The organism is Micromonospora sp. LOL_025 (genome assembly GCF_048060285.1).
Taxonomy (GTDB): Bacteria; Actinomycetota; Actinomycetes; order Mycobacteriales; family Micromonosporaceae; genus Micromonospora.
Genome location: NZ_JBHMIR010000006.1, coordinates 224,855 through 282,525, shown reverse-complemented (window position 1 = coordinate 282,525; position 57,671 = coordinate 224,855). Strand labels below are relative to the sequence as shown.

The following is a 57,671-nucleotide window of genomic DNA, read 5'->3' as shown; positions in this document are numbered from 1 at the left end:
TCGTCGACGACGACGGCACCGTGGTGATGTCCGAGAAGATCCCGAACGACCAACAATCCATCTCCGGCATCGCCGGGCGGCTCGGCAAACGCCGCAAGCCGATTCTCTGGGCCGTCGACCTGCGCGGCGGACCCGCCTCGCTGCTGCTGGCGGTCCTGTTCGACAGGGGTGCGGACGTCCGCTACGTCAGCGGCACGGTCACCTCGCGGATGGCGGAGGCGTTCCATGGCGAACGCAAGACCGACGCCCACGACGCCTACGTCATCGCCCAGACCCTGCGCATGCGCGCCGACCTACCGACCCTCACCGTCGCGGACGGGGTGCAGCAGCAGTTGAAGCTGCTCGTCTCCCGCCGCCTCGACCTGGTCGCCGACCGGGTCCGCATCACTGCCCGCGTCCAGGACCTCCTGACCATGATCAGCCCTTCCCTGGAGAAGGCGCTGAACCTGCGCAGCAAGGGCGCGCTGCGGCTCCTCGCGCAGTGGCAGACCCCTGGCGGGCTGCGCCGCGCCGGTGAAGCCCGCATCCTGGCCTACCTGCGCCAGCACGGCGTGCGGGCCGCCAAGGCACTCACCGCCAAAGTCCTCACCGCCGCGCGGACGCAGACCGTTGCCGTCGCGGGGGAGGCTACTGCGGCCTCGATCGTGGCGCAGATGGCCACTGACCTGGAAGCGGTCAGCGAGCGGATCACCGCCATCGAGGAAACCATCGCCGTAGTTGTCGCCGAGCACGAACTTGGGGAGATCATCACTAGCCTGCCCGGTATCGGCACCACCCTCGCCGCCGAGTTCCTCGCCCACGCAGGCACTCTTACCACCTACCAGAGCGCCGCCGCACTCGCCGCGCACGCGGGGCTCGCACCGATCTCTCGCGACTCCGGTCGCCGGCAAGGTCACCAGGTCCGGCCCCACCGCTACCACCGTGGTCTACGTCGGGTGTTCAGCATGTCCAGTTTCACCGCGCTGACCCACTGCCCGCGATCACGCGCCTACTACGACAAGAAGAGAGCCGAAGGAAAGACCCACCGCCAAGCCACCGCCGCCCTGTCCAGACAACGCCTCAACGTCCTTTGGGCCTGCATCCGCGACAAGACCCCCTACCAGCCCAAACAACCAAGATCAGCAGAGCTGGCGCCACGCGAACTCGCGTAGAGACTCCTCCAGCGGATGCCAACCCGGGTGAACCGGTGCCAACGCGGGTCACCGCGACCGACCGCTGGTCGCAAACCGGGGTTCGTGTGCTCCGGGTGTGGTCCTGGGCTGGGAGAACACGGGTCCGGGGAACGTGGGTGAACCTGGACCACTCCCTGCCAACCCAGGTGAACCCCCAGGTCGCTAGACTAGGCCCTCGCGCCCTCGTAGCTCAGGGGATAGAGCATCGGTTTCCTAACCCGACGCTCCGCCGGTGTCCGCAGGTCGCTGACCTGCGGCTTTTCTTTTTCTACCTGGTGTATACAGGTCGCAGGAAGGCCTTGCTGCGATCGCTTGCGAAAGATCAGCTAGGCGTTGTTCGTTATGCTCCAACAGTGAGCAATGAACCACGGTAGACAGTGCCTCGTAGCCCCCGACCAAGCGGTAGAACCCTTCTGGCCAGTGCCCGCTGGCGCGGCTCGGCGTGCCCACCGGTCCACCAACGCAACAGCGCCTCCAGCTACACAGCTTGTCGGGCATGTGATTCTGGTCTGGTGACTCAGAGTTCTGTCCCCAAGTTCTCGTATCAGCAGTTTAGTTCGTTCGTGCGGCGTATTAATCAAGAGGCCTTGCTGCAGGCACTCGCGCGGCGATCGCTGCGGGTGCCGTTGCGGCTGTCCCCTGAGGAGCCCGGTCACGTCCGCGCTGGTGGTGTAAGAGACGGCCATCGCGGGATCCGGTCTGATGCTATGCGGCGATCGGGGTCGGGTCGGGTTGGTCGGTGTCGTGTTGGTCGGTGTCGATGGTGACCATGCGGGCCTTGGCGAGTAGTTCCAGGCCCATGTAGCGGCGGCCTTCGGTCCATTCGTCGGTTTGCTCGGCTAGGACGGCGCCGACGAGGCGGACGATCGCCGCCCGGTTCGGGAAGATCCCGACGACGTCGGTGCGCCGGCGGATCTCCTTGTTCAACCGTTCCTGCGGATTGTTCGACCAGACCTGACGCCAGATCTCACGCGGGAAGCCGGTGAACGCAAGCAGGTCGTCGCGGGCGGCGTCGAGGTGCTCGGCCGCAGCCGGGAACTTCGCCTCGATCGTGGCCACGACCCGCTGGAACTGGGCGTGGACGGCGTCGGCGTCGGGCTGGTCGAAGATCGTGCGCACCAGGGTGGCGATCCACGGCTGCGCGGACTTCGGCACCTTGGTCAGCAGATTCCGCAGGTAATGGGTCCTGCACCGCTGCCACGACACCCCGGGAAGGGCCGCCCCGATGGCCTGCACCAGGCCGGCGTGGGCGTCGGAGATCACCAGGCGGACACCGGTCAGGCCGCGGGCGGTCAGCGACCGCAGGAACGCCAGCCAGCCGGCGCCGTCCTCATCCGAAGCGACGTCGAGCCCGAGGACTTCGCGCTGACCGTCGGCGTTGACGCCGACCGCGATCAGCGCGTGGACGTTGACGGTGCGCCCATGCTCGCGGACCTTCATTGTCAGCGCGTCCATCCACACGAACGTGTAGTGCCCTGAGTCGAGGGGTCGGTTGCGGAACGCCTCGACCTGCGCGTCGAGGTGGGCGGCCATATCTGAGACCTGCGACTTGGACAGCTGCCGGATCCCGAGTTGCTCGACCAACTTCTCCACCCGCCGGGTCGACACACCCAGCAGATAGGAGGTGGCCACGACTGACACCAGGGCCTGCTCGGCCCGCCGCCGGTGCGTCAGCAACCAGTCCGGGAAATAGCTGCCCTGCCGCAGCTTCGGGACCGCCAGATCGATCGTCCCGGCCCGGGTGTCCCACTCCCGAAGCCGGTAACCGTTGCGGGAGTTCACCCGCTCGTCACTGCGCTGCCCGTAGCCGGCGCCGCAGATCGCGTCCGCCTCAGCGGACATCACCGCCTGCGCGAACGTTTTGATCCTCGCCTGCAACACGTCCGGCGACGCGCCCTCGATCTGCTCGCGCAGCAGGTCAACAGGGCTCACACTCTCAGATGCGGCCATCGCGTCCTCTCTTCCTTCTCTGACTTGGTCGTCTTGAAGGATCGACGCGATGGCCGTCTCTCATCTACGCAACACGCCCATCACGGGCAAGTCGTACACCACTTCCGTGGACGCAACCGCCACCTTCCCACTGCGATGCGAGCCACATCGTCGCGCCCACCGATTGCTCGACCGCTACGTGCTCAACCAGCACAACAATTTGCGCCAATCCCTCCGATATCGGGTCAGGTCAGTTGACGACTGGCCATTGATGTAGTGAGCATCCCGGAGCCATCAGCCCGACCGTCGGGAGGTATCGCAGCGCTGCCTCAAAAATGATCTAGAAACGATCGGAGTACGCGGATGATCGCGGGGAGCGGGATACCTATCGTCGGATGCAGTGACCGACCACACCGGAGGAACCGCATGATCCTGAGGCTGGCCGAAGTGTTGAGTGAGCCGGAGATTCTGTACTTGACCATGGCTTTCTTCATGGCCGTGGAGGCGTTCGCCGCTTGGGTGATTGTCGATGAGCAGCGGACCCGTCGCCTGGCGCGGCTGATTGGCGCCTGGCGGAACCCCCAGGGCAAGGACGGGCAAGGCCGGTGACGCCTGTCCCGCCGGACACGGTGACCAGGTCGCAGATCGCCGCTGCGGTCTGCGTCACGGAGCAGGCCGTCAGCAACTGGATTAGGCGGTACGCCGACTTTCCCCGCCCGAGCAGCACCGGAAGAACGCACACCTATCCGACGGCCCTCGTAGCGGAGTGGTTCGACCGGCAGCACGGGACGACCTACGGGGACCGGTTCCGCAAGGCGATCCACGGCCATGACACGCGGCATCGGACCAATTCGGCGATTCTGATTGACGCGCAATGGTCGGCGCCACTCGAGGGTCTAATGCTTCGCAGCAGCGATGCGTGGCTGTTCGAGCGGCTGGTCCTCACCCTCGTCCACGCGAAGCACGCCCGGGCCACGACCGCCGCGGCATACTTCACGGCACGCATCCGCACCACGTTCAAGGACCCCTGGTGGAGGAATGCCGTAACCGAGATCGACGCCGTACTGTCCGAGCGGCGGCAACCGCCGCACCTGATCTTCGACCACCTGCTCGACCGGTTCGCCAAAGCGCGACACAAGACGCTCGACCAGTACCTTGTGCCCACCGAGATCGCGCAGCTGATGGTGCGGCTGGTCGATCCCCGGCCCGGGAACCGCGTACACGACCCGTGCTGCGGCACCGCCGGTCTGCTCGTCGCCGCCGCCGAGCACATGTCGCGTGCCAGCACCGAGTTGGCGGTCGTCAGCGGCCGCGCCGCCACCAAACGAACCCGGCACATCGCCACCATGAACCTCGCCGTGCACGGCTACCGAGCCGCCATCAGCGACGACACCGCGGCCGGGCTATCGACAGTCGTCGCCGAACCCGAACAGTTCGACACCATCCTGCTCAATCCGCCGTTCAGCCGCGAGCAATGGCAGCCGGCGGACGACGCGCAGTCATGGCCGTACGGCAAGCCGAACCACCACAACACCGGCCTTGCCTGGCTGCAAGCCGCCGCCCTGTCGCTCGCCCCTGGCGGCCGGGCCGCTGTCATCATGCCGGCCAGCGCCACCGAGGCAAGCAGCACCAGAGACCAGAACGTCCGAGCGGCGATGGTCGAGGCGGGCGTCATCAGGTGCGTAATCCAGCTCCGGGAGCATATGTTCCGGGAGGCGAAGACAGCAGTCAGCATCTGGATGCTGGGTCATCCAGACGACGCACAAAGTGACGTCCTGCTGATCGACGCCAGCGCCGCCACCCGAAGGACCGAGAAGACCCACTGGGCGCTGACTGGAGACGGTATCGAGACGATCGTCGGCGTCTACCGGAATTGGCAGAACGGCGAAGTGCTCACGCCGGCGCGGGCGGGTGTCGACGCCGTCAGCGTCAGCATCCCCGAACTACGCGACAACGACTACGTCCTACAGGTCGACGCAGGCCGGCCTCGTGCCCGGCCGCTGCCGCGAACCGACGGCACCATGGACACGTTGCTCGGCCTCGTGCCGGACGACTGGCAGAACCGCCCCCTCGGCGACTTTTGCGAGGTGCAACCGGGAGTGAGCGGCGAAACCCTTCCCCCTTCGAAGAAGGCCGCCGGAGGTGTCCCAGTCGTCACCGCCACCAACGTCCGTAACGACGAGATCGCCACCGCTCCGAAATTCACCGTGAGCAGTGCCACCGCCGCCGGACTCGACCGGCGGTATCGCATCCATGCGGGTGACGTGCTGCTGGTACGAGTCGGCAAGACCAGCAGAACCGCAGTCGCAGATGACCAGCACAGCGGCTGGCTGGTCGGCAATACGTGCATCCGAGTCCGCGCGAAGGAAGGAATTCGAGCAGAGTATCTGGCCTGGTACCTCACCCATCCCGGCGTCCGGGAGTGGATCGTGGCGAGAACGCTGCCGGGCGTCAAACCGAGCATCAACGCGAAGATCATCAAGTCGATGCCGCTCGTCGTGCCGCCGACGGAGCAGCAGCGGAACCTAGCCGGAACTGTCCCGAAGTTGTGACGAGATTCTGCCAGAGCTGCGACGCTTCCACCGAGCCCATGGGCGCCGCGGTTCTGCTCACCGACGCTGCCGGGCGGGCTCTGCTGGTTGAGCCCATCTACAAGGACTACTGGGAGCTCGTCGGTGGGTGAGTCGATGCCGACGAGTCGCCCTGGCGGGCGGCGGTCCGTGAGGTCAAGGAGGAGTTGGGCAAGTCGATGGTCCCCGGCCGGCTGCTGGTGACCGACTGGGTGCCGCCCCGACCGGAACGCACCGAGGGTGTCATGTTCGTCTACGACGGTGGCGCCCTCGACGAGCTGGGCACCGCTGATATCCAGCTGCCGCCGGACGAGCTGCGCAGCTGGGCGTGGTGCGTTCAGGATCAGGTTCGGGAACGGATGTCGGCGCTGCTGGCCCGCCGGGTGATCGCCGCGCTGTGCGCCAAGGCCGAGGGCACGATGTTCGACCTGGAGGACGGCTTTCACACGCACTGACATGCGCCGGCGACGCGCACCCTTCGTCATGAGGGTGCGCGCTGCCTTGCTGTTCTCGCTGCCTCGTCGTAGCGGTCGGCGGCTGCGGTGCCGGGTCGGATCGCTGCCACCTCGGCGACCGGTCCGGTCAGAAGCGTGCAGCCACCGGAGCGGTAGAGGCTGTCGTGGATGCCGTCGGCGTACAGCAGCCCGGTCAGGTCGGCGCGGGCCTTGGCGATCGGGTGGGCCCGCTGGATCCCGGCCGCCCCGATCAGCGGTGCCAGGTCGGCGACCGCGCGGACGGCGGTGTCGACGCCGGCGGCCTCGCCAACCCTGGCGGCGAAGTCAGCGTGCGGATGCGAGTCAGCCGCCAGGCGGCTGGTCGGTGACGGTTTCCGGGCCTGTTCGGGGCTGTGCTGGAACTGTCGGAGGTGCCGTCTAGCCTCCCTGAGCAGAACGACCTGGAGGGAGCTGCTGTGTCGGGCCAGCTGGAAGAGGTGCTCAGGCATCGCTACATCTACGTGCCGCGTGGCACCGAAACGGACACGATCCAGCCTGGCAAGCGGCTCGGCCTTGCTGTAGCGCGCGAGCGCAGCGCCCATCTGACGGTCGTAGCGCCCGACAAGAACTCGGCGACTCACCACCCCGAACTCGCCAAGCTCGACATCGTGACCGAGCGGAGCGGCCACCCACAAGATGGCGGCGTGGTCCTTGCCTGGTGCCCGACCTACAAGGTTATGGAGAAGATCCAGCGCCTGGATCGGAGCGTGGTGGTGCTCGTCGAGTGGATCCCTAGCGAGTTTGACGCTTGGGCGAGGCTTCGTGGCGCGTACAACGTCGTGACTGGCGAGGTCATGGACGCGGGTCTGAGCGCCGAGATCTCCAAGGTGTTGGAGGGCATCGTGTCCGAGGGATACAACGGCTGGACCAAGGGCACCGATGAGCTCGTGACCCTCAGCTTCCTCAAGGATCTCGCAGCAGGTGGTGCCTACGATCGCGAGTTGGTGCTCGCGTACGCCCGACAGTCCAAGTCCGAGCACGCCATCGAGAGGCTTAAGAAGATCCTCGACAAGTTCGAGACGTCGCAGAGGTCGCTGATGACCACACCGGACTCGGACCACCTGACCAGCCGCGATTGGTAGGTGTACCTCGATGACCTTCACATCGCTCCATCGCTACCTCGGCGATCCGTCCGGTCCGCTCACAGGCGAGATGATCGACCGCGCCGTCGCTCAGGGCCTCCGCGAAACGGACGACCTGGACTGGAAATCCGAGCTGCCGCCGCTCGGCGCGATCCCGAACTCCGACTTCCCCAAGGACGTTGCTGCCATGGCCAACAGCGGTGGCGGCACACTGGTCTTCGGCGTAACCGAAGCACAGAAGACAGCCACCGGACGCAAGGACACGGGCGAGCTGACTGAGGTCTACGAGCGCGGCCTGCGCAGCGCCGCCGTGACAGCGATCAGCCCGCCGGTCTTCGGGCTCGGGGTACTCCAACTCGGCGAACCGGGCAACCAGTGCGTAGTCGTCGTGATCCCACCCAGTGTCGACGGCCCGCACCTGATCTACAAGAAAGAGTACTTCGGTGCGCCCATCCGCAACGACGCAGACACCGTTTGGATGAAGGAGCGTCAGATCGAGACGATGTACCGAGCGCGCTTCGACGAGCGCCGGCGATCCACCGAGGTGCTCGACAAGCTCTACGCCGAGTCGGCCGCCATGCGCTCACCCGACAGCCCCGCCTGGATCGTGGCAGTAGCGCACCCGCGGCTGCCGTCGGCGCTCACGAACCGGCCAGATCAGACGGCAGCCAGGATGGCGTTCGAGGAGGCGAGCAAGAACGCACTCGTCTACGTCGGACGAGGCAGCCTGCACCCGATTGAGAACGTCGACCGGAACAACCCCCGCCCCGGGCTCCGCCGATGGACGGCTAGACCCATGATCGACGGCGAGAGCCAACGCTGGAAGGAAGCCTGGATCAGCATCCACGACAACGGCTCAGTGAGCCTCGCGGCAGCGGTCGGCGGTCACCGGCGTTCGAGCACCGAGTACAACGATGACCATGTCGTCGAGTCGCGAGACGTCGAGGTGGCGATCGCAGACTTTATGGGCCTGATCCGTGAGGCCAGCGACCGTCTGGGACTCGGTGAGTACGAGGTCAGGGTCCGGTTCGAGTGGAACAAGACCGAGCGGCTCCAGATCTGGACCACCGACGGGATGAACTTCTCGTACTCGGGCAGCACCATTCCCCTCGCCCAGTACACGCCCATCGAGGTGACGGTACGAGCAGACGCGGAGTCGACAGACTTTTGCCAGCAGGTCTACGACCTGGCGCTTGACTGCTTGAACCAGGGTGGCATCGCCCACGTGCAGACACTGACCTACCCGGGTCTCCGCTCGTCACGGCTTTGATTTTGGGGGGCGGCCCAAAGGGGCTGGAACCCCTAACCATCTGATCTGTAGCGTCGCCGTCGCCGCTACGGGAGCGAGCCGACTACCGATCGGCGGCTACCGCACGCCCACCGACTCGCACCAGACCGGAATGATCAACCATTGGAGCCTTTCCAAGCTGATCTTGCAGCCCACGGGTGTTCAACCTTGACCCTCTGTTCGGGCGGGTTCCGAAACCACGAGTCAGTTTCAGGCGGAGCCGACAGTTCGGTTCGTTCTTCCGAGCGGGCTGCCATATACGGCCGTGTCCAGCTCCATCGAGTACGCCGTGCCCCTTACTGTCGGGTGGTGCAGCGATGGGACTCGCTCAATGAGCGGCAGCTTGACCTGCTTCGCCGGATCCACGGCGGCGATGACCTCAGCGGCCCGGACGGCGTCCAGTACCGCCGGTCGGCGCGTGCGCTGCAGGACCGGAACCTGGTGGCGGTGACACGCAAGGCAGGGGTGTGGAGGGCGTGCTCGACCGACGCCGGTCGCTTCTACCTCGAGCATGGCCACCATCCCGATCATCCCGACCACCGTGCTTCCCTCCCGCGGTCCGAGACGCCGGCACCCGGCGGCATCGCCGGCGGCGCTTCGTTTGCGGACCTGCTGCGATCGGCTCGCGACCTGCTCGACCGCCTGCAGCGTGAGGGCGGCATGGTCCGTATCGGGAGTCCCGACAGTGGGACACGGGCCCGGTACCGCCGGATCATTCACGCGTTCAAGCAGCAGGGACTTGTGCCATCGGGTCACCACCTGCGCCACACCGGCCGCGACGCCGGCGACATCGTCATCCGCCTCTACACCGACGCCGGTCCGGACGAGACCGATTGGAACCGGATCCGGCTCAACACCCGACGTGTTACCACCGACTCGCATCTGGCGTTCAGCGCCCTCGAGGCCGATCCGACCAACCTCGCCGTCAGCCCGGACTCACTGCCCCGGGCGTTGCTGCTGATCCGGCAGCTCGCCGGCGAGGCGGCCCGGCGTGGGCACCGGCTCGCGGTCAACACCAAGGCCAAACACCCGCGGGTGTTCCTCCAGGCCGGGCAGCGGTCACCCTGACCGAGGAACGCGACCAGGTCCCGCACGAACCCACCGCCGAGGAGCTGAAGGTGCTGCGCCTGCGGCCGTGGATGAACCCGCGGAGTTCGACGTCGTCGACTCCGGCAGGCTCCGCTTGGAGATCGCCCGGGCCGGACACGACAACCGGGACACCTGGACCGACACCGCACGCGTACGTCTGGAACAGCGCGTTGCGCAGATCATCCAAGAGTTCGAGGCTGGCGTCACCGCCGACGAACAGCAACGGCGGGCAGCCGAAGCCGCGCGGGAGAAGGCCGCGGCCGAGCACCGTCGGCGGCAGGAGGAAGCCGCGGCCGAGCGCAGACGGCAGGAGGAGGCCACCCTCGCCCAATGGCACGCCGCGATGGCCGACGCCCGCGTCCGGGCCACGGACAACATCCGCGCGGAAACCTTCCGCAACGCCTACCAGGCGCGGACCACCGCAGCTGACATCCGCGCGTTCTGCACCGCCCTTGAACAAGCGGCCGAGGGGCGGACCGGCGCCGGCGGGTATCTCGCCAGTTGGATCGCGTGGGGCAGGGCCGCCGCCGACCGGATCGACCCATGCGGCTTTGTCAACCAGACGATGAGTAGCACGGGCGGGGTTCAGCTAGGGTTGGGTTGAGCAGGGATAACTGCGAGGTCCGTGGTAATCGCTCGGAGTACGTCTGCCGTTTCCAGGTCGGGAGTGCCGACGCGGCCGACGGAATGACTGAAGGCTGTTAGCATTGCTTCGGCAAACGGGCTATCGAGCGTCGCGATTCGCCTCCACTCTTGCACCGCGTCAAAAGGGAGCGAATGAACCTGCTCAAAATCAACCAGGAGATCAGGAATGTCGAGGTAGCGTGGTAGATACCTGTAACGCTTTGTACCCCTCAGTGCGCCCGCCAGCTTTTCCTTTCTTATTTTGCCGGTTCGAAAATCGGCAACGACCGGTGAATCTGCAACAGTGTGCGCTCTAGCGAGGCGCACAGTAGACAGGTCGGATCGCAACCGGCCTCCGCCGCCTTCCACTGGGATTAGATCGCACGTCGGCGTCAGGACGAGCCAATATGTGTCCCCGTTCTCCAGCAGAAGGTCGCAGCAGGTCAAATGGTCGACCACCGGCGGGTATAAATAGACATGCGCGGCCGAAGCTTGGCCGACGCTCGTACCGAGCTTACCCTGCAACTTTGTGGAAAGCTCAGCGACTGCGTGCTCCTTCATCCAAGCGGCCAGCCGGTTCACGAGCACCAAGACAAGCTCCTCGTGGTCGCGTACCCCCATCTCATTCCAGTGCTGCGCGACAACGTCTCGCAGAAAGCTTCGGACTTCTCGATCCACTATCTGGCCTAGGAGCCGCGTCACGGTGGGGATCGCGGATGCAAGGGCCTCGCGTACTACGCGTATCTCATCTTCAGTCTCTCCCTTGAGCACCACACTGATAGCGGGAGGCTGCCCAAGATCGCTGACAATTGCTGGCACAGCGGTACGAAAAACAACGGGCACCCAGCGAACGCGGGCCACGCGCTCGTACAAGCGTCTGCCTCGCTCCTCGTCGTCTTGCCCGTGCAGATTCTTCAGTCGCACGTCCAACACGACCAAGTCGTAGGACTCTGTTTCGAGACGCTGCTCGGCTTCGTCGAAGCTATCCAGAACTTCGATTTGCAGAGTGTCATCGAGGTCCTCGACGAGGATCAAGGCGAACTCTTCGGCGAGGTCCTTCTCGTCATCGACGATCAATATGCGTTCCCTTGGCACGTCAACCAACCCTCCGCCGAAGTGTGGCACGGAAGGTGGCGCCGCCCAAAGGCCGATCGGACAAAAGCTCCAACTCGCCACCGTAAAAATCTTGTGTGATTGATCCAGCAATGCTCAAGCCGAGTCCCATGCCCTCCGGCCTTGTCGTGAAGTAGGGGTCGAAGATTATGTCGCGGTTGGCCGCGTCGACGCCGGGCCCATTGTCGGCGACTACAATGGTCAGCGATCCGTCGCCCTGCCGGTCAGTGATGATCTGGATCATCCGTTCGCCGGGATCCCGAATGGTCGCCGCCCAGTAGGCGGCGTTTCGCACCAGGTTGACAACAACCTGGATGATGTCGGCCTCATCAACGGTAACCAATTGATCCGTCCCGTCGATGGTCGCAGTCACTCCCTGCTGGTTCAGCTCTCCTTCGATGAGTTCAAGCGCCTTGCGAATTACGGACTGAATCTGCACTTTCTTGGGTCGTCCGCGTTTGCGGCCGCTGAGCGGTTCAATGCTTCGGAACAGACGCGACAGCGCCTCTCGCTGCGTCTGCAGGCCAGATGTGACGGGCTCCAGCGCCTTCTGCAGATCGTCGTCACCAGCCTTCGACAGTCGATCAAGGCGCCGAAGGAGGTAGGAAATTCGAGCGAGAGCCGTGTTGCCCTCGTGCAGAATCACGTCGACGAGAGCCCCAAGGCTTGCCAGCCTAGAGAACCGAGACAGGACCTCCTGCACCCGGCGGACGCCTGCTCCGAGCTCTTCCTCCGCTTCGTCGAGCGCCAGGTTGACATCCGGATCATTCGCCAAGGGGCTGCGTGATACCGCTTGACGAACGCCGTCGAGGCTGAACGCGTCGAAGATGCCTCGCGATCGCCTTCGTTCGTCTTCCTCGGTCTCGCCAGTCCTACGCAAGCTGTATCGCCGCTGCTCGATGAGCGCGATCAGTGCAAGGAGGACCTGCCGTAGATCCTCGTACTGCGGGTTCTCTATCAGGCCGACCCGGTTGGCTTGGTCCCGTAGTTCAGGATTTTGCTCCGCGGTAGTGAACACGAAGCCTGACACCTGGTTCTGTGATAGACGCAGTGTGGGGTTGTTGACGCGACGCAGGTCAAGGTTAAGCCAGTCTGCCCCCTGATCACCGTAGGGCTGCACACGAAAGCCGTCCCGGTAGAGGGCGATGCCCGAGTTACTGCGAATTACTTGCCGCACCTGGCTGACGTTGCCTGTGCCGACTTGGAGGTTGATCAGCTCGCGCAGCGAGCTAGCTTCCAGGTCCCATGCTCGAATGTCGATCTGCAGCAGACCACACGAATTGGCTGCGGTTTTGGCTGGCCGTACAACGGTCTCGATTTGCTCAGGATCGCCGTCGCGGAGAGTCGTCTCGAAGCTCAAGTGAGCCGCGCCATCTTCCTCCACGACCCCGAAGAGTCGATAAGTTGGTGTCGACAGGACAGGAGCGGCTCCGACGAAGCCTGACCTGTCGGGCTGTCCGTCGATGTCGAGGTAGATGGCGAATTCGGGAACGGCCGGTACTTCGAGATCTGAGGGTAGCGGCGGCGGGAGGAGCCGGCTCAGGGCGGCTCGTAGACCGTCTAGTTCTTCATCGGTCCAGTCATGGCGGAGCTGCTGCAGTCGGAGGAGGGTGCCATGGTGCCTCCGGCCGCTTCCAAGGGTCGAAACAATGCTGGAGGTTACAGCATGGTCGGTTCTGAGTGATCTCTCTAATTGGCCCGCCTCCGCCTCGACACGGCTGAAAATTAGCTCGGCCTCGCCGTCCGGCCCAAAATAGCTAGGGGGACCGACTTCCCATGTAAGAGGAACTTGGTCAAGGTAGGCGTCATTCTCAGTGAAGCGGCCCCAATCGATTATGACGCGTATCTCGTTATCATCTGCGCGGCGGGTCACCAGTGTTGTGGTGTTCGCGATCCTCGCAGCGGCAAATCTACCCAGGCCCTTGGCGCCTAGTACCCGGCGATTGCCGCTTTCACTGAAGGTATTCTTCAGCCGGTGTGCGGTTGCGATCTCAAGCCAGGACCCGCCGACGGTGGCCTCGGACATGCCGTGTCCGTCATCCCAGACCTCGACGGAACCTAGGCCCCGTGACAATGGGCCCACGAATCGGATTACGACAATGGAAGCATCGGCATCGTAAGCGTTCTTAACCAGCTCGGTTAACGCGACCCGGTCGCTGGGAATCAAATCTTCACCGAGGTGCTGCATGAGACGGGCGCGGGGTCTTAGGAAGCCGTTGATAGCCACGAAATCTCCTCACGTGGTGCCGCTGCAGGCCTGCCGCAGCCTGGCATACTCGAGATCATATGTTTCCCGGATGATCCTGACCGCTGCCTGACGAGGCAATGCCGTGGCTTGCTGCTCGAGGTCGCCCGCGACGAGGTGTGGGCAGGATTACTTGGCATCGACGACCAGCGCGTACGGATTGGTCTTGTCCACCGTGACCCAGTGCATCAACTTGCCACCGGCCGGCACTGTGGTAGTTGGGGTGACCAGGTGGAACCCGATCGTTACTTTCTCGTCTTCGATGGCTTCGCCCTCACTACCGGAGAGGCTGCCCTTTTCGACGGTTGGGTAGAGGATGATCGCTCCGGTGGAGTCGCCCCTGAGCGCGTCGGCTAAGGGATCTGGGGTCGGTGTGTCCAAACCGGCAATCCTCATTGCTGCGTTCCGGTGCCGTTCCTCGCTGAACACTCGGAATGAGGCACTGGACGAGGTGCGTTGGCGTTCGAAGATGCTGAACGGTCCCTGCCCGGCGACGAGGCGTCGTGTGGTGGACCTAGTCTGCTGGGGCAGGAGCACGACCCACCGTGCGAGTTGGTCGTCGCTCAGGCGACGTAGCCAGGCGAGTTCGGGTTGGAAGGTGTCGTCGGCCAGCCACTTGAGGTTACCGAGCACGTCTAGAAGTGCTGTGTGACTGACGACGGCCACCCCCGCCTCGTAGGTGGTTTTGGCGCCCGGCACCGCGAATTCGATGGACCGGTGGGCCGCGGCAGCGAGCAGGGGTTTCCACTGATCGAGGTTGTGCTTCATCTTGCTCGCGACAGAGGGGAAGGCCACGGGTTCCATGGGCTGGCCGGGTGAGCTCTTTAGTACGAGCTTGGCGTTCCACATCTTGTTGCGGCCGGTCGGGCGCAGGTCCGGTCGGTGCTGGGCGATGAGAGGCGGGATCTGCCGCGGGGTGAGCTGCTTCGTCCCGTCGGCCGGGGCCGCGTACTGGCGCAGTTCGCGTCGGAGGAAGTCCTCGTCGCGGCAGGCAGCTTCGAACATATCGTGCAGGTCCGACGTGGTGTAGAGGCGAACCAGGTCTCGATAGCCGGGTCGGAAGCCGAACCACCGGCCCATCTGCATGAGCGTGTCGACCTGTGTCGTGGCGCGTCGGTAGTAGGTCACGGTAAGCCCTTCCACGGTGAAGCCGCGGGCGAGCTTGTTTCCACCGACCAGGATGCGCCAGATCTCGCGCTTGTCGAAGTCGAGGCTTTCCTGCTGCCTCTCAAGGTCGGTGTCGCTGTTCACGACGATGACCGGGCTGCCGTTGCGGTCGGCAGGGCTGATGAGTCGGAGTGCCTCGCCGATGTCGTCGCGCAGGTCGTTGAAGTCGGCCGGAGTGAGCAGTTCAGGTGCCTGTGCGCGGGACACGGGCAGGATGTCGGTGAGGTACAGGTCGCGTAGCCGGGTCAAGCCGCTGGGCCGGTAGTAGCCGGCGGTGTTCCACAGGTGGCCGATCAGCTCGGCTGTCTGCCGGTGGGAGTCCTTGCCCATGGCCTCGTGGACGAGCATCGTGTGGTGCCGGTAGGTGGTTCCGTGTCGCTGTCGGTACAGCTTGACGGCGCCGGTGAGGACGAACATGTCCATTGCGCGGCGCAGTTCGCCGTCGTCGGGTTCGTCGCCGAGGTACCGCACGTGTGCCCGTTCCTTCGACGTCAGGAGAGGACGCTGCTCTAGGGGTAGTTCGGCGTCGAAGTCGTGGAAGTCCTCCGCGCCCATGTAGCCGTCGGGCCGCGGCAGGGAGATGAGGAAGTCGCGGGGGAAGATGTCCTCGACGTCGGACGGGTCGATGAACACGTTGGCGTAGGGGGTGGCGGTGTAGCCGACGTACTGGGCGCGGGGCATCATCCGCAGCAGCTGCCCGATGAGGCGGTTGATCGCGGTGCGCTTCTTGCTGTCCTCCTTCCACTTCTTCGGGCTGACGGTGTTCACCGACGCCTGGTCCGACTCGTCGTCGATGATGAGGACCGGTACCTCACCGAGGCGTTCGCTGATGCGGCCCAGGTCTGCTACCAGCGACTCGAGAACGGAGGCGTTCTTCTTGGCGACAACGAGACGAGCGTCGCTGGTGTGTAGGTTCGCCGGGTCGAAGAACTTCCGGTTGCGCTCTCGTCCCCTGAACTCGAGCGCGGAGAAGCCCATCTTGAGCCGCCGGTAGTCGCCGGCGTGGTTGCTCAGGCGATGGATGTCCGGGTACCCGGCGTCGGACGGCCGTCCGCCGTGGCGGACGAAGCGGTCGCGTTTCCAGTCCGGGTCGTCCTGGTACTCGTGGGCCTTCTGGTCGTGGGGGGAGATCTCCCGCTCGATGTTCTCCCGGCCGCAGAGCTCGATGTCGAGACGTCGCTGGGTCTGGGCGCGGAGCATGTTGGTGGTGCCGGTGAGCACGATGACGAGTCGGTAGCCAGCGTCGATGGCCTTGGCTACGACGCCGGTGAAGTTGGCGGTCTTGCCGCTCTGGACGTAACCGACCACGAGGCCCTTGGCCTGGTACGCCACGGATCGCGTCGGGTCCGAGAGGCGGCGGACGACCTCCTCGGTGGCCTTGTCGAGGTCGGCGACAGCGTCGGGGTTGCGCCACTTGTCGAGCAGGTAGCGCTGGTAGTGCGCCCAGTAGAAGCTGCGTTCGGTGCGACGTTGGGGGGTGCGCCACTCCTCCCAGTCGTCTGCGATGACGATGGGACCGTCGGCGGCGGCGAGGGGAAACAGGTCGGCGAACAGAGCCGCTGTCTGCTCGTCAATACCGAGGGCGGCGATCACGGCCGCGCGACGTGCGGCGGTGTTGTGACTGGTGCCGCCGGTCCAGGGGGCGCCGCTCTGCTCGTGGTCCCAGGCGGCGAGCGCGTGGGCGAATTGCTGGCGCAGGGCGTCCTCGGGGCCGACGTCTTGGAGGTGGCTGAGGAGGGCGGACCCGTCGTCGACACCGGGGGCGTCGCCACCCAGCATGGCTGCCAGGGCGTGTAGCGGCTTGGGTCCGGGACGCTGCATTGCGTCGAGGGCGGCGCTGTAGGCGGTGGTGACGGTGTCGCTCATGGCAGTTCCCGCTGTCCCCTCGTCAGTGCGTCGGTGAGGATCTGCGGCGTCGGGTCGCCGCTTCGTCCGGTGAGGTCCAAGCGGTAGCGGACGTCAGTCACGTGCGTGCCGTCGACGCCGGCGTCGGCTAGGAGGCTGGGCGTGAGGCGTGGGAACGTCTCCGTCACCTGGAATGCCTCGGCCGGAGTTCGTAGACGCCACCGGCGTTGGCAGGTGGCCGAGTAGCGGTCCCGCCATCCGGAGCCGCGGAGCAGGTCGTCGAACGTGGCGCGGTGGGCCGTGGACGACAGCTTGCCGCGGACACTGGTGATGAGGTTCGGTAGCGTGCGGCCCGCGCTGCCGGCGGCGGTGATCTGCAGGGACACCAGCCAGAGTTCCCGACCGCCGGTCTCGACCATCTGGGTCAGCGAGGAGATCCAGTGGGCGCGGCGTTCAGACACGGTGGTCTTGACCTCGACGTCGTGGTCAGGGAGCCCGAAGTCGTGCTCCTCGGCCTGCCCGCCGCGCCATGACGCGAGCGCGTTGTCCGGTCCGGCGGCGTGTACGAGACCGGCAAACAGGAGTAGTTCCCCGATGAGCCCCGTCTCCTTTTCCTGTGAGAGGACGTCCTCGGTTTTCAGGAGGTGTCCGAGGCGGCGCAGGGTCTCGACCAGCGCGGCGGTCAGTGTCTGTTGGTCCAGTTGGACTCGGTCGGCGACAGCGCACAGCAGGGGATAGGCATCGACGAAGAGCCGGGGATCGGTGACGGCAACCTCGATCATCCGCTGCCCGTCGTGGTGCACGACGCGGACGGTGAGGTGCTCCAGCCCGGCTGGAACAACCTCGTGGGAGGTTGCGGGTCCGCGTAGCCCGACTCGCCTGGCGTGGGGGTCGACGAAGAGCACGAGTCGGGGTGACCCGGTGATCGGGTGGTCGATCGGGACACTGCTTCTCAGGTAGTCGCTGAAGCTGTCGGTGCTGAGGTGACGGTCTGCCGGTGTCGTCATGAGCGGGCCTCGAAGGTGGACCTCTCTGCCTTGGCCGCGGTGGTGAGGACCTCCTGCCAAAGGTCGATGTTGTCCTTGTCGCGGGCGCCGAAGTGCGCACCCTCGAAGACGTTGCCGGCGAGCAGGAACAGCAGGGCCTTGAGAACCGGGGCGTCGTTGGCGCCGCCGCGTCGTCCGCCGAGCAGGGCCCGCCGGTACGCCTGGTTGAGCCACAGCGTCCTGGTTCCGCGGTCGAATTCGAGAAACGCGTCGGTGGTGAAGCGCTTCCACTGGATGTTGAGGGGTTCCTCGGGGAGTAGCGGCAACTCGTTGCGGACCTCACGGGACACCTTGGGGTGGAAACCCTTGCCGGGTGGTAGCACAGCCTTACGGCGTGCGGTCGTCCGTCGGTTGGCGTTGATCCATGCCGCCTCGGCGGCCTGAAGGTAGTCGGTGATCGTGGTGCCGTCGTCGGCACGTGCCGTGGCGACGGCCTGGGCGAAGCGGGGCCCGGCCGACACGCGAGACTTCTCGGGGTTCATGACGAAGAGTCCGGTGGTGTCCCCGTCGATGTCGATACAGACCCGAGCAAGCTGGAGTCGGGTGTCGGAGGCGTGGATGCCCTCCCAGCCGCCGGCGTGCAGGAGTCGTCCACGGCGGTAGAAGTAAAGGCCCTGTCGGGCCTCCGCCCCGCCGGGCAGTCGGTACTCCGGGGAGTTGGAACGGCGCGGCCAGATGTGACAGCGCATCAGCAGGTCGGTCTCGCTGGTCCGTACCCTCAGGTCCTTGGGCCAGCCGGGCAGTGTGTCGGGGTAGGCGAAGGGGTCGGTGGGTGCCACCGGGTGACGGACGCCGACGCCGAGCTGAATGTCCTCGACATCTATGACGATTCGGATGTCACGTTCGGCGAGGATGCGGTGGAAGGTCAGGCCCAGGTGTCCCTGCAGGTGCGAGATGGTGCGGCTGAGGAACTCGTCGACCTGCTCGGGGTCGTCGGACGACGGTAGGCCGTGTACCTGGTCCCAACGGACGATGGTGCCTGATCCGCTGGTGGGGAGTTGCCAGTTGCGGTCGAGCTCCGCGGCGGCAAACGTACCGGCCACGATGTCGCAGGTGTAGTCACGCTTGCCGGAGGTGAGTTTCCAGCGTCTTCCCACGGCTGCGTGTCCGGGTGCGCGGGACAGCACGGTGAGGCTGGCGGCCTGGCTGAACGAGGCTGCCTTGAGTCCGAGGCCGAAGTGCCCGAGGTCCTCGCCGGTGTAGTGGCGGTTACCGCCGACGGTCATCGCCGCGTCGATGTGGTCGGGCTTGATGCCTCGGCCGTTGTCGACGACGTAGAGCCCAACCAGGCGGGTGCCGCGTTGGACGAATCGGACGAGGATATCGGTGGCGCCGGCGTCGATGGAGTTGTCCACCAGGTCGGCGAGGGCGGTCTCCAGGGAGTGGTTGCGGCCCAGGGCGTCCATTGCCCGCGGGTCCGGCGGTAGCTGCACCGCTCCCTCGGTGGGGACCTCCTGAGACCAGACGGACATTTACGCTCCAGTGGGTGTGGCCGGTGTGTGACGGGCGGAACTGTCAGAAGCCGTTGACGGGACGGAATCCGTGGCGTCGGGCGTGGCGCATGGCCTCCAGCGCGCCGCGCAGGTGCTTGCCTGCGGGGTCCCAACCCTGGTGCAGGGCTTGGGCGACCTCGGTCACCGACCGCCGTTGCTCTGGGCTGAGGATCCCTGTGGCGGCGCCCCAGGCGGTCAGGTCGCTCCAGTCGGCCCCGGTGGTATCCCGGACCAGCTGCAGGTCGTCGCCGTAGGTGTCGACGTCGGCGAGTTCCGTCTCCAGCTGCGGCGGGATGACCCAGTCGAGTTCGCGTACCGCCGTCCAGCACTCCGGTCGTTTGGTCCACTCGCCCACGTTGGTACGGCCCTCGGGTGGCGACGTGATGACCTTCTGCACAAGCGGGCACAGGTCGGTTATTGCGTCCTGCAGCGCGGGCGTGAGGTCCTGGTTGCGCCAGATGCGGTCGAGGTCGACCCTTTGGCTGGTGGCGTGGGCGAGTTTCGCGATGGTGTAGGTGACAATGTTGGCCTTGTACCCGCCGAAGTTCTGTCTGGCGACGAGTTTGTCGACCTTCCTGAAAAGGATTGCCTTGGCCACCAGGTGTCGGCAGTACTGCTTGTCGACCACCGGTTGCTGCTCGTCCAGCCGCTGCGAGAACAGAGTGAAGTTCTTCTCCGCCCCGAGGCTGACCAGATGCGGTTCCATACTCCAGGAGTGCTCGAACTTGGCCAGGTCGGACTTGGTGAACTTCTGGGCTGACGGGTTGGCGGCCTTGAACACCTTCTGCCGGGCCGGTGTCCCCTCACGGGTGAGAGCGTTGGCGTACTGGCCGCGGGCCCGTTCGTAGAACCAGTGGGTGTCGTGCGGATGGGCGGGGCTGGGCGGTGCCCACAGGGTCCGCATGATCCGCTCAACGTCGACGTGGAAGGCACTGTTCGCCTTCAGGTCCGAGGCGGTGACGCGGTTCTGGGTGTTGGAGTAGGCGGAGATCTGCGGGACGATGTCGTCGAGCCGGTCCGGCGAGACAACCGTCAGCTTCATCTGCACGTGCGCGGCACCGACGTCGACCTTGTTGCGGTGGGCGTGGTGGATGGTCGCGGTGGTCTGCCCTCCGTTGACGATCTGGAGGTGGTGGATGCGGCGGATCACCCGCTGACCGGACGCCGTGTCACCGAACTCGACTTTCGAGGCGGTGGCTGCGATCCCGTTGTTGTAGGCGAGGAACCGCTCAGGATTGCTCTTCAGGGTGTCCAGGATCCCTCGATTGACCGCGCCGCGGACCTGCAGGAAGGAGCGCACGTTCAGCTCCAGCAACCGAGCCCCGTGGGCGGAGTACAGCTCGGCCAGTCCGCTGGCGGGCACGATGGCCAACAGAACCGAGTAGTCCTCGTCGGTTCGCGGAGTGGCCAGGCAGGGCAGCCCTTCCGGGAACTCCGCGACGATCGGCTCGGCCTTACTCCCGGAGGTCGACCAGTTGGCCAGGCGTCGCAGGTCCCACAACTCCCGGCTGACGTGCCTGCCCTCGAACAGCATCGGCGCGATGCCATCGCGGACCACGCTGCGAGCGTTGGTGACCAGCACCAGACGCACCGACTCGACCCGACCGAATCTCTCACTGACGGTGGCACACATACCCGCCACGTCCGAGGAGCGTGCACGCCTGGTCAGGGTGCCGCCGACACAGCGGGACAGGAAGTTCTCCAAGCGCCTGAACGCCGCATCGACCTCGGCGCGGCCGATCTTGTGGCCGTCGTCTGCGCGGGGGCTGTAGTGGGTAAGAAACAGGTCCAGCGACCGGTCGTCAGATGCGGCACCGTAGCCGCTGACCTCGACACCGTGGTCCTTGAAGTGCACCGCCACGGCATCCTCGGTGTGTCCGTCGGCGGCCAGCTGGTCGAGCATCAGCTGGGTGAAGGCTTCCTGAAGGTCGCTACCCTCGATCTCAGCCTGGGTCCTGACATCCTCGATGAGACCGTGCGCGTAGTCGCTGACGTCCGACTCAGCCACGCGCACCCCTGTGCCGCAGGACACGGGTACGGCACAGCGGGCCGCACATCCCGGGCGGACTTGTGAGGGGCATGCAGTTCTCCGGGGGATCGTTCGGCATGTCGGGTGACGGTACGCGCCGACTCGGTCGCTGATGGCACCAACTCTCCCTGATGAGGACAGGACCGACAAGACCCACCGGGCTGAGTCTTGATCACCGCATCGGTCCTGTTCCGGGTCAGTCGAACCACCTGTGGCGCGACCGGAGCCCGAGGAGTCTCGTGCGCTCCCGTCAGGCGGACGATCCGTCGTGACGACGCGGGGGCGGCCGACGCGCGGCGTCGAACCGCGGAGGTAACCTGCGCAGTGCGTTCTGACTGATCGGGGAGGTGACGCGGGTGACGGACGATGCCGTCGAACGGCGTCGGGCGGGTTACGGAGTCAAGCTCGTGCGTGGCCCGTTCGTACGCCTGGCGCCACACCCTGAGGCGTGCAAGGACGACGCCGAGTTCCTTCGCTTCGCGGCGGCGTGCCGTGAGCGGGGTGAGCGGCTGGCGGCGGACCTGTTCAGTGGTGCAGGTGGCCTGAGTCTGGGCCTCACGGAGGCCGGGTTTCGTGTGGTCCTGTCGGCCGACCGCGACCCAGAGTCCGTCGAGACGCATCGTCACCACTACCCGGGCCTCACCCTCGACTGCGACCTGGGAGAGTCCACCAACGTCCGACGGATCGCCGATCTGGTGAAGGAGGCGGGGATCGAGCTGCTGGCCGGCGGCCCACCGTGCCAACCCTTCTCTCGGGCGGGCCGCTCACTGATCCGTCACCAGGTCCGTCACGGTCTCCGCCCGGCGCACGACGAACGCCGGGACCTCTGGCGCTCGTTCCTGGAGGTCATCCAGCTGGCCAGACCCGCCGCCGTGATCATGGAGAACGTCCCCGACATGGCGCTCGATCGGGAGATGTTCATTCTCCGCACCATGGTGCACGAGTTGGAGTCGATCGGTTACGCGATCGAGGAACGGGTCGTTGACACCCTGCGCTACGGCGTACCCCAGTTCCGCCAGCGGTTGATCCTGGTTGCGCTGCGAGATGGAGTCGCCTTCGACTGGCCGACAGAGGTACCGGACCGGGTGTCGGTGTGGAACGCGATCGGCGACCTACCCGAGGTCGAGGGCGGCTGGAGGCCCGAGGGTGGCGCCGACGGCTGGTCAGACTACGCCGGTCCCGCTTCTGCCTTCCAGAGGCAGATGCGTCGCGGTGTTGCACGGGCGGACACGGGCAAGGTCTTCGATCACATCACCCGACCCGTACGCGAGGACGACCAGCGAGCCTTCGACATGATGGACGCCGGCACCCGATACTCAGACCTACCGGAGGACGTCAAGCGCTACCGCGACGACATCTTCGACGACAAGTACAAGCGCCTGAGCGAGGACACCTACTCCCGCACCATCACCGCGCACATTGCTAAGGATGGCTACTGGTACATCCATCCCCGACAGGACCGCACACTGACCGTGCGTGAGGCCGCGCGGCTACAGACCTTCCCCGACTGGTTCCGCTTCGCCGGCCCACCCACGGCCGCGTTCCGCCAGATCGGTAACGCCGTACCGCCGGCGCTCGGCACCCAGCTCGGGCGCGCCGTCATGGCAGCGCTGGACGCCTCAGAGCCAGTTGCCTACCGCAGCCGCGACATCGCCCAAGCCCTTGCGACCTGGTTCGACGACCTCGGCGAGCTAGCCCTCCCGTGGCTGTGCGCCCGGACGCGGTGGCAGGTCATCTCCGCGGAGATGCTTCTCGACCGGGCAGCACCCGAGCAGGTCCGAGTCCTCTGGTCACTGCTCGAACGATGGGAGCAGCCGCAGGATACCGTCGACGCCGGCGACGAACTCGTCGAGATCGGGCGGTGGATCAACCGGGAGCACCGCGCCGAGCGGCTGCTCGAACTGGCGCGCACGCTCACCTCGCAACCGGACCTGCTCGACGACGACAAGATCCACAACCTTCGCGGGGTCGACGCCTCGGTAGTCGACCTCGCCGTCCTCGCGATTCCAACGCGCGACGAGGACAACGCGGAGGAACCCGTGCTCATCACCAAGGGCACCCACCGCGTCGCCGCCCGCTTCACCGGCGAGCACGTCGAACGCAGCCACAGGATGACCGCAGGGCGTCTGGCCATCGCCCGAATGATCGGCGATGACACCAACGCGCGGCGGGCACACCTTGGCCTGATCGAGCTAGCCACTACCGTCTGCCGCCCCACCGACCCTGCCTGCTCACGCTGCCCCGTCAACAAGGCATGCAGCGAGGCAGCGAAACGGGGTAGTCGGACGGACCGGCAGCCGGTGGTCAGTCCCTGAAGCCGAGCGCGGCGGCGACGTCAGGGGCTTCAGCCCGCAACCTCTCCCCGATGCGTTGCAGGGCCGCGTACTCACCCGCACGCATAGCAGCGGCTCGGAGCGCCAAGCCGACAACCGGCATCGGCGGCGTCGCCCCAGACGCCTCGCTGCGAGACAGGGCGGCCAATTGCTCGGAGGCCACCCTCAGGCCCTCGGAGGCACCGCGCGAGGTCTTGCGGTAGGCGTCGTCCGCCCGCATGCACAGCTCGTGCACCGGACGTTCGAGCAGCTGACGCAACTGCGGCGGCATCGCCACCCTGATCTTCGCCACGTTGATGTTGAACACGACGTCAAGATCCGTGTCGAAATCCAGTGCCGCCCGCGCGAGCTTCGTGTGTTCGTCGATGCCCCGCATGCCGTTCCAGCCGCCCCACTGGACCAACCGCTGGGCACGGTAGACGTACAGGCCCTGCTGACGGTTCCAGTTCAGCGGGCCCGAGAGCCGCTCGAACTCCGCCTGCGACGAGAACTGGTCGCGGGACGGCAGGACGTACCGCTGCAATGACACCGTGCCGGTGGCCTCACCGACGGTCACTTCGAAACGGAGCGGAGGAAGCACCTCCCGTGATGGCTCGTTCGGGGCGAACGGGTTCCACGGCCGGACCTTCTCGCCGTTGACCGTGATCACGAGGCCACCGCCGACCTCGCCCTCAAGAAAGCGGTGGAAAACCGTACCCAGGTGGTCAGCCGTCCTGCCCGCCAGTGCCTCCAACCGGCGACGCGCCCAGCCGCCCTCTGGCTTACGTTCGGGCAGAACGCGGTCGAGTCCGCGCCAGAGCACCACGGTGCCCCCCGTGTCCGCCACCGTCTCGCGGGCCTTGGCGACCTGCTCGTCGTTCGCCGGTTCGGCGACGACCCAGTCATCCACCTCGGCGATGAGATCGAGGTCGATCATCCGCGACACGGTGCGGGCCGTGGCCGCCCTCCTGCGACTGACCACCGTCAGGGACCGGCACTGCGACAGAGAGGCGGTCTTCAATCCCAGCCCGTACCGGCCGAGGTCGCCGCGACCGTAGTCGCGCCGGCTTCCGTAGCGCAACGCCTCCAACAGGCCGTTGGCGCTCATACCCTCGCCGTCGTCGGCGATCATCACCCACGACTCGGATCCGTCGAACACGATGTCGATCTCGACGCGACTCGCGCCCGCGGCAACACTGTTGTCCACCACGTCGGCCACGGCGGTCGGAAAGTCGTAACCGATGTCGCGCAGCGAGTCGGTCAACCGCGCAGCAGACGGCGCCACGCTGTACAGGTTCCGAGCGCTCACGACGCCTCCTCCGGTCGAAAACGATGACGGGGACCAGGATGTCATACTCTCCCGCCAGTCACACCGTCGGACGCACACCAGTTCGACGGCAATCAACCCGTGACCGGCAGTCACACGTGCGACCGCCGGTCAGCCGGGCTCGGACCAGCCTCCGGAAGCATGGAGCGGCCACGGCCCATCCGACATGCAACGGTGGGTCCAACCCGGGCGGCGGACCAATGACAGAAGCGGGCCGCAGGGGGACCGGGGCGCACGCCGCCGACCCTAAGACGGGGGTACGACCGGCGCGATGGATCGAACGACCAAGGTTCTGATGTGCCTCGCGGCGGCCCTAACCGGCTCGCCGCGCTGCAGGTAAAGGAGCACTTCCCGGCTCACGGGCGGCAGCAGGGAGGTTAGTTAGGGGCGGAACGCCGGCCCGGTGAACGGCGGGCGACCGAACCCGCAGGAAGGGTGTCCGGACATGACGGGTCACGCACCACATCAGCAACCCGGCGTGCCGCCTCACCTGCCTCTCGGCGCACCTCGCACTCCCACACCCTGACCACTCGCCAGCCGGCCCCGACCAACTCGTTGTCTACCCGTCGGTCACGCTGCCTGTTCGTCTCGATCTTCGCCGCCCACCTGTCTGCGTTGGGACCCCGAAACCGGGATGGCCCGTGCTGAGGACATCCGTGCCAGAAGCACCCGTCGACGAACACCGCGACGCACGGGCCCGGAAATACGAGGTCCGGCCGGCACCGGTTGAACAGGGTTCGGCCCAAGCGATATCGAAGGCCGAGAGCGTGCACGGCGCGGCGCAACGCGACCTCGGGTGCGGTGTCCCGTGTGCGGCGGCCCCGCAGGTGGCTCCCCTCGGTCGTAGCCACCCAGGGTCTTCCCGAAGCGCTACCCGGCGGCGGGAAGCCACCATCGCCGTGGTTCGTCATCACACCCCAGCCCGACCATATCCGCACGAGCACCGGCGGCTCTTCACCTCGCCGCGTCACCACCTGAACCTTGGTCAGAGATCGTGTCCCGTCGCCCGACGGTGGTGAACAGTCTCGTGCCGCCAACAGCCATCGATAATCTCGCACCTCGCATGCGTCCTGTACGCATCCCCGCCGTCGCTCTCGTCGGGCTCGGCGTGCCTGTCACAGGCGCGGTGCCTGCGCCCCACGACTGCTGCCGGGACCCGTCGAAGGCGACAGCCTAATCGCAGCTCACTTTCGTACCGTCACCGGACAGGACTCCACGAGCGGCTGCTCCGTGCTTCCTACTGCACGACGGCCAGCGGCGAACGTGACATCCGCGAGCGGCTGCTTGGTCATGGCCCACCTAGAGGGGGTGCAACCCGCTGGGCCATGCCGCCTCTCGCCGCTGGTGCAGTTCGTCCGAACAGCTGGCGGACCGGTTACCCATCGGCGGGCATCGAAAGCGTGGTGCCGGTCTCGACGCCGATCGTCGCTTGCTGTGAGTGGTGCGTGGGTGACGTGAATGTGATCCTCATGTTTGACTGGGATCTATGCGGGCGGGGGAAGCGCGGCTGGCAATCGACTGCGGGAGCGTGGGCACGACTGCGGCGGTGGCATGGCCGGACGGCAGTTGGACGCCGCTGCTGTTCGACGGCGAGCCGGACCTGCCGAGCGCTGTACTGCTCGCCCCTGACGGTGCCATGCTGACCGGTCATCAGGCGTGGCAGGCGGCCGCGAGCGCGCCGGACCGGTTCGTTCCGGCACCGCGTCACTCACCTGACGAGCACCGCCTGGCCATCGTCGACACCGAGGTGGACGGCGTCGACCTGGTGGCCGCGACGCTGCGCCGCGTCGCCCATGAGGCGTACAACGCGGTCGGGGCGCCGGTGGAGGATGTGCGGCTGGTGGTGCCCGCCGGGTGGGGGCCTCGACGGCGCACCTGGTTGCGGCAGGCCGCCCATCGCGCGGGTCTGGCGCAACCGCGACTGGTCGAGGGGCCGGTCGCTGTCGCCGAACATCTGCTCGCCACCGGCGTACAACTGCCGGTCGGTTCGTTCCTCGTGGTCTGCGACGTCGGAGCAGGGGCGGAGGTCACCGTCCTGCGCCGAGGACCGGCCGGATTCGAGGTCCTCGCCACCCTGGCCGACCCGGCCGCCGGAGGCACGGCGATCGACGACGCCGTCATCATGGCCCTCACCGCCCACGACGGTCCGCACGACGGGGACGGCGGCCGGTGGGCTCTCGCTGCCAGCGTCCGGGCCGCGAAGCACGCCTTGGCCGACCACGCGGCGGTGACTCTGCCCCTGCCCGACGCGTCGGCCACGGTGCTCACCGTCGGGCTGCTGGAACAGGCCGCTCATCCTGTCCTACAGCGCGTCGCGCACCTGGCGGCCGAGGCGATTGCCGCAGCGGAAATCAGCGTGCACGACCTTGTCGGCGTGTACTGCGTGGGCGGTGTCGCCCGGTTACCGCTGCTGCGGCAGGTCCTCGCCGACGCGGTGCCGGTGGCCCTGACCGTTGTCCCGGAGCCGGCGATGGCGGCGGTACGTGGCGCTGCCGACGTCGGCGCCACCAGCCCCGGCGCGGCGGCGGTACCGCCGGAGGTGCCGGTGCCGCCGGTACGGCGCGCCGTGGCGATCGCGGTGCCCGGCTTCGCGTCGCTGGGCCTGGTCTCGCAGTTCCTGCTCACGCCGGAGTGGAACGGCACCATGATGTACCGGTCAGCGGTGCTCAACTGGGGTGAGCTCGCGGTGGCGGCGGTGTTCGCGGTGATCGCTAGCCTTGGCGCAGGCACCGTCCTCGGCTCGGCGGTCGCCGCCCGGACCAGCCTGGCGGCGGGACCGTCGCTGAGCCCTGGCTCGCAGACCGGCACTGGGATCCTGGCGTCAGCGTCCCTCGGCGTCGCTGTCGTCGGCATGTACGCCGTGGTCGGCAGTCTCTATATCGGTGATCCCGTCGGGGGATTCCTGCGGTGGTCGCTGCTGCCGGTCGCCCCGATCGTCGCCGCAGCCGCGGTGATGGCCCTCGTCGCGGCCCGGCAGTGGCGCACGCCGGTGGGCGGTTGGTCGCAGATGCTCGCCTTTCCGACCGGGTCGGTGATCACCGCCGGGGTGGGCATGGCGATGATCCAGTACTCGCTGACCGCCGACCGCTGGCCCGACATGGTGGTGTGGATCGACCTCGCCGGTCGTGTTGGTGGCCTGCTCCTCGGCGTTGGAACCATCATGGCGGTGGTACCCCAGCCGATCCTGCGGCTGATCCTGGGCGCACCACTGGGGGTCATCACCGCCGCGTTGGTCAGCAGGCCGGCCTCGGGGATCCTCGGGGTCATCTACGCCATCGCGGTGGCCGCATGGTGGCTGCGTCAGCTGTGGACATGCATCTTGCCCGGCAGAAATGGTCGACCGCTCCGATGAGACTGTCGGCCACGGCACGCTGCCGCGTCCACACGAAGGGATGGCGGCGGTGAACTGGCCCCGCCGGGCGATGGGCATCACGCTCGTACTGCTGGTGCTGGCGGCTCCGCCATGGCTGCTGGCCACCGTAGTCGGGCCGCCGCTGCTTGGATGGCCGACCGGGGCGCAGTTCCGCGACTGGATCGCGGACCCGCTGACCCCGCAGGCACTCACCGTCGGACTCACCGCCCTGGCATGGCTGCTCTGGCTGGCGGTGGCCTACACGGTCGCGGTGACGGCTGCCCGTCGGCTACGGGCCGGAGCCCGCTGGCTGCGCCGCCTGCCGCTGCCCACGCCGTGGCAGGCCGCTGCGACGAGCATGGCCGGCGCCGCCGCCCTTACGACCGCCCACGCCCCCACCTCCGACCTGCCGGACGTGCCTCTCCCGGCGTCCACCGAGGGACCCCACCAGCGCCCCTCCGACGTGACAGTTCGGGCCGACGAAGGAGTGACGGTTGCCGGGGGCTGGCTCCCCGACGAGACCGCCCGACAGGTCACTGCCGCAGCAGCCCTGGTGTGGCTGCGCCGCCGTCGCGCCTACCAACCCGGCCGCGATTCCGGCGATGCTGCACCGCTGACGCCGATGCCGGACACGGTGAACGCCGTGCGGGCAGCCGTCGCCGACCGCAAGCCGCCACCGTCCACCACCAAGGCCGCAGTGCCGGACCTGCCCGCTGCCGGGGTGGCGTACATCGGTGACGGTGCTGCCGACGCCACCCGCGGTGTTCTGGTCACGCGCCTACTCGCCGCCCTGCGCGACCCACCCGACACCGCCCGGGTGCTTGTCACCCGCACCGCGCTGACCACCCTGCTGCCCGACCTCGCTGCCGCAGCCATCACGATCCCCGGGCTGAGAGTCGCCGACACCGCCGAGGAAGCCATTTCGCTGCTGCCGTCCCCAGCCGGCGCGCCCGCACTGTTCGAGGGCAGCAGCGGCCCCCTGGTGCTGATCACCGCCTCGCCCTCCGCCGCAACGGCTGACCGGCTGACCGGCCTGACGAGGAGAGCACAAGTTGTCGCGCTCGGCGCGGCACCACTCGGGTGCACCTGGCACATCGACCGCCACGGTCACACCATCGACGTCCGGACCGGGCAGGCGGGGCCGCGGCTGTGCGTCCTCGATCGCACCGCCGCGACGGACCTGCTCACCGTCCTCGCCCAGCCCACGCCCTCGGTGTCCGACGGCACCTCATCGACGCCCGCACCACAGAAGCCGGCAGTCGACGTAAGCGTTCGGATTCCCCGCCAGATTGGCAGTGACATCCCACTCGAGGTCATCCCGTCACCCGCCGCGTCGCCAGCGGTCCAGTTGCGGGTGCTCGGCCGCCCCGCCCTGACCATCGACGGGCAGCCGGTCACCATCCGACGCAGCGCCGCCCTGCAGGTGCTGGTCCTCCTCGCCGTACACCCCGACGGCGCCACCACCACGCAACTGGTCCAAGCCATCTGGCCCGGCGTGCCCGTCCGCACCGTCACCGGCCGCCTATACACCACTATCAGCGCCCTACGCGCCGCCGTCCGCGCGACGACCCCCGTGACGGTGCTCGCCAGCACCGACGACCGCTACCACCTGGACCCCGACCGGGTCGATGTGGACCTGTGGCGGCTGCGCACAGCCGCCCACCATGCCGCCGCCAGCCTGACCGATCCGACGCCCGCCTGGCAATCGGTGATCGACGCCTACACCGGTGACCTCGCCGCAGGTCACACCTGGCCATGGATCGACCAGCCCCGCGAGGCCATCCGCCGTCTGGTCCTCGACGCCTACGCCAACCTCGCAGCAGCGCACAACAACCCGCACGACAGGCTGCGGACCCTGCAGGCGGCGATCCTCGTCGACCCCTACAACCAGGACCTGCACCAGCGCGCCGCAGACGAACTCACCTCGCTCGGCGACCCGGCCGCCGCCGAACGGCTCCTGCACGCCCACCAGCAGCTTCTGCACCGCAGCGGTGTCGCCGCCAGCGAGACACCAGTCGGCACCCACCGCTGACCGGGCCGGTACACGGCCCGCACCGCCGGCACTGGAGGCATTACGTGTGCAGATGCGCGGCCACCCGCCATCGGGTTGACCTGCGGGTGTAAGGCCGTGTGAGGAGGTGTAAGGCGCTGTCAGCCGGCATTTCATCCCGCCGCTGTCCCAGTAGTCATAGCGTCACGGCACCGCCCATCCCGCCTGACGACGCCGCCTCACGTCGCGGGTCGGACGACGAACGGACGCCACATGACTTCCCGCGCCGCCCGTTTTCTCGCGATCGCTACCAGCGCCCTCACCACGACTGCTGTACTCCTCGTCCTCGCCGTCACCGGCACCTGGACCACGGCAATGCCCGCACCGGGTGCCATGCGGCAGTGGATCACCCAACCGATCAGCGCCGACTTCATCGCGGCTCTCGCCGCCACCGCTGCGACGGCACTGTGGCTGCTGCTGTCCACCGCCATCTTCACCCACGCCTACCGCGCACTCGGCCACCAGCTTCGCTGGACGGCCAAGGTCCGCCTTCCCAGCCCGATCCAAAGCCTCACGGCGGCGCTGCTCGGCGCGACCGCCGTAACCACAGTCGCCGGCGCCACCGCCCACGCCGCTCCCGTCACCACCAGCGGCGGCGACCTCCCCGCCGCTGAACCCGCCACCACCGCGTCCACCCCGCCATCCACGGAACTGACCCACTCGGATCCGCCGCAGACCACGCGGGCAGGGCCCACCTACACCGTGAACCGCGGCGACAGCCTCTGCCGGATCGCCGAGCGGACACTCGGCGACGCCGACCGTTGGCCGGAAATCTATGCGCTCAACCGCGGCACACACTTTCCCCGTGTCGGCGGCACCCTGCGCGACCCGAACCTCATCTACCCCGGCTGGACCCTTGACCTGCCCGCCGACGCGACCCCGCCCACCCGGCCACCGAGCCACCCGCCACCGCGCAAAGGCCCTCCCCACACCCAGCCGCCGCAGGCCCCGCAGTTACCCCCGACCAGTCCGGAGCCGGCCACCAGCACGCCCCGCGCGCCCACTGCCTCACCCCAAACCACCACGGCTCCGAGCCGCAGTGCCGAGGCGCCGGCCCCCGCCACCCCTGACACGGCGAGCCCGGCGACACACGACACCAGCCGCACCGGCGACCGGACGACGCGGGGAGTGTGGTTGCCCAGCGGCAGCTGGGTCGACCTCAGCTTGGCCCTCGCTATCGCCGCCGCGGTCGCGCTGGTCTGGGCGCACCGGCGGCGCCGCTACGTGCCCCGCGAGCCCACGGCAACTCCCCACATGAACGCCCCGGCCCTGGCTCCGATGCCTCAGGTGGTCAGGCAGTTACTGCGCGGCCTGCGCCGCGCCGCCGGGGACAACCCCACCCTGTACGACCGGCACGGCGGCCACGACGATGACGCGGACGACTTCGTGGACGAGCCGCCATCTACCGGCACGGGCGACGGCGGCGAGGTCCAGGAGGCCGACACTCAAGGCGCAACCGCCCGCTCTTCCTGCGACGACGGCGAACCCGCGCCGCCGCTGACGTTGGACGACCCACCGTCGGCGCTGTGGCCGTCGACCGGATTGGAACTGACCGGTCCCGGCGCGGAGGCCGCCGCTCGGGGACTCCTCACCGCAGCCCTGGCCGCCGACGGCGCGCAGCACCCAGAAGTCCCCACCGAGGTGGTCGTCCCGTCAACGACCACAGTCATGCTGCTGGGCACCGCGGCCCTCACCCTGCCGCACACGCCCCGGCTGACCATCACCGCCAGCGTGGACGAGGCACTGGAACTCCTGGAGGCCCAGACGATGCGACGTACCCGTCTGCTGCACCAGCACGAGGTCGACAGCGTCACCGAGCTGCGTCGCGTCGACCCCTACGAGGAACCGCTTCCGCCGGTCATGCTGCTGACCGCCGCTACGAGCCGCCGAGAGTGTGCCCGTATCGCCGGCCTCCTCGCTCAGGGAAAGCACCTGGATATTCACGGGGTGCTGCTCGGCACCTGGCCCGAGAACGACACCGTTACCGCCACCGACACCGAAGGCGCCCCACCCACTGACGCCGCTCGACTCGCCGTGCTCGACCCGAGCCAAGCCATCGTTGTCGCCGCCGACGGCACCACCAGCCGCGCCGACGGTCAGGACGCCGACCACTTCGGCCACCCGGCCGACATCGGCCGGCTGGCCGTCCTCACCCCTACCGAGACCATCGACCTGCTCATCACCCTCGCCGAGTCCCACACCGGCCAGCCACAGACACCCGCACCGATCGAAGCAGCCAGCACCGCTGCCGAGGAACCGGACAGCCCCAGCCGACCGAAAGAACAGAAGATCCCCTCCCAGGCCGTCCCGCCGAAGGCAGATACCCCCTCTTTCTCCGAGGATGGCGCCGCACTGCCGGCATCCGGCCCCGGACCCGTGCCTGCCGCCACGACGATCGCACCGACTCCCTCCGACAGCGGACAGACGACGATCACCGAGACGGCGGCGGCCACCACGCGCGCCGGCACTGCCACCGCATCCGCTGCGGACACAACCGATGACGGTGGGGGCAGCGACAGCGCGACGACGCGCGCCATGCAAGAGCCGGACATCGACGGAGCAGCCGGAAACAGCCGGCAGGCCGGTCCGGGTCGAGTGGAGGTCACCGTGCTCGGCCCCGCCGCTATCGCCGACGTGCCACCCGGGCCGACCCTGCGCAAGAAGGCCCTCGAGGTGCTCGTATACCTGGCGGTACACGACGGCAACGCCTCCGCCGAGGCGATCCTCGACGACCTGCTGCCCGATGCCCCGGCCAACAAGGCACCCGGACGGCTCTACACCTACGTGTCAGACCTGCGCGCCACCATGCGCCGCACCGCAGGACCCGGCACCTACCTCACCCATCCCAACCACCGGTACGCCCTCGACCGCGACATGATCGACGTGGACCTGTGGCGCATGCGCGCCGCGATACGCGATGCCAACCAGGCCACCGAGCCGAGCGAACGTCTCGCCGCGCTGCGCCGCGCGGTCGACACCTACGGCGGTCACCTGGCCGAAGGCGCCGACTACGAATGGATCGAGCCCTACCGCGAAGCGATACGACAGCAGGCCCTGGACGCCTATCTGGCCCTCGCTGACGCCCTCGCCGGCAACCCGGCCGAGCAACTCCCCGTTCTCGACGCCGCGATCCGCCACAACCCGTACGCCGAAGAGCTGTACCAGCAGGCGATGCGGACGCGGGCCGCGCTCGGACACCTCGATGCGGTTCGCGCGCTGCGCCGTGCCCTGACCCGCGCTCTCAGCGAGATCGATGCCGAGCCGAGCGACGAGACCATGGCCCTGGCCGACCAGTTAGTCGCCCAGACGCAGCGCCCCACCCGACGCTCTGACCTGCGACCGGGACCTCAGCCTGGTGACGGAGCGGCTTCATGACCGCCACACCGCTACCCCCGCAAAACTCCGCCCGCACCCCGCAGGAGGCGGACATCGATCCCAGGAACCTGACCCGCCTACGGTGGGCCGTGCGGGCCGTGCTCACCCTCGGCGTTGCCGCGTCCATCGCGGCGAACGTCCTGCACGCCCGGCCGAACCTCATCAGCCAGATCATCGCCGCATGGCCACCGCTGGCGCTGCTGCTGACCGTCGAACTCATCTCGCGGGTCCCCGCAGACCGACGCGGTCTGGCCGCCGCACGACTGATCGCCGCCGGTGTCATCGCCGGCATCGCCGCCTGGGTGAGTTACTGGCACATGGTCGGCGTCGCCGCCCGGTACGGCGAAACCAGCGCCGCCGCCTCCTACCTGCTGCCCATCTCCGTCGACGGGCTCGTCGTCGTAGCCAGCATCAGCCTGGTCGAGATCGCGGGACGGATCGGCAACCCCTCCATCAGCCCCGCCGACGGTGAGAAATCCGCCACCGTGCCAGCCGAGATGCCGATCCCGACGGCCGAGCCCCAGAGCCTGAAGGCACCGACCCCCGACTCAGGGGTGCCTCCGGCAGCGCAGATGGCCCCAGACCTCGACGTACCGCCGACGGACATGCCGGAGGCCGCGATCCGCAGAGACGAGAGCGCGCCTCCGATCGCGGACACCAGCGGGCACAAGCCGACCGGTGCAATCGACCACGAGGACGCTCACCTCGCCCGGACCGGTGACGACGCCGCGGCGCCCCCGCACGCACCGCCGCTGCGGGGCACGGAACCCTCACACCACGCTACAGAAGGATCTGGAACCAGCAGGTCGCGCACCACTGGCTCTCCAGGCACCCCCGTCGAGAAGGCGAACGAGCAGAACAGGGCCCATCCTCCGGGCGCTGCCCACAGAATTGAGCTAGAACCCTGCGAAGGTCAGGGATGTGGCCCCGTACCGGAGGGCGGCAGAAGCAGCGCAGAGGTGCCGCCCGGCACCGCTGGGGCCGTCGCCTACTGGTACCGCAGGGATCCGTCGCTGCATCCGGCCGAGATCGCCACTAGAATCGGTCGGTCTGAGCGTACCGTCCGCCGTTACTGGCCACCCGTGCCGCGCACCGCGAACGAGCACGACACCAGTCGCTCCGCGAAATAGGTTGGCGCCTTTTAGCCCGAGACGACGTACAAGGAATCGATCCAACGGCTCAGGGCTCCGCGTCAAGCCGACGCGGGGCCCCGAGCGCGTTCCGAAGGAGCTGGATCCGTGCCGACGGTCGTCGACGCTGTCATTCCCACCGACAACGGCCTGTTTCTGGTTCGGGACGTCGATGCCACCAGCCGTGCAGCCCGGCTGGCTGCCTTCCAGGCTTCCCGCATTCCCAACAGCCGTCGCGGACGTCTCTGCGCCGCCGCCAGCGGCATCCTCCTCGTCCGTGGCGCCCACCAGATGACCTGCCCCCGGATCCGAATCGAGGTTCTGGACGTCGCGCCCGCCGACGAGCCGCCCTGGCACTGGGAACCACGGACCACATTGGAACTCGCCACCGGCCGGCTCGTGGTGGAAGCGGACCCGAGCTTCCCGCTAGACGTACCGGAGGTCCACCTGCCCGACGGGCCGGGCCGCTACGCCGTCGCACTCGGAGACACCGGCCGCGCCAAGATGCAGCAGGAGGCCGCCCGGGTGGGCGGGGCGACCCTCTCCGCCTCCTCCGACGACTCCTTCGCCGCCTGGCGAAGCCTCGACGGCACCGAGCAGTACCTGATCCGGCTCTGGCCCGACCGCCGGAACGGTTAGCCTCGGTCCTCCATCACGGCGGTCGCTGACAGCTGCTGGTCGACGATGTTGGTTTGGGCTGGTCGGCCGGTTCGCTGGCACGCTGATGGCCCGACGCTGGGCCGGGTTCCTCCGTGCTGCGTGTTGAGGTGTGAGGGTTCGGGGTCAGCCGGCGGGTCGTGGCAGTGCGGCGAGACGGCTGATTGCGCCGGTTAGGGCGTTGGTCCATGGCCAGTCAGCGGCGATGGCGATGGCTGGGCGATCAGCGGCTGTGCCTGCGGGGCGAAGCTGTACCCGTCTTCCCAGGGGAACCGGTTGTGCCGGTCGGGCCACACGAGCTGTTGGAGGCGGATCCGGTCGCGGCCGTAGCGGTTGATCGCCATCGCGGGTGGCAGTTCGTCGGTGGGTGGTCCGCCGATGACGATCGCGTCGTAGCCGGCGATGAGGTCGCTGATGCGCTGGCCGTGGGTGAACCGTTCGGCCTTGTCGTAGACCCGGCGGGCCAGGTCGTTGAGGAGACTGTGGGCGACCTCGGGTGGCAGTCCGGCGGTGATCAGTTCGGGGTAGTCGTGGGCGGTGAGTCCGACGGTGTAGGCGAACGGAACGGTGGCGTCGTCGGTGGGCAGCACGTGGGTGACGGCCCAGCCGGTGGTTTCGATGATTTCTTCTTGGCGTCGGAGGAAGTCGTCGATGTCACGCATGAGGGGTGTCTCCTGATCATTCGGGGGTTCGGGCGGAGTCCGGGTCGGGTGGCTCGACGTCGACGAAGCCCCAGAGTCGTTCCATGACCTCGAGTTGCCAGGTGCGGTAGCGGTCGGCGAAACCACGGCAGACCGCGGGCGGGACCGGACTACCGGCGTAGGGCAGGGTCGAGTGGCAGATGATGTAGCCGGCGCCGCCGCGCGCCTCGGTCACCATCTGCTTGAGCCGGCCGGGTTCGAGGTGCATGGGGTTTCCGGGCTTGAAGATGCAGGTGGCGCACTCGCGGGTGAGCCGTCGGGTCTTGCCCAGTTCCGGGTCGCCGACGCTGAGTCCGGGTGACCGGTCGGTACCTGGTTCGTCAGCGGGATCGGACAAGCTGTCCATAGCCAACTCCTTGTCACTGCGGCGCGGAGCCCGCATCGGTGGATGCGGGCCCGGCGGATCCGGGTGAGGGGAATGCCTCGGCGCCGGGTGGCGCCGGTCTGGCCTGGTCAGAGCTGACCCAGCCAGGTCAGCACCGTGTCGACGTCGGCACGGCGCAGCCCGTCGCACGGGTCGACCGGGTGGAGCAGGGTGGGTGCGCCGCTGGCGGTGCGCTGGCCGGCGGCGGTGGGGTCCTTGCCGCCGAACTCGTCGTCGAGGACGGCGAGTGGCCGTCGCGCAGCCCAGGCGTACAGGTCGGCGAGTTTGCTCTGGTGGCCGAAGCGGACACCGCCGGCGTGGATGGGGATGTGCGGCCAGGTCGGCAGGTCGAGTCGTGGCGCGATCCATGCGGCGGCGAGGTGGTTCCACCTGGTGCACCACACCGGTTGGGCGTGCTCGGCCAGTTCCCGCAGCCACGGCCCGTGGTCGGGGTGCAGCCAGACGGTGCCGGTGACGCGCCGGCCGTCCGGGTCGGGCCCGTCGTAGCGGTGCGGTCGGTAGCCGAGCGTCTCGGCGTGGGCCGGGTCGGCGGGGTTGAGGACGCCGTCGACGTCGATGGCCACGATGGGTGAGGCGGGCTGTGCCAGTGGTCGGGTGCTGGTCACCGCTGGGCCTGCTCGATGGTGACCGGGTGCAGCGGCACGGTGAGCCGGTCGGCGGCGCGGCCGGGCCCGTCCGCGGGTTGCCACCTGTCGGCGGCGGCGCGGGTGGGGAACGGGCCGACGGCGGCGAGCCAGCCTTCGGTACGGTCGAGCAGCACGAGAACAACGGCCCGCGCGTCGTCGGGGGCTGGCCGCAGGACCGGGACGAGGTCGGGCGGTAGGCCGACCCAGCCGGTTGCGGGTAGCGCCGTGACGGCGGGGTCGTGCAGCGGCACGGGTTTGGTCACGGCGAGCGTGGTGCTGTCGAGCGCGAGCGTGGCGGCGTGGGAGCGGGCCGCTTCGGCGCCGCTGGTGGGGCCGTGGGCGCCGAGTTCGCCGCTGGTGTGGACCGCCAGCAGCGCGTGCGGATCGCGGATCTCCAGGGAATCGAGGACGGCGAGGGTGATCGTGTCCCCGGTGTGCATGTCGCGCAGGGTGAGCAGGACCGGCCGTCCGTCCAGGTCCCGGTTCCAGAAGATGGCGTCGAAGTGTTCGCTGGTGACATCGCTGAGGCGCCGCCAGGCGCGGTTGTCGGTGTCGAAGGGGCATTCGTCGTCGGTGCCGTAACGCATGAGGAACTCCTTGATGGGCAGCGTCGTACCGCGTCCCGGACCGGGTCGGTCGGGACGCGATGCATGCACGCTTCGATGGCGCGGGGTGGTCAAGTCGCGGAGGCAGCAGCGGGGCCGTTCAACATCGGCCCTCCGCGAGATACGAGTCGGGCGGCCTGTGGCGGCCCCCGCATTCCTGGCCCTGGTACGTCGTGGGTCCCGGCGCGCGGTGCTGCCCGGCCACGTGGCCGGGCAGCACCGTGGCGCGGGTGGGACTGGTCGGCCGTTGGCTCAGGGCCGGCCCCGGCCGGGAATCAGGCCTGGGTGAGGGCGGTGACGGCGGCGTCGGCGATCGCCGCGATGGCCCCGGTCGGGTCGGTGACGGTCAGGGTGGTGGCGTGGGTGAAGGTGTGCCCCCAGATCTGGTCCGGGTCGGCCGGTTCGCCGCCGGTGGGCGGGTCGGCGGGGTGTAGCCACAGCACGGCGCAGCCGGCGCGGTGCAGGGTGGTGACGAGTTGCTGCCCGGCGGGGATGTCGTCGAGGTAGCCGTCGGAGACGACGGCCAGCATCCGCAGGGTGCGGCCGTGGCGCAGGTCGAGGAGCTGGTCGGCCACCTTGACTGCTTCCGGGAAGGTGGCGGTGGCGAGGCCGGTGCGCATGTGCAGCACCTGCCTGGGGTAGGTGCGTGGAGGCACCAGGACGGTGGTGCGGTCGCCGAACCCGATGGTGGTGGTCGTCGCCTCGGCACGGCGTGCCGCGTTGGCGAAGATCCACGCGGCGGAGGACATGGCCTCGGTGTAGCGGCGCATCGACCCGGACAGGTCGACCAGGACCGCCAGGTGCAGGCGGGGTTTCTCCGGAGGCAGTTGCGCGCGTTGCTGCCACGGGGCGGCTGTCGGGAGTTGTCCGGCGGCAGTTTGTGCTTCGGCGGTGATGGCCTGCCGGGTCCGTAGACGACCGGGTGGGATGGCCGAGGGGCGCCGGCCGGGTTCGGGGTGCTGGGTGCGGGCCTGCCGCAGCCGGTTGGACAGGTCGCGGGCCGCGCGGTGTTCGTGCTCGGTCGGGTCGGTGCGGTCCCACTGGGCTGGTGGGCTGTGCCGGTGGGCCAGCAGCGCGGTGGCGTACTCGGTCGGGGTGACACCGGCGGCGACGGCGAGGTAGTCGACGAGGGCCGCGGCGAGGCGGCCGGGGAACATGCCGGCGTCCGGTACGGGCGTGTCGTACTGCTGGTCGGGGTCGATGCCGAGGACCTGGCACCATCGGCGGGCCAGGGTGATCATGGTGTCGGCGTCGGTGTCGTCGCAGGTGTGGGCCTCGCGCCAGATGTCGCGCAGTTGCCGCAGGCGTTTGCGGCCGAGGACGCTGGTGACCGCGGCCCGGACCGGGCGGACGTCCTTGCTGGTGACGATGCGGACGTCGACGCGGGCCAGCAGCAGGGCGGCGAGCTGCCCGGCGTGCCACGGGTCGTCGACGGCCGCGTCGTCGGGGTCGAGGAGGGTCTTCACGACGTGCCGCAGCCAGCGGCGGTCGCCCCGGCGGCGGGCGCGTTGGCGTCCCTCGGCCCGGGATTCCTCCAGCATGGCGGCGACGTCGGCGAGGATCAGCGGGGTGCCGGGCGGGGTGGTCCAGCGGCTGTGCGCGGCGTGCGCGGCGCCGTGCACGAGCAGCCCGTATCCGGTGGGCACGAGGCGCTTGTGTCGGGCCTTGGCCGGGTCGGTGACGTCGGGGCGCTCGGCGATGTAGGTGGCGTCGACCTCGATGCGGTTGAGGTTGGGGTAGAAGCATTCGGGGGCGTCTCCGGCGGCGCCGGGGGCGACGAGGACGGTGAGGTCGGTGCGGCCGGTCAGCAGCGGGACGTGCTGGGTCCATGCCTGCGACCAGGCCCGCCAGGCGGCGGTGCCAGCCGGTGCCGGCGGTGTGCCGGGGCGCAGGTGGGTGTGCGGGTGTGACACGGAGTGGCTCCTTCCAGAAAGGGGTGAAGGGTCAACGCTTGCCGAGGGCCAGCGCGGTGATGGGCGTGCCGGTGTGTCGGGACAGGGCGGCGGTGACGTCGTCGCGGGCGTCCTCGGGGGCGATGCCGGCCAGGTTGGCCAGGGCTGCGGTCGTGCCCAGGTGGTCGCGGACCTTGACGAAGCCGAGCAGCTCGCGCAGTTGCGGCGCCCAGACGGTCTTGCCGGCGGCGAGGTCGGCGTTGAGGTCGATCGCCGCGGCCACGACCTGCTTGGGGACGCCGAGTTGGCGGGCGAGGTCCCAGTCGGTGGTGACGTGCAGGTGGACGGTGAACCGGGAGGCCAGGGCCTCGGTGAGGACCGCGCCGTGCACGCCCGGGTTGTGGCCGGCGACGATGTAGAACCCGTCGACGGCTTCCACGGTCTCGTTGCCGTGGGCGGGGATGGTGATGACACCGCGGCCGTCCATGGCCGGGTACAGCACGGCCAGGACGCGGGGCGGGATGAGGGTGGCGTCGTCGACCAGCAGCACGCGCCCCTCCCGCATCGCTGTGACGAGGGGGCCGTGGACGAACTCGTAGCCGCCGCCGGGGACCGGGTTGTAGGAGCCGAGGAAGTCGTCGACGACGGTGTCGCCGGTGCCGGCGACGGTGAGCAGGTCGGGGAACGCGGCCTCGACCATGGCGGTCTTGCCGGTGCCGGGTGGTCCGTACAGCAGCACGGGCACCTGCTGGGCGCGGAGCCGTCGCAGTTCCTCGACGTCCCAGCCCCTGCCGAGCCGCCGTGGGTGGTACAGCGTCCCGTTCGGTCGTGCTACCGGCGCGGGCCGGGACTGCCGGCCGCCACCGGCACTGCCGCTGGAGCGGGTGCGGGGTGCGGCGGGTGGGAGGGTGCCGGCGGCGTCGATGCCGGCCTGGGTGATCTGGAAGCGGTGGTGCGGGTCGCGGTGGTGGGTGGCGTGTCCGGCGGTGGCCATCTTCTTCAGCGCCTCGAACACCGCTCCGGACGACGGTGCGCCGATGCCCCGGGTGATCTCGCCGACCTTGAGGATGTCATCGGGGTGGTCGGCCAGGTGCAGGGCGACCTTGCGGTAGAGGTAGCCGGACCGGACGGTGTCCGCCTCGGTGGTGGGAGTGCCGGCGCCGCTGGCCGGGGCCGGGTCGTTCTGCGGTGAACCGGCCGGCGGGTGTGGTGTGGTCATGGGGTTGCCTCGATTCCAGGGTCGGGCCCGCGCACCCGTCTCCGGATGCGCGGGCGGTGGGTACCGCACAGCGGAGACGGGTGGGGCCAACCTCTGCCGGCCCGGGCCGGGCAGGAGGGCGACCACACCCCGGTGGTGCTGAAGGGTTACGGCGACGCGCTGGATCGCCGCTGGTGCGTGCTGGTCGGTGTCGAGGCCGCGCGGGCGGTGTCGGCGCCGACGATGGAACCCCCACCTTCTCAATCGATCAAGTCGAATGGGCGCGCGGTGCGGGATCGCGGGAGCGCCGGCTGATTACGCGTGCACCGTGAGGGCCGGGAGACTTGCTGACAGCGCGGTCGTGGTCAGTCGGCGCAGCCCCGTTCGCAGCCCTGCGGGTCGCACTGCTGTCCCTCGGCCATCCGGGCCAGCGCCAGCCTGTCGTCGCCGTCGAGGTCGTCGAGGAACGGCCAGCCGAACCCGTCGGCGAACGCTTTGACCTTGGGCGCCCCGTACATCGGGTAGCCGGCGTGGTTCATCGCCGCCACGATGTCGTCGCGGCCGAGGAGCCAGGCGAGTTCGCCGAGCTTGTCCACCGACCGGCTCGCCGAGTTGCCGCGGTGGTCGAGGATCTTCCCGACGGCGAATCGCAGGTAGTCCCGGGCGTAGGTCTCGTGGTCGACCCGCTGGGTCCACTCGCCCGGGTGTCGAGGGGCGATGACCTGGCGGGCATGGTCGAGGTCGAGTGCCTCCACGAGCACCTCCTCCCGGAAGCCAAAGATGTCCCCGCGTCCGGCCCGGAGAGCCCAGACCCGGGTGACGATCTCCTCTTGGGTACGGATGGTCACTGGGGTTTCCTTCCTGTTGGTCTTACCTGTCGTGGGGTGAGGGATGCCGTCGCCGAATCCGGCTCAGCCCCGGCAGATGCCGCGTGGTTGGGGTGCCGGCCTATGCCTGGTCGGCGTCGGGCATGTCGCCGACGATCCGGTCGCAGGCGTACGGGTCGACGGCCTCCCAGCACCAGCTGCGGCCCATCACCACGTACCGACCGTCACCGTCCGGAGGGATGCGTTCGATGGCTTCCGGGTCGTCGGACAGGGCGCGCTGGTCGGCGACGATGACGTCGCCGTCGAAGGACAGGTCGGCCAGTTCCGAGTCCACCCGCCGGTCCAGGTCGTCGGCCGGTACGCCCTGCTCGCGCAGGCGGTGGCGGTACCGGTCGCGGTGGCGCTGCTGGTCGGCGACGATCGCCTCGGACACCGGGCGGGTGCAGGAGAACACCGCCCACCCGTTCCAGTGGTCGATCAGGGTGCCGACGAACCCGACCTCGATCCGGTCGTCGCCGTCGGGCCCGGTGGTGCGCGCCCACTCGCCGGAGAACACGCCGACACCGCCGATACGGACCCGGTCGGGGCGCAGGTGGGACACGTCGCGGCCGGTGGGGCTGGCCGCGAGGTGACACAGTTCAGTGACGCGGTCGGTGACGGCGGTGTCGTAGGCGTCGCGGTAGACGGCCATCGCCTCGTCGCGCTGTTGGATGCGCAGCCCGAACCAGCCGGAGACGGCGCCGTTGGCGTCGGCGAACAGCTCCCACCCGGCGGTGTCGATCGGATCTTCCGCCGAGGAGAAACGGGGCAGGGTGTCGAGGACGACGGGATCAACTTCGTTGATGCCGGCCAGGATCCGGCGTGCGGCCAGGCGGGTGCCGCCGCCGGCCCTGGCGCCGATGGTGTCCTGCGCCCACCACTCGGCGGCGGTACGGCCGGCCTCCGTGCCGGCGGCGCGCATCCGCTGCAGCACGGCGGCCCATTCGGCGGCCTCGGCGACCGGATCGCCGGTGGGTGGCGGGGTGGCGGCCGGTGCGATGCGGTCACCGTCGTTGAGGCACATCGACAGTGTCGAGCCGCTGTCCCAGGTGACCTCGACGATGTTGTGCTGCTGGTTGTGGCGGCGGACGGTGCCGGTGTCGCCGGGCCGCAGCAGGGTGTACGGGTCGGTGGTGTGGAGCAGGGCGACGCGCTGCCCGGCCTCGTAGCTGGTCATGGGGTTTCCGATCGGTTCTCGGGGGTCGGTGGAAGGGACGGCGTCATCGGCGGCCGGTGGCGGCATGTGGTCGGTGTTCACCGGGTGCTGCCAGTCGTGGGGGTGTGCGGTGGCCAGGGCTTACGGGTGACGTGGCCGCCGAACACCGGGTCGGTGGCGACCGAGGAGCCGCAGCGGGTGCAGCTGGTGGCGGTGTCGTGGCCGTAGCCGGCCATGGACGGAACCTCGACGTGGTCGATCTCGTCGACCGCGCCGCAGACGGTGCACACCGTCATCTCCACACCGCCCTCATCGAGAGCGGGCGCGGTGACGAACAGATCCTCGAACGGGTCGAGGTGGTGGGCGCTGTGCCGCAGCCAGCGGCCGTGGACCGTCGCCTCGTACACCACCACCAGCCGCTGGTCGAGGTGCAGCAGGTACAGCCACTCGAGAAAACCGCCGAGGGTCTCCCGCAGCGAGCCTTGCCGGATCGTGTCGTCCTTGGTGACGGCCGGGTAGCCCAGTCCGGGCACGGGCGGCTGCGGGTCCCAGCGCCGGGGCCTGGGGTTGATGGCGAGGGACCACCAGTCGCGGGCCAGCAGGGCGGTGTCCATGGCGTCGGTGTCCCGGCGGAACGTGTCGGTCCAGATCCGGCGCAGTAGCGGCACCAGGACCTCCGGACTCTCGCCGAACTGGATCAGGCGGGCGGTGTACCTGCCGCCGAACTCGGCAACGCCGATCAGCGTGGGTGTGCTCACGTGCCTTCCTCCTTGGGAATCTGTGGATGAGGGTTGGGGCGGCCGTCCCCGGCGGGACGGCAGCCGAGCCTGGGTGGCCATTGATCCACCGGTATCGCTCAGGGCCTTGTGCCGAGCGGCGCGTTCTGAGCGGCCATGAAGGGCACCGGGTCGATCGCGCCGTTCGGGCTGGCATCGCCGCTCTGGTGCACCTCGTAGTGCAGGTGCGGGCCGGAGCTGTGCCCGGTCGAGCCGACGACGCCGAGGGGCTGACCGGCAGCGACCGGCTGCCCGACCGCCACCATCGGCGGCTGGTCCATGTGGCAGTAGCGGGTGAGTAGCCCACCGGCATGGGCGATGTCGACGTACCAGCCGCAGCCGCGCGTGAGAACGGGGTCACCGTCGCGGTCGCAGCCCCATTCGGCGCCGGTGTCGGCGTGGACGGCGTTGCAGCGGACGGTGCGGACGGTCCCGGCGGACGCCGCGCGGATGACGGTGCCGCGCGGGGCACTGAGGTCGACGCCGTCGTGGCCCGGTCGGTCAGAGCTACGGAACCCCGACCCGACAGGGGCGAGGACCGGCTGCGTCCACGGGCCGGTGGCCCCGCACACGGCCAGGCCTTCGGTGGATAGGCCGGCGGTGCCGGCGGTCGCGGTGACCAACCGGGTGGCCGGTCCCTCCCACTTGGCGTAGGCGTCGGGGAAGGCGCTGACCTGCACGGCCTGGGCGGCCTCTGTGAGCGGCATCGCCTGCCAGCCGTCGACGGTCTGCAGCCTCTGGTAGAACTTCGTCGCCGTGTACCGGGGATCCTGCAACTTTTCGGGGGTGCCCCAGCCTTGGGAGGGTCGCTGTTGGAAGAGGCCGACCGAGTCACGGTCCCCACCCGGGGTGTTGATCAGGGAGGATTCCTGCATCGCGGTGGCCACGGCGATGACCCAGCCGCGGGGTGGGACGCCGAGGTGCATGCCGACGGCGGTGATGGTGGCGGCGTTACCGACCTGCTCGGCGCTCCAGTCACCGATCGGAGCGGTCCCGTCCGGAGCGGCGCCGAGCGCCGACGACGCGGTGGCCGTGACGCTGCCGGTCATACCGCAGGCGCCGGCGCCGCCGCCGAAGATCAGAGTGGTGGCCAGCCCGGAGCACAGCAGCAGGACGCCGGCGACCGCGATGGCGATCCAGGACAGCAAGCGGGTGGTCATGACTGGTCACTCCTTCATGCCAGGGCGGGCGGCGGGCCGGTGCAGCGCGGAGACGGCGAAGGGCCGCGCGGACCCGTGGAGGGGCGTCGCGCGGCCTTCGGACGAGTACGGGGATCAGCGGACGAGGACGCCAGGTGTCTCGCCGTGCAGCAGGGACGCCCGTCGGGTCTTTGATGAGGGCGATCCAGATGAGCTGATGCGTGTTCAGGCAGCCAGAGCCGCGACGGGTGGACGCCGGTGGAGCCTGGACTCCGGCGGTACCGCGTGCGGCACGGGCGTGGGCCGCATCAGGGGCGTCGGCGGGTGGGCGGGGGTGAACCAGCCGGTGAAGCGACGCGGCACGGCGGGAACGGAGGCGCGTCCGCGCGCGGCTCCGACCGGGCGCGACGAGGGCGGCGCGGACGGCGGGGCGAGGGTGGTGGCGCGGCGGGCGTGTTGTTCGGCGCGGCGGGCGGTGCGTAGCGCCCAGCAGGGACCGTGCTGCCCGCGGCACTGCAGGTTCGTGCAGGCGCCGTCGGATCCGGGTCGGTGGGCGGCGGCGACGTCGACCGCGAGCGCCCACAGAAGCCTGTCGGTGACGTCGTCCGGTACTGCGGTGCGGTCGCTGGGACGCTGGCTGCGGTCGTCGGGGTGTGCGGGGTGTGCCATGGCGGGTGGCCCTTCGGTCGGCGGATCGCGGGCATGCGTGGTCGTCGCCCGACTCGCGTCGGGGCCAGCGGGATGCTGAGGTCCGTCGGCGGACGACGACCGGCGTTGATCGACCCTCATCTCTTGGTAAAGGTCAAGTCGTGTCGGGCGGGTAGGACGTTGCCCGCCCGGCACGGCGGTGCGGGGTCGCTGCTCAGGTGGTCTGCTCGGGGTGGAGGCGTACGCGGGCGGGTCGACGGTGGTGAGCAGGTGGCGGGAGACGCCGCGCCGGTAGTGGCCCTCGTTGCCGCCGAGCGGCGCATGGTGAGGACCTCGCGCACGTCGACGGGCGCGAGGTCCTCCTGGCGTGTCCGTGAGCGTCAGCGGCGGTGTAGGTCCCGCGGGCGGGTACCCGGCAGTGGCCTGGTGTGGCCGGTGGTGGCGGTGGCGCCGCGTACCCCGGTTCCGGTTTGCTTGGCCTGGTACATGGCGGTGTCGGCCTGGTGCAGCAGGGTGCGGAGGCTGACGCCGAGGGCGGCGCTGGTGTGCCCGACGCTGGCGCGCACGGCCAGCGCGTGCGCGCCGAGGTCGACGGGGTCACGACCGACCGCCCGCCAGGCGGCGCGGGCGACAGCGGCGACGTCGTCGGGGTTGCCGTCGACCAGCAGGGCGAACTCGTCGCCGGAGAGCCGCGCGGCGAGCCGCACCGGCGCTCGCAGTGCGGCCAACCGTCGGCCGACTTCGGTGAGGACGTCGTTGCCGGCCTCGTGGCCGAGCGTGTCGTTGATGGCTTTGAAGCAGTCGAGGTCGAGCAGAACGAGCCCGAACGGGGTGCCGCGCTGGGCGGCACGGCCGGCGGCGGCGAGCAGGGCCCGCCGGTTGGGCAGACCGGTGGTGTCGTCGTGCTCGGCGGCGTAGCGGGCGCGGGTCAGCGCCTGCTGCTGGCGCCACAGCAGTGTTCCGGCGAGGGCGAGACCGGCGAGGATTCCACCGGCGGCGGTGACGATCGAGGTCAGGATGGGAGACACTTCGGGAGCTCCTTGTCGTCTAAGGAGCACCGGGGGCGGGCGTGGTTCCGGGAAGTTCGACGCCCGCCCCCGGGCTACCGGCTGGCGGGGTCGTTCAGGCGGTGGTGTCGGCGAGAGCGAACGTGGCGGGTTTCTCGGCGGCCAGGACCGCCCGCCCGGTCCCGACGAGCTTCACGGCGGCGTTGTGGACCGCGCCCGCGCTGGCCTTCTTCGCGCCGGTTGCCTCGTTGGCCCGGTCGACAAGCCTGCACAGCTCGCTGACCTTGTACTGCTGGCCGGGGTTGGCCTCGAGGATGTCGAGGATCGCGCCGCGCAGGGAACCCGACGCCCGCCGGGTAGGGGCCTGTGCCGCCTCGCCCGCCGCCTCCGTGGCCGGCGCCGTGGCGGGTGATTCGTCCGTGGCCGGGTCGCCGGTGGTGCTGCCGCTGGCCGGCTCGTCCGATACGGCCGGCCCGGCGTCCGCATCGTCCGCTGCGGGAGTCGTGCCGGTGGCCTGCCCCGTGCCGCCGGTCGCGCCCGGCACCTCGGGCTCGGCGGTCGAGGGGCCGCTGTCGTCGCCATGCTCGGCTTCGGTGTCCGCGGCTTCAGTGAATTCGTCGGGCGCCGCCTCGACGTCACCGGGAGCCGGCGATGCCGACTCCCGGGTGGCCTCCGGCTGCCCGTCGGCGGGAACCTCGGCGGTCGGCCGCTGGTCATGCTCCTGCCCGGCAGCCTCCTGGCTCTCCTGCGGTTCGTCACCGCGCGGCCCTGGTTCTGCGGCGGTCCCGGACGTGCCGGCGTCGCGGGTGGCGGGCTCCGCTGCGGCCTGGCCGTGATCGCCCTGTTCGGCGTGCGCGCGGCCGGTGTCGGTCAGCCGCCACAGGCTGCGTCCGGTGCCGCTTCGGGCGGACTCGGCCAGTCCCGCGGTCAGCAGGGTGCGCAGTTTCGGGGTGGTGGTCGAGTAGCCGAGGCCGGCCTCGGTGGCGATGGCGGCGGCGGTGGCCTCGCCGAGCCGGTGCAGCGCGGCGAGGACCTTCGCGACGCTGGGCGCTGTTGCGGGCGTATCGGTGGTCGTGTTGGTCGGGGCGCTGGTCATGGGCGCGTGGCCCCCTTTCTCCTGCCGGCGGCAGGTGTTGGTGAGTGAGGCGTGTGCACTGATGCACGCTTCGATCCGGGTATTGATCAAGTCGTCTGCCCGGAACGTGGGACTGCGGCGACGCGTACGGGTGTGCCGCCCGGTGATCGCTCGCCGGGCGGCACGTTGGGAGCCGGGTCAGTGCGCGGCGTGGTACGCGTCGCGCACCGCGGCGGGGATGACGCCCCCGGTTCGTGGCCGGGGCAGGTTCAGTCCTTCCCAGTCGGCGGTCCACCACCAGGTGCGGATCTCATGGCTCTGGGTGCGGCCGGTCGCGGTGCCGCCCTTCCGCCGTGGTGCCTGAGGCTGTTTCGGCAGACGCCGCCCGGCCGTGATGAACGGGCCGAATGCCGCGGCCATCCGGTCGAAGTTGCCGGCGGACAGGTCGATCTCGTAGGTGGCGCCGTTGAAGGCGAACTGGTAGGTGGCGACGTCGTCGGTGGAGCCGTCAAGGTCGTCGACGAGGATCGCGGTGATCCTGGTGGCCATGAGGGAGCCACCTCCTTTCCTCTCGGGGTGGGCTACCGGGCGGGTCGGTGGGTGCCGAGGCCGAGCCGGCGGCCGATGACGGGCCCGCGGTGCACGGCGGCGACGGCGACGGGCAGGTGGCGGCGTTGCCAGCCGTGCAGGGCAGCGGTGAGGTCGGCGGCGTACTTGCGGTGCTGGGTGAGGGCAGCGGTGAGGCCGGCGGCCTGTTCGATGCCGTTGTTGGCGCCGCGTGCGGTGTGGGGGCGCACGGGGGCGAGAGCGTCGCCGAGGAGGACGGCGTGACCGGCGCCGACGGGCCAGACCATGCGGTCCGGTGGGGTGATGTCGAGGACCGGTACCGCCATGCGGGTGGTGGTGGTGTGGACGACGGCGGCGTGGCCGGCCGGGAGGAGCAGGTCGGCGTGGGTGTCGACGTGGGTTCGGGCGGCGGGGCTGACGTGCCGGGGCAGGGCGAACACCCGGCGGATGGGTTCGGCGCCGAACCGCTGCGCGTACTCGGCGCTGGTGCAGTTGAGGTAGAAGGTCCAGTCGTAGCCGCCGGGTACCGGGGCGAGGTTGAACTGCACGCCGGGGCAGGGCTGCAGACGCAGGAAGTCCCGCAGGCCGGGCTCGGGGGTGATGTCGGCGATGCCGCGGTGGGCGACGTAGCCGGCGTAGCGCAGGATCCGGTCGGGATCCAGCAGCCGGCGGCCGGTGGAGGACCGTCCGTCGGCGAACACGACCAGGTCGGCGGGCGCGGTGTGGCCGTCGCGGAACCGCAGCACCAGCTGGCCGGCCTCCTCGGCCAGGGCGGTGACCTTCATGCCGGAGTGCAGGACGCCGGCGGGCAGGCGGCGCGTCAGCGCCTGGTGCAGCAGCGTCCAGGTGGTGTTCCGCCCCGGGTAGGTGCGTCGGACGGTTTCGGCCGGCTGACGGTCGCGGACGTTCATCTGGACGATGGCCTCGGAGTGGTGGGCGACGATCTCGTGCTGCGGGATGCCGAGGCGGTCGAGCACGTCGAGGGCGGAGTGTTCCAGGCCGATAAGGCCACCGCCCAGGGGTGCGGACGCTGGCGTGGCCTCGAAGACGGTGATGTCGTCGAATCCGGCGTGCAGCAACAGCAGCGCGGTGACGGGGCCGGTGATACTGCCGCCGACGACGGCGATGGTGGGCTGCCTGCCGGAGGCCGACATGGTGCTGGATGTCATGATCGGTTCCCTTCTGCGGGTGGGAACCCGGGCACGGCCGTGCCCGGGTGTGCGCGGGTGCGCGGGTGGCCGGGCATCGGCCAGGTGGTGCCGGTGGTAGGAGCGGGTCGGCGGCGGTGGGCCGCGGACGCGCTTATCAGCCGCCGTGGTGCGGCGGGCGGATGGAGGCTCGGAAGGCGTGGCGCCGGGCTGCGTCCGCTGGTGCGCGAGGTGCGACCGGGCGGGCAGGGCAGCGGGGGAGGGCGCGGCCCCGGCGGGTTACCGGCCGGGCGTGATGAACGGCGGCGGCACGGGAAGGAGCCGCCGCGCCCGCTGCAGCACCTCGTCGGCGACCGGGATCAGCGGCGCCGCGTCCGGTGAAGCGGTCGGGGTCGTGCGGTGCCAGCCGCCACCGGGGCTGCTGGCGATGGTCGTCCAGGTGGACAGCGGGGTGAGAACCTCGGCGACCGCCGTGCTCTGCGTGGCGTAGCTGTCGCGGCAGACCCGCACCCGCAGGACGTACCCGTCGGTGTGGTGCACCCGGGTCAGCTCGTAGGTGCCGTGGCCACCCTGGCGGAACACCTCGTCGACGATCACCGCGACCGGTCCGCCGGGTCGCTGGCAGCGGTGGTCGCCCCGGACGCGACGAGGACCCAGGGCCACTGGTAGGCGCCGATGGCGTAGCAGCGGTTGGCGTCCGGGGCGACCCGGTCGTGCTCGACCCAGCGGCTGCCCAGGCCGTCGTCGTCCTCCCACTCGACAACGACCTCGTCACCGTCGAACCGCAGGCGGGGACGCTCGCCGGGCATGTCACCGGGATAGCGGGCGTCGAGGTGGGCGGCCATGCGCTGCACCGCGAACCGGGGGAAGCGGCACAGCACCCCGGCGCGGGTGAGTGTGGTGTAGCCGGTGGCGACCATGGCGCGGTAGGCGCCGCCGCCGACCACCCCGCAGGTGACGGTCGCCGGGGTCCAGGTGGCAAGTGGCGGGCTCATGTCGCCGCAGCTGCGGGAGATGCGGTAGCGGTCATTGGTGGCCTCGCTCGCCGGGTCCGGGTGCAGCCCGAACCAGTGCATCCCGTGGTGGCGGGCGTAGCGGAGCAGGTCGAGCAGGTTCCGCCGGCCGTCGAGATGTTCCGTGTGCAGGGGCAGGAATCCGTGCCCGTCGTCGGCGGGGACCGGGTTGCCGGTCGCGCCGGTGGCGGTGTGGGTCCAGGTTTCGGCGAGGACGCGGTGGTCGGTGCCGTCGGCGTCGTACCAGCGGGGGACGCCGTTGGAGGACAACCAGTCACCGTCGGTGTCGTGGGACCAGATGAGTGCGGCCTGGTCCGGAATGCCGGCCCGGCACTGCTGACGGGTCCTGAGGTGCGCGTGGTTGGCGGCGGCGTGTTCGGCGAGAGGCAGGACTTCGTCAATGCGGAACCACAGTCGGTCGGACATGGCGAGGAGATCTCCTGATCGTGATCGTGGAAAAGGGAAAGGTCGGCCGCTTCTGCCGGCCGGGCTTGCGGGGCGCCCCGGCCCGGGGCGCCGGGCGGTGCCGCACCGGCCGTAGCGGGTTCACGCCACGCTGCTCTGGCCCGGGGGTACGGTGCGTGGCCCGCACAAGCGGGTCGGATGCACTCCCGGACGGGCGTGGTTCAGGTGGCGGTGGACTTGGCGAGGCGGCAGCGGCCGCACCCGTCGTGGCCGGGTGTGCGTCGCAGGGCAGCGGCCCGGCTGCAGAGTTCGTTTCTGCTGCCGGAGGCCGGCGCGGCGCGGGTGGGGTTGGTGGAGCCGGTCGGCCGCCGCCGATCCCCGGGAAGAAGGGAATGGGTGGCGGCCCGACCGGTTCCCGGTTCGGTGCTGCTACAGGGCGACGGCGAGCAGCCGCTGGTCGGCCTCAACGGTGGTGAGGTAGCGGTTTGCCTGTTCGAGGTAGGTCACCCGGTGAGCGAGGGCGTCGCTCGCGGGCGTGAGCTTGTGCCCGTCCGGCATAAGCAGGGCGTCGCCGCACACTGCCGTGGTGGCGCTGTAGTGCTGGTAGGCCATCGGACCTGCCTGGAACATCTCCAGCTCTCCCACGCTGAGGTGGGCGGCGCCGTAGTTGGCCGCGTTGTGCATCCGCATGGCGCAGACACGGGCCTGGTTGTGGAAGTCCGCCTCGGCCCGCTCGCGCGGATACCGGGCGGGGTCCGCCAGGTGACGGGCCAGCAGGGCCGACCACGGCGTGGCCGGCCGGGTGCCGTGCACAACCTGCTGCCACAGTTGGTGTCGGATGCCGGCGCCGACCCCGGCGGCGTGGCGCATGGCGGCGAGGTCGAGCAGCTTGACGGGCCCACCGGCGCAGTACATCGGGCGTCCCTTGCGGGGCGCGACGAGGTGGCCGCGCTGCCACAGCCACATGCCCGGGGTTGCCCAGAAGCGGGGCTGCAGGGTGCCGGACACACCGAAGTGCCGGTCGAGCTGGGTGGCGGTGAGGGCCTGCGACGGTAGACCGTCGGGCAGGCAGACGATCATGGTGTTGATCGTCGCGGTCGGCGTGACCACCGGGGTGGTGGCGGCCGTGGTGCTGCCGGTGGCAGTGGGGGCGGTCGTGCGGCCCTTGCGGGTCGTCACCGTCGGTACGCGGGTGCCGTAGCGGCTCAGGGGAGTCGCGGCATCGTTGGTTGCGGTCATCTGAAGTTCCTCCTTCGGTCGGAGCGCGCTGTGGGCGCGCGGAAGTGGCCGGCCCACCGGGTGCATGGGTCGGCTCGCGAGGCGAACAGGGGACGGGCGCAGCGGGGTGGTGCTGGTGGTGCGGTGCGACCTGGGGGTCGCCGCGCGGCGCGGGCGCCGACCGGCCGAGAAGGCGGGTGGGCGGAGGCACCGTGGGGTGCGGCGGTGGTTCCCGAGGTGGGACCGGACCGGATGGAGCGATATGTGGGTGAGGGTGGTGCCGATGAAGGTAGCGGCCGGATCTGTCAGCACCGGCCGCCGTCATGATCGTCAGTAGTGCGGTTGGCCTGCACTGTCAGACGACTGTTCGGCTCGGCGGGTGAGGGGCGGCGGGACTGTGAGATCTCGTCGGTCTCACAGTCGCCCACGAGCGGTGGGCAACCTGCCTCCGCGCGCGGTGGGGGTGGATGTCAGGGCTGCGGGTCGGGGCCGCCGGGGTCGGTGTCGGGGAAGCGGTGCGGGTTGGTGGGCGGGTTGTCCGGGCCGTGGTCGGAGGGCAGTTCGTGCAGGCCGCAGCGACGACCGGGGCCGGTGGTGAGGGTCCAGGTGGGTCCGGCGGGGTGTTCGCCGTGGAGGCCGGTGGCGACGGGCATGGCGGTGGGTACTCCGGCGAGGGCGTCGAGGAGGTGGTGTTCGCGGCGGCGGCCGGGGACGTGCAGCAGCACCGGGTAGCGCGGCCCGTAGGTGGCGAGCTGCTCGTAGCCGCGTAGCTTGCGCAGCACGGTGGCGAGGGGTTCGGTTCCGTTGTCGTGTTCGAGGAAGAACCCGACGGTGCGCCCGTTGGCGTGCCAGATGCCGTGCCCGTCGGGCTGGACACCGGTTCCGCTGCCGGCGGCGTAGGAGGCGGCGGCGAAGGCGGCGGTGGTGTGCTGTTCGGACCACCAGCGCGCCAGCCGGGCGTGCTCGTGGGTGCGGGCGTGGCCGATGAGGTCGATGAACAGCTGGTTGGTGCCGAGCAGGTGGGCCAGGCGGCGGCTGCCGATGATGCGTTCGGTGCGGTCGATGCTGGTCCGGGGGGCGCGGGCGCTGGCCTGGTTCGGGTCGTTGAACTGGGTGGGGTGGACCACGGCGCCGAGCGGGCCGAGGGTGTAGAGGTACTGGCCGCTGCCGGTGGTGACGTCGACGAACCGGCTGACCGCCTCCATCTGGTGTAACTGGGCGAGGCGCAGCCGGGCTGCGCGAAGCGAGGTGAACAGGGCTGCCGCGACCTGGCCGGTGGAGAGCACGTAGTGCTCGGCGAGCCACCGCAGCAGCTGGTGGTCCCGGACGGTGAGGCGACGAAGCCGGTCAAGACGAGCCAGACGAGACGACGAACGGGAGGCGGAAGAAGCGGAGGACGAGCGAGAAGCGGAGTTGTTGGCGGGCACGGTGGATCTCCAGGCGGAAGAGGAGTCCCTCCGAGGGGAGGGTGTCTGAGTTCGGTGAGATGGTCACCACGAGCTGGTGACGCCGGTGAGCGGCGCTGACAGACCCCCACGGCCGGATCTGTCAGCGCCGCGAGGTGATCGGTGGTGAAGGGCTGGTGAAGCCCTCACGGAAGGGATGACCGGGACGCGGGCCACTCCGGTCGACCGGTCTGTCGATCTCGCTCCAGATGCCCTGCGACGTTCAGGCGTCCGCCTTCGGGCCGCTCTTGCCCCGGGGTCGGCGGTTGTCGTCAGGTCGGGCCGAGAACCGGTTGACGAGATCGTCGATCGCGCTGGTGTCCTGCGCCGGCACCGCCTGCGCCGCGGCCTGCCGGATCACCGTCGCCTCGCCCGCGACCGGCTTCGGCGGCCTGGTCCTGAGGGTGAACGCCGGCGTCTGCCGCCCGCCGACGACGAGGCGCCCGGCGGCGGTGTAGGCGTCGAGGTGGGTCAGGTCGTGCTCGTCGAGCTCGGGCAGGGTGTGTCGGGCGAGGACGCGGGCATCCTCCGGGGCGACGGAGAAGTACAGCTTGTTGCGGGCGTTGGCCGACGCCGCGGCGAGCAGGTCCTTCGGGAACTGGGCCAGGTCCTGGTGCGCGAGGACCATCGACAGCCGGTACTTCCGCGCCTCCGCCAACATCGAGTCGAGGCTGTTGGCGAGGGTCAGAAAATTCTGACACTCATCGATGATCAGGGTGGCGTCGCGGCGTTTGTCCGCCGGCACGGCGGCGCGGGCGGTCGCGGCCTGCCACACCTGCGCCAGGACGAGGGAGCCGAGCAGCTTGCTGGTGTCCTCGCCCAGCTGGCCCTTCGGGATGCGTACCAGCAGCGCCCCACCGTCGAGGACCTTGCCCATGTCGAAGCTGGACCGGGGATAGCGCATGCTGCGCTTGACGAAGTCCCGCAGCAGGAACGCCCGCAGACGGGCCAGGACGGGGCCGATGACCTGGGAACGCAGGGCCGGATTGAGGCCGTCGTACCACTGCCAGAACCCGGACAGGCCGGCCGGGTCGTCCAGGCCGACGGTCATCGCGCTTCTGAACTGGGCGGAGTTCAGCAGGGGCGGAATGTGCTGGAGGGTGACGTTGGCGTGCCGCAGCAGGGTCAGGCAGGCCACCCGCATGACGTCGTCCATCCGCGGCCCCCACGCCTTGGCGAAGATGTTCCCGAAGATCGACACGAGGTTGTCGACGACGAGGTCCGGGTCGTTGCCGGACAGCGGGTTGAGGGTGGGCGGGTTGGGCTGATCGGGGTCGAACAGCACCACCCGCCCGGCGACGCTGGCGGGAAGCCGGTCGAGAATGTCGAGGACCATGTCGCCGTGCGGGTCGATGACCACAGTGCCCCGGCCGGCTCTGATGTCGTCGACGGCCATGTTGACCAGCAGAGTGGTCTTCCCGGAGCCCGTCGATCCGACCACATGCATGTGGTACCTCGCATCGGCGACCGACAGGGCCACCGCGTGGCCACCGACCTCGGCGTCGCCGAGGACCTTCATCCCCCGGCCGCCGGTCGGCACCGCCACGGGGGCCGGCATGGACTTCGCCCGCGCCCGGTCCAGCCCCGGTACGGCCAGATCCCGCGGCAGGGCGGCCAGGACGGCCAGCTCGGGGGTGGAGGCCAGGAACCCTGCTCCGAGCCGCCGTGTGGCCAGCACGCCCACCGGCTGCGGCATCCGCGCCCGGTGGGCGAGTCGGTTACGGCCGGCGTACACGGCGAACGACGAGGCGATCGCGTCCGCGACGCCCCGCAGTCTCGGGTAGGGGTCGCTGCCGGCGCGGTGCGTGTTCCTGGCGACCGCGTAGCGGATGCCGATCGTCCACAGCGGGTGAATGGTCTTGTCGAGGATCGCCCGCACATCCCGCTCCACGCCGGGGTCCCGGCGGCCGGCCGGCTGGCCGCCGCTGCGGGCGGTGGTGGTGTGGCCGGGAAGGAACACCTCGATCAGCCACAGCAGCGGCGCGGCGGGATTGATGGCCGGTACGGCGGTCCTGCCGTCGCGCAGCCTGCCCGCCGCGCGGCGGGCCCGTGCGGCGCGGCGTGGGGTGGCGGGGCGGGCGAGGACCTGCACGCAGGCGTACTCGTCCGGCTTGAGCTGTGACCCGGCGGACATCAGCGCCCGTAGCGGGTCGTTGTCGTGGTCGGTGTAAAACGGCAGCCACTCGGCGGCCGTCGGCAGCAGGTGCCCGCCGACGGCGGCGGGCACGTCGCGCGGGACCGGCGGGGAGGCCTGGTCGTCGGTGGTGCAGGCGGCGCCGGGCCAGGCGGCGCGTACGGCGGCCTCGACCGCTCCCTGCGGCACCGTGCCGGGCACCCAGATGCTGATGAGCAGTTGCCGGCCGGTCCAGGTGTACTGCCACACCACGTGCGGGCTGCCGTACAGCAGCCGGCGTCGGCGGGACGGGGTGAGCGTGCCGTGCAGGTTCGCCCACAGCGCGGCGGCGCTGTGCGGGTCGACCTCCGGTGGTGGGGCGACGGTGACGAGGCGGGCGCCGTCGGCGTGGCGGCGGTGCCGCCACCCGTCGAGCAGGTTGCGCCCGGCGACGTACGCGACGAGCAGGGCGGCGGCGACGCCGAGCAGCCACGGCCGGTCCACCGCCCACTGCGCGGCGTGCAGAATCCACCGCGTGGGCGCGCCGGGCGGGGAAATGACTCCGGCGCCCGGCCCGGAAGGGCTGGGCGCCGGTGCTGGCGACACGGCAAGGGGTGGTGTCACAACTCCTCCTCCCCGTCGTCGGGGTCGAGGTCGGCGAGGTCGGACGGCTTCGTGGTCGCGAGAAGGTGTTCGGCCTGCGAGGAGATCGACTCGAACGCGGTCCGGTTCGTGCCGGAGATCAGCAGGCCGTGCCCGACCCGGGCCGCGAGCAGCATCCGCCGTTCTCCGCCGGTCAGACCGAACGCGTCGGCGACCTGGTCGATGGCCTGCGGGGCCTGCTTGAGCAGCACCTGCGTGGACGCGTTCGACACGACGGCCTGGCCGAGGTCGGTGCCGAGCACGTCGGCGACGTCCTGGGTGATGACCGACAGGCCGGCGTTGCGCTTCCGTCCGGCCTTGGACATCTTGAACAGGAACCGGGCGCCTTCACCGTCGCGCATGAGCAGCCATGCCTCGTCCACCACGACGAGGCGGCGGGTGGACAGTCGGGCCCGACCCGGTGCGTCTACCGACCGCCAGATCGAGTCGAGGGCGAGCAGCGTGCCGACGGTGCGCAGTTCGTCCGGCAGGTGCCGCAGGCTCCAGACGACCAGGTGCCCGTCCGGGCGGGTCGTGGTTGGTGAGTCGAACAGGTCGGAGAACGAGCCGGCCACCCACGGGGCGAGGCGGGCGGCGAGTTCGTGGGCGGCGGCGTTGTCGTCGGTCCGCAGTGTCGCGACCAGATCCTTCAGCAGGGGGGCGGGCCGGTGGTGGGTGGCCGGGTCGGTGGTGATTCCCGCCTGGCGGTAGACGGCGAGGATCGCCCGGTCCAGTGCGGCGCGCTCAGCGGGTGGCGGCAGCTGCCCCAGTAGCACCGAGATGAGGGTGTGCAGGAACAGGCCGCGTCGGGTGAGCACGTCCGGGCGGGTGTCCCCGGCCGGCAGATCCAGGGGGTTGATCTTCACGCCGGGTGCACCGAGTCGCACGATGGTGCCGCCGACCGCGTCGGCGAGGCGCAAATACTCGTCCTCGGGGTCGACGACGGCGACCTGGACTCCCTGGTACAGGTTGCGGAGTACGTCGAGCTTGACGAAGTAGGACTTGCCGGCGCCGGAGCGGGCGAGGACGACGCTGTTGTGGTTCTCCTGCGCCCAGCGGTCCCACCAGACGATGCCCTGGGAGTCGGGGTTCACCCCGTACAGCACCCCAGCGGTGGTCGCGGGGTCACCGGGTAGCGGAGCGGGCAGGTCCGCCGACGCGAGGGGAAAGGCGGCGGCCAACGCCTGGGTGTCCATGGTCCGGCGCATCTGCAGGCTGTCAGTGGCAAGTGGCAGGGTGGTGGTCCAGCCGGGCAGATGCCGCCACGTCGCGGGCTGCACCTCGATCAGGGTGGATGCGGCAGCGGCCTTCACCTGCGCGCAGGCTTCGAGGAGTTCGGCCTCGGTGCGGGCGTGCACGGTCAGGTACAGGCCGACGCGGAACAGCTTCGCCGACCCGCGGGCGAGGCGTTCGGCGAGGTCGGCGGCGTCGTCGGCGACGGCCTCCACGTACGGGTCGGTCAGCTTGCCCCTCTGCTCGTCCGCCCGACGGGAGGACTCGAACCGGGCCCGCTGGTTACGCAGCCGCGAGGCGGCGATCGGGGTGGGAATCGGCTCGATGTGCAGGGCCAGGTCCAGCCTGCCCGGCCAGGACAGCAGCGGTTCCAGCCACGCGGGCCCGACTTCGGCCGGGTAGCCGGTGACCACCAGGGTGGCGG

General features: G+C 69.5%; 43 protein-coding genes and 2 pseudogenes (2 of these 45 running past the window's edge). 15 read left to right on the top strand and 30 right to left on the bottom strand.

Going from position 1 to position 57,671, the window contains the following annotated elements; translation table 11 throughout:
• A protein-coding gene (locus ACFHW0_RS11495) for an IS110 family transposase (protein ID WP_416607273.1) crosses the window boundary here: on the top strand, nt 1–1,151 show its 3' portion. It extends 55 nt beyond the left edge of the window; only the last 1,151 of its 1,206 coding nucleotides appear in the window; its start codon lies beyond the left edge, outside the window; the stop codon is at nt 1,149–1,151.
• A gap of 726 nt (nt 1,152–1,877) precedes the next feature.
• On the opposite strand, the gene ACFHW0_RS11490 is transcribed toward ACFHW0_RS11495, so the two are convergent.
• Nucleotides 1,878–3,122 carry an IS256 family transposase gene (locus tag ACFHW0_RS11490; RefSeq protein ID WP_416607271.1) on the bottom strand — a complete coding sequence of 415 codons (1,245 nt, stop codon included), beginning with the start codon at nt 3,120–3,122 and terminating at the stop codon, nt 1,878–1,880.
• A 405-nt stretch (nt 3,123–3,527) separates the two neighbouring features.
• Between ACFHW0_RS11490 and ACFHW0_RS11485 the strand changes: the two genes are divergently transcribed.
• From ACFHW0_RS11485 to ACFHW0_RS11475, 3 genes and pseudogenes are all read left to right on the top strand, one after another.
• Nucleotides 3,528–3,710, top strand: coding sequence for a hypothetical protein (locus ACFHW0_RS11485; RefSeq protein ID WP_357186040.1), 183 nt, complete (start codon nt 3,528–3,530; stop codon nt 3,708–3,710).
• Complete coding sequence (locus ACFHW0_RS11480) at nt 3,707–5,653, top strand: N-6 DNA methylase (RefSeq protein WP_416607268.1); 1,947 nt, start codon at nt 3,707–3,709, stop codon at nt 5,651–5,653. Before ACFHW0_RS11485 ends, ACFHW0_RS11480 begins: the two co-directional genes overlap by 4 nt.
• A 143-nt stretch (nt 5,654–5,796) precedes the next feature.
• Nucleotides 5,797–6,126 (top strand): annotated as a pseudogene (locus ACFHW0_RS11475) (NUDIX domain-containing protein); the annotation flags it as partial.
• Between the two features lie 26 nt (nt 6,127–6,152).
• Here the strand turns inward: ACFHW0_RS11475 and ACFHW0_RS11470 are convergent.
• Nucleotides 6,153–6,614: a hypothetical protein gene (locus tag ACFHW0_RS11470; protein ID WP_416607267.1), complete on the bottom strand. Its 462-nt coding sequence runs from the start codon at nt 6,612–6,614 to the stop codon at nt 6,153–6,155.
• On the opposite strand from ACFHW0_RS11470, the gene ACFHW0_RS11465 reads away from it, so the two are divergent.
• The 4 genes from ACFHW0_RS11465 to ACFHW0_RS11450 all read left to right on the top strand — a co-directional run bounded on the left by ACFHW0_RS11465 (nt 6,582) and on the right by ACFHW0_RS11450 (nt 10,228).
• Complete coding sequence (locus ACFHW0_RS11465; RefSeq protein WP_416607265.1) at nt 6,582–7,247, top strand: hypothetical protein; 666 nt, start codon at nt 6,582–6,584, stop codon at nt 7,245–7,247. The genes ACFHW0_RS11470 and ACFHW0_RS11465 overlap by 33 nt on opposite strands.
• A gap of 10 nt (nt 7,248–7,257) precedes the next feature.
• Entirely contained in the window at nt 7,258–8,517 is a 1,260-nt protein-coding gene (locus tag ACFHW0_RS11460) for a helix-turn-helix domain-containing protein (RefSeq protein ID WP_416607263.1), read from the top strand.
• Nucleotides 8,518–8,844: 327 nt separating this feature from the next.
• Nucleotides 8,845–9,603 carry a hypothetical protein gene (locus tag ACFHW0_RS11455; protein WP_416607261.1) on the top strand — a complete coding sequence of 253 codons (759 nt, stop codon included), beginning with the start codon at nt 8,845–8,847 and terminating at the stop codon, nt 9,601–9,603.
• A 67-nt stretch (nt 9,604–9,670) separates the two neighbouring features.
• Nucleotides 9,671–10,228: a hypothetical protein gene (locus ACFHW0_RS11450; protein WP_416607259.1), complete on the top strand. Its 558-nt coding sequence runs from the start codon at nt 9,671–9,673 to the stop codon at nt 10,226–10,228.
• Here the strand turns inward: ACFHW0_RS11450 and ACFHW0_RS11445 are convergent.
• The 6 genes from ACFHW0_RS11445 to ACFHW0_RS11420 all read right to left on the bottom strand — a co-directional run bounded on the left by ACFHW0_RS11445 (nt 10,210) and on the right by ACFHW0_RS11420 (nt 21,165).
• Complete coding sequence (locus tag ACFHW0_RS11445; protein WP_416607258.1) at nt 10,210–11,325, bottom strand: response regulator; 1,116 nt, start codon at nt 11,323–11,325, stop codon at nt 10,210–10,212. The genes ACFHW0_RS11450 and ACFHW0_RS11445 overlap by 19 nt on opposite strands.
• A gap of 19 nt (nt 11,326–11,344) precedes the next feature.
• Entirely contained in the window at nt 11,345–13,588 is a 2,244-nt protein-coding gene (locus tag ACFHW0_RS11440; RefSeq protein ID WP_416607256.1) for an ATP-binding protein, read from the bottom strand.
• A gap of 147 nt (nt 13,589–13,735) precedes the next feature.
• Nucleotides 13,736–16,639: a Z1 domain-containing protein gene (locus tag ACFHW0_RS11435; RefSeq protein ID WP_416607254.1), complete on the bottom strand. Its 2,904-nt coding sequence runs from the start codon at nt 16,637–16,639 to the stop codon at nt 13,736–13,738.
• Complete coding sequence (locus tag ACFHW0_RS11430; RefSeq protein WP_416607252.1) at nt 16,636–17,421, bottom strand: PD-(D/E)XK motif protein; 786 nt, start codon at nt 17,419–17,421, stop codon at nt 16,636–16,638. Before ACFHW0_RS11430 ends, ACFHW0_RS11435 begins: the two co-directional genes overlap by 4 nt.
• 200 nt (nt 17,422–17,621) lie before the next feature.
• Nucleotides 17,622–19,136, bottom strand: a complete 1,515-nt coding sequence (locus ACFHW0_RS11425; protein WP_416607250.1) for an ATP-binding protein — start codon at nt 19,134–19,136, stop codon at nt 17,622–17,624.
• A 43-nt stretch (nt 19,137–19,179) separates the two neighbouring features.
• Complete coding sequence (locus ACFHW0_RS11420; protein ID WP_416607248.1) at nt 19,180–21,165, bottom strand: AIPR family protein; 1,986 nt, start codon at nt 21,163–21,165, stop codon at nt 19,180–19,182.
• Between the two features lie 377 nt (nt 21,166–21,542).
• On the opposite strand from ACFHW0_RS11420, the gene dcm reads away from it, so the two are divergent.
• On the top strand, nt 21,543–23,501 hold the full coding sequence (gene dcm / locus ACFHW0_RS11415; protein WP_416607246.1) for a DNA (cytosine-5-)-methyltransferase: 1,959 nt from the start codon (nt 21,543–21,545) through the stop codon (nt 23,499–23,501).
• On the opposite strand, the gene ACFHW0_RS11410 is transcribed toward dcm, so the two are convergent.
• Both ACFHW0_RS11410 and ACFHW0_RS11405 read right to left on the bottom strand, forming a co-directional pair.
• Nucleotides 23,491–24,807, bottom strand: coding sequence for an ATP-binding protein (locus ACFHW0_RS11410; protein ID WP_416607244.1), 1,317 nt, complete (start codon nt 24,805–24,807; stop codon nt 23,491–23,493). The two genes, dcm and ACFHW0_RS11410, sit on opposite strands and share 11 nt — an antisense overlap.
• Nucleotides 24,808–25,202: 395 nt before the next feature.
• Nucleotides 25,203–25,736: a very short patch repair endonuclease gene (locus tag ACFHW0_RS11405; RefSeq protein ID WP_416607313.1), complete on the bottom strand. Its 534-nt coding sequence runs from the start codon at nt 25,734–25,736 to the stop codon at nt 25,203–25,205.
• A gap of 617 nt (nt 25,737–26,353) precedes the next feature.
• On the opposite strand from ACFHW0_RS11405, the gene ACFHW0_RS11400 reads away from it, so the two are divergent.
• The 5 genes from ACFHW0_RS11400 to ACFHW0_RS11380 all read left to right on the top strand — a co-directional run bounded on the left by ACFHW0_RS11400 (nt 26,354) and on the right by ACFHW0_RS11380 (nt 35,371).
• Nucleotides 26,354–28,177, top strand: coding sequence for an Hsp70 family protein (locus ACFHW0_RS11400; RefSeq protein ID WP_416607242.1), 1,824 nt, complete (start codon nt 26,354–26,356; stop codon nt 28,175–28,177).
• Between the two features lie 49 nt (nt 28,178–28,226).
• Nucleotides 28,227–30,209, top strand: coding sequence for a hypothetical protein (locus ACFHW0_RS11395; protein ID WP_416607240.1), 1,983 nt, complete (start codon nt 28,227–28,229; stop codon nt 30,207–30,209).
• Between the two features lie 231 nt (nt 30,210–30,440).
• Complete coding sequence (locus tag ACFHW0_RS11390; protein WP_416607238.1) at nt 30,441–33,602, top strand: BTAD domain-containing putative transcriptional regulator; 3,162 nt, start codon at nt 30,441–30,443, stop codon at nt 33,600–33,602.
• Nucleotides 33,599–34,732, top strand: a complete 1,134-nt coding sequence (locus ACFHW0_RS11385; protein WP_416607236.1) for a DUF2637 domain-containing protein — start codon at nt 33,599–33,601, stop codon at nt 34,730–34,732. Before ACFHW0_RS11390 ends, ACFHW0_RS11385 begins: the two co-directional genes overlap by 4 nt.
• A 108-nt stretch (nt 34,733–34,840) precedes the next feature.
• Nucleotides 34,841–35,371 carry a hypothetical protein gene (locus tag ACFHW0_RS11380; protein WP_416607234.1) on the top strand — a complete coding sequence of 177 codons (531 nt, stop codon included), beginning with the start codon at nt 34,841–34,843 and terminating at the stop codon, nt 35,369–35,371.
• A 281-nt stretch (nt 35,372–35,652) separates the two neighbouring features.
• Here ACFHW0_RS11380 and ACFHW0_RS11375 read toward each other — a convergent pair.
• The 6 genes and pseudogenes from ACFHW0_RS11375 to ACFHW0_RS11350 all read right to left on the bottom strand — a co-directional run.
• Nucleotides 35,653–36,051, bottom strand: a pseudogene (locus ACFHW0_RS11375) (DUF4262 domain-containing protein); the annotation flags it as partial.
• Between the two features lie 16 nt (nt 36,052–36,067).
• The gene (locus ACFHW0_RS11370) at nt 36,068–36,436 is read right to left on the bottom strand and encodes a hypothetical protein (RefSeq protein WP_416607232.1); all 369 of its coding nucleotides are present in this window, start codon (nt 36,434–36,436) and stop codon (nt 36,068–36,070) included.
• A gap of 107 nt (nt 36,437–36,543) precedes the next feature.
• Entirely contained in the window at nt 36,544–37,080 is a 537-nt protein-coding gene (locus ACFHW0_RS11365; RefSeq protein WP_416607230.1) for a hypothetical protein, read from the bottom strand.
• A complete protein-coding gene (locus ACFHW0_RS11360; protein WP_416607229.1) occupies nt 37,077–37,688 on the bottom strand; it encodes a hypothetical protein in 612 nt (203 codons plus the stop codon). The genes ACFHW0_RS11365 and ACFHW0_RS11360 overlap by 4 nt, the downstream gene beginning before the upstream one ends.
• Nucleotides 37,689–37,981: 293 nt before the next feature.
• Nucleotides 37,982–39,619, bottom strand: a complete 1,638-nt coding sequence (locus tag ACFHW0_RS11355) for a VWA domain-containing protein (RefSeq protein WP_416607227.1) — start codon at nt 39,617–39,619, stop codon at nt 37,982–37,984.
• A 31-nt stretch (nt 39,620–39,650) separates the two neighbouring features.
• Nucleotides 39,651–40,817 (bottom strand): AAA family ATPase, encoded by a 1,167-nt coding sequence (locus tag ACFHW0_RS11350; RefSeq protein WP_416607225.1) that lies wholly within the window; start codon nt 40,815–40,817, stop codon nt 39,651–39,653.
• 132 nt (nt 40,818–40,949) lie between these two features.
• Between ACFHW0_RS11350 and ACFHW0_RS11345 the strand changes: the two genes are divergently transcribed.
• On the top strand, nt 40,950–41,111 hold the full coding sequence (locus tag ACFHW0_RS11345; RefSeq protein WP_416607223.1) for a hypothetical protein: 162 nt from the start codon (nt 40,950–40,952) through the stop codon (nt 41,109–41,111).
• A gap of 50 nt (nt 41,112–41,161) precedes the next feature.
• Here ACFHW0_RS11345 and ACFHW0_RS11340 read toward each other — a convergent pair whose 3' ends face one another.
• The 14 genes from ACFHW0_RS11340 to ACFHW0_RS11275 all read right to left on the bottom strand — a co-directional run.
• The gene (locus ACFHW0_RS11340) at nt 41,162–41,644 is read right to left on the bottom strand and encodes a hypothetical protein (protein ID WP_358114987.1); all 483 of its coding nucleotides are present in this window, start codon (nt 41,642–41,644) and stop codon (nt 41,162–41,164) included.
• A 100-nt stretch (nt 41,645–41,744) separates the two neighbouring features.
• Complete coding sequence (locus ACFHW0_RS11335; RefSeq protein WP_416607222.1) at nt 41,745–42,839, bottom strand: DUF4314 domain-containing protein; 1,095 nt, start codon at nt 42,837–42,839, stop codon at nt 41,745–41,747.
• A 77-nt stretch (nt 42,840–42,916) separates the two neighbouring features.
• Nucleotides 42,917–43,576, bottom strand: a complete 660-nt coding sequence (locus tag ACFHW0_RS11330; RefSeq protein ID WP_416607221.1) for a hypothetical protein — start codon at nt 43,574–43,576, stop codon at nt 42,917–42,919.
• Nucleotides 43,577–43,674: 98 nt separating this feature from the next.
• On the bottom strand, nt 43,675–44,754 hold the full coding sequence (locus ACFHW0_RS11325) for a M23 family metallopeptidase (RefSeq protein ID WP_416607220.1): 1,080 nt from the start codon (nt 44,752–44,754) through the stop codon (nt 43,675–43,677).
• A gap of 1,007 nt (nt 44,755–45,761) precedes the next feature.
• Nucleotides 45,762–46,409 (bottom strand): GGDEF domain-containing protein, encoded by a 648-nt coding sequence (locus tag ACFHW0_RS11320; protein WP_416607219.1) that lies wholly within the window; start codon nt 46,407–46,409, stop codon nt 45,762–45,764.
• Nucleotides 46,410–46,503: 94 nt separating this feature from the next.
• Entirely contained in the window at nt 46,504–47,484 is a 981-nt protein-coding gene (locus ACFHW0_RS11315) for a MarR family transcriptional regulator (RefSeq protein WP_416607218.1), read from the bottom strand.
• A gap of 177 nt (nt 47,485–47,661) precedes the next feature.
• Nucleotides 47,662–48,012 (bottom strand): histone-like nucleoid-structuring protein Lsr2, encoded by a 351-nt coding sequence (locus ACFHW0_RS11310; protein ID WP_358115008.1) that lies wholly within the window; start codon nt 48,010–48,012, stop codon nt 47,662–47,664.
• Nucleotides 48,013–48,044: 32 nt separating this feature from the next.
• On the bottom strand, nt 48,045–49,199 hold the full coding sequence (locus ACFHW0_RS11305; RefSeq protein ID WP_416607217.1) for an FAD-dependent monooxygenase: 1,155 nt from the start codon (nt 49,197–49,199) through the stop codon (nt 48,045–48,047).
• 258 nt (nt 49,200–49,457) lie between these two features.
• Nucleotides 49,458–49,775: a hypothetical protein gene (locus ACFHW0_RS11300; RefSeq protein WP_416607216.1), complete on the bottom strand. Its 318-nt coding sequence runs from the start codon at nt 49,773–49,775 to the stop codon at nt 49,458–49,460.
• Entirely contained in the window at nt 49,772–50,617 is an 846-nt protein-coding gene (locus ACFHW0_RS11295) for a hypothetical protein (RefSeq protein WP_416607215.1), read from the bottom strand. Before ACFHW0_RS11295 ends, ACFHW0_RS11300 begins: the two co-directional genes overlap by 4 nt.
• Nucleotides 50,618–51,025: 408 nt before the next feature.
• Entirely contained in the window at nt 51,026–51,835 is an 810-nt protein-coding gene (locus ACFHW0_RS11290) for a hypothetical protein (protein WP_416607214.1), read from the bottom strand.
• A 449-nt stretch (nt 51,836–52,284) separates the two neighbouring features.
• Nucleotides 52,285–53,175: a replication-relaxation family protein gene (locus ACFHW0_RS11285; RefSeq protein ID WP_416607312.1), complete on the bottom strand. Its 891-nt coding sequence runs from the start codon at nt 53,173–53,175 to the stop codon at nt 52,285–52,287.
• 307 nt (nt 53,176–53,482) lie between these two features.
• Nucleotides 53,483–55,996 (bottom strand): type IV secretory system conjugative DNA transfer family protein, encoded by a 2,514-nt coding sequence (locus ACFHW0_RS11280; RefSeq protein ID WP_416607213.1) that lies wholly within the window; start codon nt 55,994–55,996, stop codon nt 53,483–53,485.
• Nucleotides 55,993–57,671 carry the 3' portion of a VirB4 family type IV secretion system protein gene (locus ACFHW0_RS11275; protein WP_416607311.1) on the bottom strand. Its footprint extends 82 nt past the window's final position, so 1,679 of the gene's 1,761 nt are visible here — the last part of the coding sequence; its start codon lies beyond the right edge, outside the window; its stop codon occupies nt 55,993–55,995. Before ACFHW0_RS11275 ends, ACFHW0_RS11280 begins: the two co-directional genes overlap by 4 nt.

Excerpts from the sequence above, each read along its gene's own strand:
- ACFHW0_RS11490 (WP_416607271.1), bottom strand. The coding sequence starts at position 3,122 with ATGGCCGCATCTGAGAGTGTGAGCCCTGTTGACCTGCTGCGCGAGCAG.
- ACFHW0_RS11310 (WP_358115008.1), bottom strand. The coding sequence starts at position 48,012 with ATGGCCACCAGGATCACCGCGATCCTCGTCGACGACCTTGACGGCTCC.
- ACFHW0_RS11335 (WP_416607222.1), bottom strand. The coding sequence starts at position 42,839 with ATGACCAGCTACGAGGCCGGGCAGCGCGTCGCCCTGCTCCACACCACC.
- ACFHW0_RS11405 (WP_416607313.1), bottom strand. The coding sequence starts at position 25,736 with ATGACGAACCACGGCGATGGTGGCTTCCCGCCGCCGGGTAGCGCTTCG.
- ACFHW0_RS11315 (WP_416607218.1), bottom strand. The coding sequence starts at position 47,484 with ATGACCAGCGCCCCGACCAACACGACCACCGATACGCCCGCAACAGCG.
- ACFHW0_RS11385 (WP_416607236.1), top strand. The coding sequence starts at position 33,599 with ATGACCGCCACACCGCTACCCCCGCAAAACTCCGCCCGCACCCCGCAG.
- ACFHW0_RS11470 (WP_416607267.1), bottom strand. The coding sequence starts at position 6,614 with ATGCCTGAGCACCTCTTCCAGCTGGCCCGACACAGCAGCTCCCTCCAG.
- ACFHW0_RS11425 (WP_416607250.1), bottom strand. The coding sequence starts at position 19,136 with ATGTCCGTCTGGTCTCAGGAGGTCCCCACCGAGGGAGCGGTGCAGCTA.
- ACFHW0_RS11435 (WP_416607254.1), bottom strand. The coding sequence starts at position 16,639 with ATGAGCGACACCGTCACCACCGCCTACAGCGCCGCCCTCGACGCAATG.
- ACFHW0_RS11390 (WP_416607238.1), top strand. The coding sequence starts at position 30,441 with ATGACTTCCCGCGCCGCCCGTTTTCTCGCGATCGCTACCAGCGCCCTC.
- ACFHW0_RS11325 (WP_416607220.1), bottom strand. The coding sequence starts at position 44,754 with ATGACCACCCGCTTGCTGTCCTGGATCGCCATCGCGGTCGCCGGCGTC.
- ACFHW0_RS11350 (WP_416607225.1), bottom strand. The coding sequence starts at position 40,817 with ATGACCACACCACACCCGCCGGCCGGTTCACCGCAGAACGACCCGGCC.
- ACFHW0_RS11370 (WP_416607232.1), bottom strand. The coding sequence starts at position 36,436 with ATGGACAGCTTGTCCGATCCCGCTGACGAACCAGGTACCGACCGGTCA.
- ACFHW0_RS11290 (WP_416607214.1), bottom strand. The coding sequence starts at position 51,835 with ATGACCGCAACCAACGATGCCGCGACTCCCCTGAGCCGCTACGGCACC.
- ACFHW0_RS11360 (WP_416607229.1), bottom strand. The coding sequence starts at position 37,688 with ATGCGTTACGGCACCGACGACGAATGCCCCTTCGACACCGACAACCGC.
- ACFHW0_RS11485 (WP_357186040.1), top strand. The coding sequence starts at position 3,528 with ATGATCCTGAGGCTGGCCGAAGTGTTGAGTGAGCCGGAGATTCTGTAC.
- ACFHW0_RS11295 (WP_416607215.1), bottom strand. The coding sequence starts at position 50,617 with ATGTCCGACCGACTGTGGTTCCGCATTGACGAAGTCCTGCCTCTCGCC.
- ACFHW0_RS11305 (WP_416607217.1), bottom strand. The coding sequence starts at position 49,199 with ATGACATCCAGCACCATGTCGGCCTCCGGCAGGCAGCCCACCATCGCC.
- ACFHW0_RS11460 (WP_416607263.1), top strand. The coding sequence starts at position 7,258 with ATGACCTTCACATCGCTCCATCGCTACCTCGGCGATCCGTCCGGTCCG.